Below are 42,526 nucleotides of genomic sequence, written 5' to 3' on the forward strand. Positions count from 1 at the left end.
TTTGACTAAATATTCACAAAGGGTCCCTTGACCATTTAGTTTTTCAACACTAAGAAAATCGTATTTTTCTATTAGGGAAAATACGATTTTTTAACATTCCTCAGTAGTATGGATGATTCATATTTTTTATACTGTCCGTGTTCTATAAATCGCTAAATTTCGCTAATTTTTTTACACTTAAAAGGATTTGGCAGGCGAAAACCAGAATATATTGCAAAGAAGGGGGTTGGCATGTGAGAAAGTTTACATGGAAAAAGTGGCTGCTGGCTACTATCGTTTTTTTAGCAGTAGTTGCGATTGCGCTATTTATCGGCTTTACGTGGTTCATGAATAAATCAAAGCCAGTAATTGATGGGGAGCTTGCTGTAAATGTGTTGGAGCAGGATGTAAGTGTCACAAGGGATGACAAGGGGGTCCCTCATATATTCGCTCAGACAGATGCAGATTTGTATCGTGCACAGGGCTATGTACAGGCACAAGATAGACTGTTTCAAATGGATTTAGCCCGTAGACAGGCAAGTGGTCGCTTGTCAGAGATAATTGGAGAGGCAACCATTAATTCAGATAAGCATTTTCGAACGTTTAGTTTACGAGATGCAGCTGAAAAATCATTATCTGCCTACGATCCAGAAAGCAAGCAGGTACTTGAATGGTTTGCAGAGGGTGTAAATGCTTTTATTGCAGAGGCAAAAGAAAAAAATACGTTAAGCTATGAATTTGCATTATTAGGCTATGAACCAGAGGATTGGTCTGTGGAAGACTCTCTAACAATTGGAAAATATATGGCTTATGATTTAGGCGGAAATTGGAACGCACTTGCATTCCGTCATTGGGCTTTACAAAACTTCGGTGAAGACAAAGCGAAAGAATTATTTATGAAATATCCTGAAAATGCGTCATCTATTATTGAAGCCAATAAGGAAAATCCAGTTGCAGTAGCAGGGCAATTTCAAGCTGATTTATTGCCAAACGAATTTAATGGTAGTAATAACTGGGTAGTATCAGGTGAAAAAACAGCATCAGGCACACCCATTTTAGCAGATGATCCACATCTAGGATTAAGCACACCGTCAATTTGGTATCAAATGCACTTAAATTCACCTGAACAAAACGTTAGTGGCGTAATTTTTGCAGGTATTCCTGGCATTATTTTAGGACACAACGATGACATTGCTTGGGGAGTTACCAATGTTGGACCTGATGTACAGGATTTATATATTGAAATACCAAATCCAGATAATCCAACTCAATATCGCTATGATGGCAAATGGGAGCAAGCAGAGGTACGTGATGAATCAATCAAGGTAAAGGATGGAGATACAGTAGATTTTGAAGTAGTTGTTACAAGACATGGTCCGATTATGACTAATTTAGCATTTAAGGATACGGAGCCGACAGCACAATTTGCTATGCAGTGGACGGCACTTCAGCCAACTGCAGAGTTAAGTGCGATTTTGGGTTTCAATAAGGCGAAATCGTGGAATGAATTTGAAAAAGCGTTAGAGGATTTCAAAGCGCCCGCTCAAAATTTTGTATTTGCTTCAAAGGATGGAACGATTGCATATAAAGCCAATGGTCAAATACCAATTCGAAAGCAGGGTGATGGACAGCTGCCAGTTCCAGGGGATTCTAGTGACTACGGCTGGAAGGGCTTTATCCCATGGGATGAGCTACCGACTATAATCAACCCAAAGGAAGGCTTTATCGCAACAGCAAATAATGAAGTTATTGGAGAGGAATATCCTTATCATATTACGAACTTTTGGGCGCAACCTTATCGTTTTGAGCGAATTAAGGAAGTGTTAGCTGCAAACGATTCCATAACAGTGGAAGATATGATGCGACTACAAATGGATCAGCAGAATCTATATGCACGCGAGTTTTTACCAAATTTATTAGCATCAATTAAATCAAAAGATCACGATGGAAAGTACGCAGATAGTATTAAATTATTAGAAGAATGGGATATGATAGATGCCAAAGAATCAGGTGCTCCACTAGTCTTCCATACATTGATGATAAAGCTTCAGGAAGTATTATTTAAAGATCAGATGCCGGAAGATATGTATAAATTAATGTCTGGGAAGTTTAATATTACTGATCAGCTTTTACGTTCAGCATATGCAGGAGATAAGAGCATTTGGATGGAAGAGCAAGGTGGTGTGGATACAACTGTTTATAAGGCATTCGAACTTACCGTAGCACAATTAGAAGACCAATTTGGTCAAAATGTATCGAAGTGGCAATGGGGCGACTTCCATCAGCTTACTTTTGATCATACATTAGGCAGTGCTTCACCAATTCTTGCGGCATATTTTAATGCTAAAAAGGTTCCTATTGGTGGCTCCAAGGTTACTGTTCAAGCTGCCGATAATGATGCAGCAGGAAATGTAGATCATGGTGCATCATGGCGTTTTGTTGTAGATGCGGGGGATTTAAGCTCAGCCTATCATATCGTTGGCCCAGGACAAAGTGGGCATGTAAAATCAAATTGGTATCAAGACCAAGTAATGGATTGGGCAAATGGAGTTTATCATCAAACCTTTGTGAGAAAAGATGATATTAAGGGAAAAACATTACTATTAAAAGCAAAATAAACAAAAATCAGCGTACAAGAATGTACGCTGATTTTTATTTATTTCGTAAGTGTGTGATTGAAATTTTTTTATGGAAATAATGATATAAATCCTATACATTCAAATAATCGTTTGAATAAGATGGAATATTATGTTATAGTGAGAACAATCAAACCAATATTTGAATGAGGTGAGGAAATGCCGAAAGAAGTATGTGAAGTAACACTGGTTCATGAGGAAGCGGTCATAAAGGTGCAAAATCAAATGCCTGATTTATCAGGAGTAGCAAAGTTTTTGAAAGCATTATCCGATGAAACAAGATTAAAAATTGCTTTTGCCTTAACGGTAGAGGATGAATTATGTGTGTGTGATGTTGCTTCAATTATTGGTTCATCTGTAGCGACTGCATCCCATCATTTACGATATTTAAAAGAAAATAATTTAGCGAGATCGTATCGTAAAGGGAAGCAAATGTACTACTCTTTAGCGGATGAGCATGTGTATCAAATTGTAACGATTGCCTATGAACATGCGAAAGAGGGGAAAGCTAATGACAGCAACGACACCATCTAAACAAGAATATAGACTACAAAACTTGTCATGTGCTAGCTGTGCAGCGAAATTTGAAAAAAACGTAAAAGCTATTCCAAAAGTACAAGATGCACAGGTTAACTTTGGTGCTTCTAAAATAACAGTTATTGGAGATATTAGCGTTGATCAAATTGAGGAGGCGGGTGCCTTTGATGGCATAAAAGTGTCACAATCTCCAACTAGGTCTCTGGAAAAATCAATACCCTTTTATCGAAAAACGGAAAATATTTTAGCTGGCATATCATTATTATTTGTAGTGCTTGGTTATATTTTTGGAGCATGGCGTGGTGAAACAGAACCACTACCGATTGGAATGTTTATTATTGCGATTCTAGTTGGAGGTATGGGGATTTTTAAAACAGGCTTCCGCAATTTAGTCCGATTTGAATTTGATATGAAAACACTTATGACTATTGCGGTTATAGGTGCAGCCATTATTGGTGAATGGGAAGAAGCGGCTGTTGTTGTCTTTTTATTTGCAGTAAGTGAAGCATTAGAAGCTTATTCAATGGATAAAGCACGTCAATCCATTCGACAGCTAATGGATATAGCTCCGCCAACAGCAACGATAAAGCGAGCACATGGTGAACATTTCCACGAAATGGAGTTACCAACTGAGCAAATTGAAATTGGAGATATTTTAATTGTTAAGCCAGGTCAAAAGATTGCGATGGATGGCATCGTTATAAACGGGTTATCTGCTGTAAATCAAGCAGCAATAACTGGCGAATCGATTCCAGTTAATAAAACAATTGATGATGAAGTATTTGCGGGGACATTGAATGAGGAGGGAGCACTAGAGATACGTGTAACGAAGCGAGTGGAGGATACAACCATTGCCAAAATCATTCATCTCGTTGAAGAGGCACAAGCAGAAAAGGCACCCTCACAGCAGTTCGTTGATCGATTTGCCAAATATTATACGCCAGCGATAATGATAGTTGCATTACTTGTAGCAGTTATCCCACCTCTTTTTGTGGGGGATTGGCAGCATTGGATTTATCAAGGATTAGCAGTTCTGGTTGTTGGTTGTCCATGTGCACTTGTTGTTTCAACACCAGTAGCAATCGTTACGGCCATTGGAAATGCTGCTCGACAAGGCGTTCTTATTAAGGGTGGTATACATCTAGAGCAGTTAGGTCATATTGAAGCGGTAGCTTTTGATAAAACAGGTACCCTTACAAAAGGTCAACCTGCTGTAACAGATATCTATACAGCAGAGGAACTTTCTCAGGATTACATTTTACAGCTAGTAGCAGCTGTTGAAAAACAATCACAGCATCCATTAGCAAAAGCAATTTTAAAGAAATTACATGATGAAAAATTAACTGAACTGAACCCTACTGATTTCCAATCTGTCACAGGTAAGGGTGCTTATGCAACGGTTGATAAGCAGATTATCTATGTTGGTAGCTTAAAATGGATTGCAACACTAGCAGCAGTTGATGAAAAAATAACGGAACAGGTTAAGAAACTACAAAAACAGGGTAAAACAGTAGTAGCGGCTGTTAGTAATGATCGATTTATTGGCATGATTGGAATCGCTGATCAATTACGACAAGAAAGTAAAGATGTGCTGAGTAAATTAAGTGCTCTAAAAGTGAAGCATACAGTAATGCTAACAGGTGATGCAGAGCCTACAGCTCAAGCGATTGCAACCTCTTTAAATATGACAGATGTGCGCGCAAGCTTATTACCTGCTGATAAGTTGATGGCTATTAAAGACCTACGAACGGAATTTGGTCCAGTAGCAATGGTAGGTGATGGGGTTAATGATGCCCCTGCCCTAGCCTCTGCTAATGTCGGTATTGCGATGGGTGGTGCTGGCACAGATGCAGCTCTAGAAACTGCAGATATAGCGTTAATGGGTGATGACCTAACGAAGCTTCCTTATACAATTGGTTTAAGCAGAAAAACATTACGCATTATTAAAGAGAACATTATATTTGCCCTAGCCTTAAAATTAATAGCATTGTTACTCGTCATTCCTGGATGGTTAACCTTGTGGATTGCCATTTTCGCAGATATGGGTGCAACATTATTAGTTGTTTTTAATTCATTACGATTAATTAAAACAAAAAAGTAGTAAATAGGATTTAAAATGTTGAGGTTGTATAGGAATTTTATCTTACCGAGGAACTAGTAATTTTGTTGATATAGATGCTACTAGGGATTCTTGAAAAAGCCCGCCGTTAACGCTATTATAATTTCAGGAACAATGTAACAATTAAACATAAATGAGGCGAAAGTTTGAATATGTCAGATCCTATTTTAGTAAATGTTACAGAGGAAATTGTGCGTGGTTTAGTTAGCTTTCTATTACGAGGACCAGAATATCAAACATTTTGTAAATGTGAAATGTGTGAACTTGACACAGTAGCACTAACATTAAATGCATTGCCTAGTAAGTATGTTACATCTATGGAAGCCCGAGATGAAGCATTTAGAGTCATGAATACACCTGAAAATATCGAGCGTATTAACAGAGAAATTATTCATGCATTACATGTGGTCAATAAGCATCCTCGACATAAAGAAGAGCCCACTTCTATCTGAAGTAGGCTCTTTTTATGCTAGATATAGGAGGATGAAATATCAGTGGACGAGTAAGTTACGCCTTCTCCGGAGATACAATTTGTATTATACATGTAACGATTTTCTGGCATATGTATTTTCAGTTAACTTTTAAGCCAAGCTTGTAGTAAACTAGAGAGTAAGAATAGGAAAGAGAGGGAATAAGATATGCCAACACCTAGTATGGAGGACCATATCGAACAAATATATCTATTAATCGCTCATAAAGGATATGCTCGAGTGTCTGACATTGCTGAAGCATTATCTGTTCTTCCTTCTTCTGTTACAAAAATGGTTCAAAAATTAGATAAAGATGGTTATTTAGTTTACGAAAAATACCGTGGTCTCACATTGACAGCCAAAGGAGAAAAGCTTGGAAAACGTCTTGTACAGCGCCATGAGCTTCTAGAGCAATTTTTGCGAATCATTGGTGTAGATGAAGAGCGTATTTATGATGATGTAGAGGGAATCGAGCATCATTTAAGTTGGAACTCAATTGACCGCATTGCAGATCTTGTGCAAGTAATGGAAGAAAACCCAGACATTGCGAAAAAATTAGAGGCATCTAGAACACACAATTTATAAAATTTTTTGCGAAAATGATGGTGTGGAGGAAAGGAAGACAATATGAACGAATTAAAATCAGGTGAAGTTGTTACGTTAACAATATTAGAACAACAAGCATCGAGATGGATTTTAACAAATGGAGTTAAAGAACTGCCTTTAAATGCTTCAGAGGTAACAGAGCCACTTGCTGTAGGTGATCGCCTTGAAGTATTTTTATTTGTAGATCGCCGTGGAGAATTGGCTGCTACAACAGCCATCCCGTCTTTTGTACAGGGCGAGTATGGTTGGGCTCGTGTCCTGAAAGTGGTAGAGCGTGAGGGTGCTTATGTAGATATCGGTACTTCACGTGAAGTGCTAGTAAAGGCTGAGGACTTACCTGCATTAAAAGAGCTTTGGCCAATACCAGGAGATCATTTATTTATGACATTACGTACCGATCGCAATGGTGAGTTATTTGGACGCTTAGCAACAGAGGAAAAGGTTTCTGAGCTATATGAAGGTGCATTTGAAGAGATGCATAATAAAAATGTAACAGCACGCCCTTATCGATTGCTGCCAGTTGGTTCGTTTTTACTAGGTGTAGACATTCCTTACCGTATTTTTGTCCACGAATCAGAACGTAATACAGAGCCACGACTTGGACAAGATATAGTTGTACGAATTATTGATGTAAAAGATGATGGTTCCCTGAACGGCTCTCTATTACCACGTAAACATGAACGTATTTCTGATGATGCACAACGAATTCTAAATTATCTACAAGAGGTTGGGGGTAGAATGCCATTTGGCGATAAATCCTCCCCAGAAGAAATTCAGGAAATGTTTAATATGAGTAAAGGTGCTTTTAAACGTGCAATAGGGACTTTAATGAAAGCTGGCAGGGTAAAACAGGAAGATGGCTGGACAGAAGAAATATAATGTTTTGTTCCTAATGTAAGGTGTGGTAGATAATTTCCATACGAAGTAAAGAAATGGACGAGAGATACGATTGAAACCTTCTCGTCTTTTTTTCGTACTAATTATTGTATAATGACATACATTATACAGGCCAAATGAGTTTTCGAGCGAAAGGGGTCGCACAATTTGAAAAAAGCATGGATGAAAATACTAGCCGCAACGATGTTAGTATTTGCTGTGATGGCACCAACAACAGGCTTTGCAGCCGACAATACGCCTCCAAAAGCAATTGATGAAAAACTAGGCGTTCCAATTGTTGTATACGGTGCAAACTTATCTGAAGATGAAAAAGAGTCCGTTAAAAAATCTTTAAAAGTGAAGGAAGAGCCTGAAATTGAAGAAATTACTGTATCAGGTGAAGATTTAGTTAAATACATTAAAGATAGTAATTCAAGTTCCCGTATGTATTCCTCTGCAAAAATTACACGTAAAAATGCAGGAGAAGGCTTGGTCATTGAGATTGTTACGCCATCCAATATTACACAGGTGACATCAGAAATGTATGCGAATGCAATGCTAACAGCGGGTATTGAAGATGCAACTGTACAGGTGGCTGCACCAAAAGCAGTAACTGGACATTCAGCGCTTGTAGGAATTTATAAAGCTTATGAAGTAACAACAGGTGAAACACTTGACATTGATCGTACAGATGTAGCGAATGAGGAACTCTCAGTGGCTACTACTCTTGCAAAGTCAGCAGGGGTTGATGATGCTAAGGTTGCGAAGCTCCTGACAGAAATTAAAAAGGACATTGCAGAGTTAAAGCCAGCGACTCGAGAAGATGTTGAAAAAATTGTAAAAGAGCAGTTAAACAAACTTGATATTAATTTAAGTGAAAAAGATCAACAATTACTTGTTGATCTAATGGACAAAATTAGTAAATTAGATATTGATTTTAGTAAATGGTCTGAACAACTAGATGATATTAGTAATACCATTAAGGAGAAATTCGGGTCACTTATGGAAGATGAAGGCTTCTGGACAAGTGTAAAAAATTTCTTTGCAAATTTAAAAGATACGATTTCATCATGGTTTAATTAAATGATTCTGCAAAATTTCTTCAACATTGAAATCACCGAAATTCCTTATCAGCTATCTTTGAAAAAATAGAAACAGCTATGCTACTATTGAAGAAAAGGAGTGGTGAGAAATGGAATTTCAATTGCAGCAATTGGCAGGAAATCAGTTTGCTTACATCTATGAGCAAGAAGGTGAGAAGTTAGCGGAAATTACATGGCAGCAAAATGGGCAAGTAATGGTCATGGATCACACTTATGTATCAGATAAATTACGCGGTCAGGGTGTAGCTAAAGAATTGTTAGATCAAGCCGCAGCGTATGCTCGGGAGCATGATTATAAAATGGACGCTGTGTGCTCTTATGTAGTAGCGGCCTTTGAAAAATCAAACGCTTATGATGATGTAAAACAATGAAAAATAAGGCAATCCGCTTGGAAGATAAGCGGATTGCCTTTTCACTTTTTTCAAGCTGCTTCTTACAATTGAATAACACTGTAGATTAATGCTGTTAAGAAGCCTGCTCCACCTATTAATGAAGCCATATCTATCCAATCGTATATTAAGTCTAAATTTTTCATATCATCACTCTCCTAATAAATAGTATTAATTCATTAATTCCCTTCGCTTGTTTTTTATAATCATAAATAGTTACAAAATTATTTTTCGTGTTAGAAAATATTTACGTTTTATCTTGATTCAGCAAATTTTACTGTGCGAAAGCGCAGCGACAAGAATACTTTCACCTCTATAGGAGTCGGATGAATGCGTTTTTTTCCTATTCAGTGGACGTACAAATGCCCATGAAATAGAGGAACTCAGGCTACGCTAGGGTGTTATTGATACAAAAACAACTGGTAGGAGAATAATATATATTTGAAGTTATGACATATAATAAAGTAAGCAATTGAAGTAGTGAAAAGACTAAGCAAAGAGTACAGTTATCTCTCACTAATATATATGCGAATGCGGTAAAAAAAATTTATGTTTAGTCGTCTTGAAATAGGGAAAAGATAAACTACAGAGCTAGTTTTTATAATTTTAGGAGGGATTTTTAATGGCAAAACGAAAAGGAAAAGGTGTTGTAATTGCAGGATTAGCGGGATTAGCAGCATCTTATTTAAGTAAAAAAGAAAACCGTGAAAAAGCATTAAATATGTTTAATAATGTAAGGTCGAAATTTGAATCGTATTTAAATACTTCAAATATTGATATGGATAACAGAGTTGCAGAGCGAGTAACTACTGAGGTAGCTACAGAGGCTGGGACTTCGCCAACGAAAATCGCTTCAAATGAAATGGTTGCTGAGGGCGGCGGTCATACAGGAGTGCATTTTTATAATGAACAAATTCAGGAGCAAGAGAAATAAATCTAAAACCTTCTCATTAAGCATGAGAAGGTCTTTTGTACGGTATAAGAATCATACTAGCAAATACTAATAAGACTATTCCTGTAAAGATAAAGCCACTGACAATGCCTAATGATAGCCAACCAAGCAATGATGAGCCAAGGACAACACCTAGTGAGAAAAAGGCATAGAAGTAACCATATGCTTTACCACGAATATCAGCAGTTGTAGAGTCAATTAAAAGAGAATTAATGGACGGGAATAAAAAGCCAAATCCAATGCCATAGCAGGCCATAGCTAAATAAAGCCATGTACTTGAATCAGCCTGGCTTATCAGTAATTGGCTTACGCCCATTAAGCCTATACCTAATGATAATGTCTTTATAGGGGCAACCTTATCAAAAATTCGGTTAGTGGGTAAAATAAACACAAGAACAGAAATAATTCCAAATGCACTCATCAATGTTCCACTTAAACGTGAATCAAAGCCTAAAGATTGCACTTTTAGGGGAAGTAGATAGGCAATAACACCCTGAGAGAACATTAAAAAAAATGCACCCGCAAATGCTTTCAATGTGCCTGAATTATTGAAAAATACACTTATTGGTATATGTGTACTAGGTGTAGATTTCTCCTTTTTAATTTGAGTGGACTTTAATATAAAGAACGTAAGAATACCTAATAAAAGCATACAGCTGGCTGTAATATTAAAGACGAACGGTACACTAGTACGACTTGCTAAAATACCACTGAATGCAGGACCGATGATGGCAGCAATGCCGACAAATGCACCAGAAATAGCACTGCCTCTTCCTCTTTTTTCCTGTTTTGTTGCGTTAGCTAAAAATGTGAAGGCAGCAGGGACAATAAAACCTGCTACTAATCCATGAACAAAACGAACAATTAGTAAAGTAGTAGGATCCTCGACTAAATTATAGAGAGAAAGAGATAGACCAATTGTCAAAAGACCCAGAACTAAAATTACAAAAGGTCCCTTACGATCTGTTAAAAAGCCAGAAATAATATTACCAAATGTATTGGATAGAGAATACATACCTACTGCTAGACCGGTTAAAAAGGCAGATGCCCCTAATGATTCTGCATATGTACTCATAACAGGAAGCTGGGTAAAAAGATCAAAAAATGAAAAGAAAATAATGACATAAATAAATTTTTTCATAGCTCCTCCGATGATCTATTATGTATTTACAAAATAACTAGATTTTATTATATCATTTTCGACAAAAAAGAACGTCTAATAAGTTTTTTACAACTTATTAGACGTTCGCGGAATCGCAGTTATTAAGCTTGAGCGACTTCTTTTTTCATTGTTTTGTTTTTAGCAAGATTTACATGCCAAGAAAGTGCTTCCTCTAAAATATGAGGCGTTTGATGGTTACCAGTTGCTTCTACAGCACGGTTATAGTAATCCCATAATTGCTCTTTGTAATCAGGGTGCGCACAGTTTTCAATAATTAAAGGTACACGTTCTTTTGGTGCAAGACCACGTAAGTCAGCAATACCTTGCTCAGTCACAATTACATCAACATCGTGCTCAGTATGGTCTACATGAGAAACCATTGGTACGATTGATGAGATTGCTCCGCCTTTCGCATAGGATTTTGTTACGAAAATACCTAAACGAGCGTTACGAGCAAAGTCACCTGAACCACCGATACCGTTCATCATACGAGTACCTGATACATGTGTTGAGTTTACGTTACCATAGATATCTAACTCAAGAGCAGTGTTGATTGAGATTAGACCCAAGCGACGGATAAGCTCTGGATGGTTAGAAATTTCTTGTGGACGTAAGCAAATTTTATCAGCATATTTCTCTAAATTACCATATACTTTTTTCTGTAATTCTTCAGTAAGAGTAATTGATGTTGCCGCTGCAAATTTAACTTTACCAGCATCGATTAAGTTAAATACAGCATCTTGAAGTACTTCAGATGCTACAACTAAATCTTCGAATTCTGAATCAGCAAAGCCATCTAATACAGCATTCGCTACGGAGCCTACTCCAGATTGTAATGGCATTAATTGGTTTGTTAGACGACCAGCTTTAATTTCATCACGGAAGAAGTCCAATAGAATGTTTGCCATTGTTTGTGTTTCTTCATCTGGCGGAACGATTAATGAAGGAGCATCAGGCTCTTCTGAAATAACGATTGCTTTAATTTTAGCTGGATCAACTTTAATACCAATATCACCAATACGTTGCATTGCATCAGTCATTGGGATTGCTTCACGTTTACCTTGCTCTGCTGGTACATAAATATCATGGATACCGATTAAAGCTTCAGGGTGTGAAATATTTAATTCAATAATAATGTTTTCTGCGTATTCCGCAAAGATCGGAGAGTTACCCACTGAGTTTGTTGGGATGATGAATCCATCTTCTGTAATAGCAACTGCTTCAAGAATTAAATATTTAATTGGTCCAATAATTCCTTGGCGAACTAATTCAGCGTTATGGGAAAGGTGAGCATCTACATATTGGATATCTCCAGAGTTAATTAAATTACGAATACCAGCGTCCCCTTGGAATGGTCCACGTTTACGGATAACACCAGCTTCAGCTAAGTATTTATCTACCTCTGGTCCTAATGATGCTCCTGTATAAACATCGATTTTGAAATTTTCGTTTTTAGCGCGCTCTACTAATGCCATAGGAACAACTTTTGCGTCCCCAGCACGAGTGAATCCACTCATACCAACTACATCACCGTCAGAGATAAGTGCTGCAGCTTCATCAGCAGTAACAATTTTACTTTCTAGTTCTTTTAAACCTAGGCGTTTTTGAACATTTGCATCCATTAAAAAAATCCTCCCCTAAAAAGTTTTGATGGAAACCGATTACAAAACTAGAAAAAACGTGCAAGAATTTTCTGTTTATTTAGTTGTAGTATAACTCCAACCATTTGAATAATACTATCACCAATTTGTCACAAAAACTTTAAGATAAGCATTAAATTGAGAAAAAATAGGAAAATCGAGCATAAATGTGAATTTTCGACAGAGAAAACGTTTTAATGTAGAGCTATACAATTTTTAGAGAAAACCTCATTCTAAAAATATAAAAATGAAATAAAAAGTACAGCGGGCGAATAAATTAAATGCTCGCTGTACTTTTTAATTAGAAACCTAAAGAACGACGGAAGTAACTTGCATAGCGCTGACTTACAGGAATACGAGTACCATCTTTCATGATTAATAAAAACGTTGAGTGTGAATCTGGTTGAATTTCATCGATGTAGTCAATATTAACAATATAAGAGCGGTGACAACGAATGAATGAGTCAGGTGCTAAAAATAACTCTAAATCACTTAGGTTTAAGCGGTGGTAGCCTTCACGACTCATTGTTTTAACAAATGTTTTTCGGAGCTGTGTTTCAAGATAAATAACTTGATCATGTTTAATCGGGTACCAACAATCATCTATCTTGATTGTGATGTAGTTCGTTAAAAATGCTGATGGTTTTTGTGGGAAGATCGCAGTAATAGCCCCCTTCGTTTCGCCTTCCTCCATAAGAGGAATACTCATGCCGTAGTAGGCTACGCCAAATACATCCGGCTCAATATAAGAGCTAATTTTTTGCCCATAGCTTAATGCTTTGTGGGCTGCTGAGCCTTCTTTAATTGGATCACCCGGCTTGATTTTTAAATCAACTTTCTTGCTTGGCTGGTAATACAAGTATTCGTTCGTGTCGGAAATTGCGATTGAAGTATTTTCGGGAAAGAACTCCTTAATAATCTCCATAATCTCTTCTATTTGTTTTGGATCCACTATTAACACCTCGTCTAAACTTTTAAAAATAGTATTATCATCTATTTTACTACATATTCGTATAAATTATATAGAGAAGATTTCGGAATAAAAAAGAGATATGTTGATTGTTGAAAAAAAAACGTGCAAAGTACCTAGCATAATTTGTCACAAAATTAAATTAATTACTAATTTTTTTTAATATGTATATGGTAAAATTTAATTGTGCGAAATAAGTTTACGAGGTTTCTACTGTGCATATATGATAAATTAGAACTAGAGTGCAGCGTAAAATGTGGTTGAAAGGAAATCGCAGAATATGGTAAAATTCACTGTATAGTCTATTTTTTTAAAAACTGGTGTTTTAGTTGGGTTATTTTTAAGTTGTATTCAATATATATTTGTGAAATAGGACTCAATTCATACAATAAATAAAGAGATACTATTTTCTTATTTAAAATATGTAATTTGATGTCTAATTTTGTAAAAGTAATTCGTGCAATCTGAGGAAAGATGGGGAAGATTATGCAACTACATCAACATTCTATGTCAGAAACGATATCAAAAAGATACTTCCAGGAAATCGATAATATTAATCAATACATCGGTGTAGAAGAATTTTTTAATATTGAGTCGAAATTAATATTTGAAATTTACCATTTAGAATCTGCAAAGGCTAAGAAATCTTTGCATGAGTTAATTGATATTCTTTCAATACGTTTTGGCAAGCAAGTGATTAAAATGGTTCGAAGTTATTTTTCTGTGCTGTCGTCAATTGTTGCACGTAAATTGCTAGACAATCAAGTTCCTTCGAAAAAAGCCTTTGCCTTTAACATTGCTTGTAATGATATGATTGAAAATCAGATGAAAGACGCTGAATTTTTACAATTCGCTGATGATTTAATTGATTTCTTTGTCTATTTTATCGCAGATCGCAAGCAACCGACTTTCCGTCATCAGACAGTTAACAAAGTGATTATGTATATAAATGATGAATTAGAAAATGACCTAACAGTTGAAAGCATCGCAAATAACTTCCATATTAGTACTAGTCACTTATCACGCATTTTTAGAGAACATGTCGGTATTACGCTGGTTGAATATTTAAATGTTCGTCGCGTAGAAGAATCGCAATATTATCTACGACATACAAATAAAAGTATCACTTCTATTTCAGATCAATTTCATTTCTGTAATCAAAGCTACTTTACCCGTATTTTCAAAAAATACACTGGGGTTACTCCCAAGCACTTCCGTGATGAGCTACATCATGAGTTTTATCGTTTTGAAATGGCAGAGACTGAGCTTCAGAATGTTTAATGACTTTAATAAATAAGGTATGAATGAATAGGATGCGGACGTGTTAGCGATGCTAAAGCTCGCATCTTTTTTATGCTCTGGCAATAATGAGGTAATTAGGAGCACCTTGCTATTTGATAAAGATAGACTCAATAATGTATACTTCACTTTAGTTGATAAATAATAGTAGGTGGAAAAATGAAAAATTTGAAGCTATTTTCAATGCTTGGACTTGTCGTTTTTGTTCTTAGTGGCTGTCAAGCTGTGCAAAACAAAGAAGGTTTTTTCTATAGTATTTTTGTGAAGCCTATGGAATTTTTATTGGAGTTTTTCGGAAATACTATTTTTTCAGGTAGCTATGGTCTGGCGATTATTGCTATTACAGTGCTGATTCGTTTAGTTTTAATGCCGATTATGTTAAAAAATTATCGTCAGCAGCAATTAATGAAAACGAAAATGGACGCGTTTAAACCTGAAATGGAAGCTGTTCAGAAGAAAATGAAGGAAGCAAAGACAAAAGAAGAGCAAATGCAGCACCAGCAAGAAATGATGGCATTATATCAAAAGCATGGCATCAATCCACTAAATATGGGATGTTTACCAATGTTAATTCAAATGCCAATTATCATGGGTCTTTATTTCTCAATTTTATACTCAGCTGATGTGAAATCACATGAATTTTTATGGTTTAGCTTAGGATCGCCTGATATTGTAATGACGATTATTGCGGGTATTGTGTATTTAGTTCAAGCTCGTGTGTCATTATGGACAGTACCAGAGCAACAAAAAGCACAAATGAAAATGTTTATTTATATTTCACCGATTATGATTGTCTTTATCTCGATGTCGTCAATGGCAGCATTACCACTGTATTGGTCTGTCAGCGGTGCTTTACTGATTATTCAAACCTACATCGGTCGAAAGTATTATTCGGAACATCCGGAAAAAGCAAGTTCATAAATTATTCAATGTCGAGGCGCCTTAGTAGCCTCGATTTTTTTAGGAGGACAACAGGATGAACATTAAATGGCTATCATCTATTTTAGTGGCACTTTTTAGTATTGCAGCTATAGTATTTATCATTATGGGGAATTTTAATTTTGCAGTATTGGCAATGACGATTATGTTTGCTTTATCTAATGGTTTCAGAGCTAAAAGCTTTAAAGAACAGGGCTATATGAAAGAAGCGAAATGGATGAAGTATATGGCTATTTTTTTCTCTATTGCTTCTATAATTGTCATAATTATCATTCTCACTGACAAATAAACTAAATTAATAATCTATAGTGCACGCTAAATTGTGAACAGTGCTAAAATGAGATTATACCAATAAAGTCGGATACAGTTAATTCAAATGTACCTGCAAGAATTAAAATATTCAGTACTAGCGTAAAGGAATTCCCGAATATCAATTTCTATAGAGCTTCTGTATCTGCTGCTACGCTTACGCGCAAAAAACACATGCTGCTATGCTTTCAATACAAACAACATTTGCTGAATGAAGATAAATGGGATATTTTAACCACATAGTACTTGAAAAATTATAAAAGGGGTAAAAATAGTGAAAAAAAGTCGTCTATTACTCATTATTGGTGCTATCATTTCAGTAGCACTAATTGTTTCTATTTTCGTAGTTTATAACTATAAAAATAAGCAAGTAAGTAATGAGCCAGAGAAGCAGTCATTAACAACCGAACCAAAAAAAAATGATTCAGTTGCAACGGAAGAGCCAAAAAAAACAACAGATAAGCCTTCGGAACCAGAGCAACAACCCGATGAAAATGGATATTTACCAAATCAAACATTACCCACTGAACCTACGTATATTAATGGTATTTTACTAGCAAATAAAATATATCCACTCCCGTCTACCTTTGCGCCAGGAGAAAATAAGGAAGCACGTCAAGCATTAGATAAAATGCTAGCTACTGCTAAAAAACAGGGTTTTGATTTTGTGGCATTTAGTGGCTATCGTTCCTTTGACTATCAAACAACATTATATAACAATTATGTGAATCGTGATGGACAGGCAGCAGCAGACCGGTATAGTGCTCGGCCAGGTTACTCAGAGCATCAAACAGGTTTAGCCTTTGATATTGGAGAACGTGGCAAAGAGAATCTATGGCTAACTGAGGAGTTTGGAGAAACACCAGCAGGGCAATGGTTATTGACAAATGCCCAAGATTACGGATTTATATTACGATTCCCAAAAAACAAGGAAGATATTACTGGGTATATGTATGAGTCATGGCATTATCGCTATGTGGGTGTTGATATTGCAAAAGAAATTAAGAAAAAAGATATAACTTTAGAAGAATATTTAGGTGTAAAATAAAGAAGGGTAGCTACCCCATAGTTATGGGGCTAGCTGCTCTTCTTTTTTGTTTTACAATATAGGTGTTAGTAGGCGAGAAATGGATTCTTTAAATTTTATTAAATTGGAACGGTTCTGATACATTTCCCATGTTAATTCGGTACAATCAAAAATATCCTTTTCAAATAGCTCAGCTAGCTGGTGTGAAATGGTTGGGTCATAAATGAATGCATTCACTTCAAAATTCAAACTGAAACTTCGGACATCAATATTGGCAGTTCCAACAGTAGAGGCTTCATCGTCAATAATAATGGCTTTCGCATGAATAAAGCCTTTTTCATAAATATATACTTTTGCTCCTGCACGCAATAATTGTCCAACATATGAATAAGTAGCCCAATAAACAAACATATGATCAGGCTTATTCGGAATCATAATACGTACGTCAATACCTGATAATGTAGCAATTTTAATAGCATCTAAAAAGCTAACATCAGGAATAAAATATGGTGTTTGAATATAAATGTATTTTTGGGCCATGTTAATAAGCTTTAAATAACCAATTTTAATCTGTTCCCAGTCAGAATCTGGTCCACTTGAAACGATTTGTAGACCTACATTGCCCTTTTTTGGGATAGCCGGAAAGTATCTATCTGAATACCCCATTTTTTGCTGTGCACATGCCTGATTCCAGTCTAATAAAAACCGTGTTTGTAGTGGATGTACAGCACTACCCTCAATACGTAAATGTGTATCTCTCCAATAGCCAAACTTCTTTTGTAGGCCTAGGTACTCATCACCTACATTAAAGCCACCAATAAAACCAATACGTCCATCAATAACAACGATTTTTCGGTGATTTCTAAAGTTTAAACGAGGGTTTAGAAGGGGGAAGATGGATGGGAAAAATACTTCTACCTCGCCACCTGCATTAAGTAATTCCTTGAAATGGCGCCTTTTAACATTTCGTGAGCCCATTTCATCATATAAAAGACGAACCTTTACACCTTGTTTTGCTTTTTTAATCAGCTTATCGACAATACGTGTACCTAAGTCATCTAAACGAAAAATATAATATTGGATATGGATATGATCCTTTGCTGCTTCAATATCTTTTAGTAGCTGTTCAAATTTATCTGCACCATCGTCAAAAATTTTAATGGAGTTGTCCTGCGTTAGCACTGCATTATTTGTTTTCAGATGCATATAAATCATTTCTTTATAATTTTCCGCATTCTCGATACGAAACTCGAATGTATCATCTCGAATCGCATCCATTTGATAGCTGATAAGATTATCGATCCCTATATCCTTCCGTCCTTCCCAACGGAATAAATGCTTTTTTCTTAGCTGTCGGCCAAGAAGTAAGTATAGAATAAAACCAGCTAATGGAAGGAAGAATAGTACGAGAATCCATGCCCATGTAGAAGTAGCATCTTTACGTTCTAAAAAAATAATTGTCAATGCTGCTAAAATATTTACAAACATAATTAAAGGTACTAGATATTCCACATCTGTAAAAATGCTCATTCCTGCACCTGCCTTTACTATATTTCACAATATATCCTAGTATAGCTTACTTCATTGGTGGAAAGAAGAGAAGAAATTTATCTGTAGGCACAAAAAAGGATTACTCCGGAATATGGAACGAAGTAATCCTAAAAATGATTAGTAATGCTCCCATTGAAATAAAATATCAGAAAAATCCTTTTGAAGTAGCTTTTCACGATTGATAAAAAATTTCCCTACACCACTATCTGCCCACATAATACCGAGTTCATCGTTTGAGTCAATTTGAAGTAACAAGACATCATAGCGTTGAAGGAGCTTTGATTCATGACGGATATCATCCTCTAAAAAATAACCATAGCCACCAATTTTAGCACCGGCTCCTAAAAAATGTTGCAGATAAATTTCCTGTAAATCAATATCTACCTGTGAAGGTATTAAATTAGGCAAATAACGTATAGCGCGATAATCTAAAGCAGATACAGGTTCCTGTGATGGTCTGAATTGTAATGCTAATTCTTGACGAATAGGGAACCAATCTTTTGAATATGTTATAAATTCTTGTTCAGGCATTCCCACTTCAGAATTTACAGTAGGGTAAAATCTAATTTTATAAAACTGCTGAAAAATGTCTTCGTGGTAATGAGCTGCATTCACAAAAATATTCGACGAAATATAAAACTGAAGAATACCTTGAGTTGGAAAATCCCTTAGTGGTGGCATTTCAGCAAAGTTGATTTGCGCTAATAGCCGCATTGGCTCACCTGTAATGTCTTTAGGATATGTCTGATAATACGGTAAATACGGTACACCAGCAAATTTACTTTCTGTTAAGGTCGTTGAATGCTTATAAGGTGTAATAATCATGGATGAAAGCAGTGTATTTTCAATTTCGAAACGAAGCAATTCTAGCTCTTTTGGAAGTAAAAGATTTGTGGTTTTATTCATCATGCAGAGCCCTCCGTTATTCCTCTTAAGCAGTAAATTATTTCTTATCAGTTCTTTATATTAGAGATTCTATGAACTTATAGCTTTAGTAAAGTATCATCTGAACAGTGTTATGGTTTATTTGAATTTTCTATGCCTTTAGGTATTATTTATGTTTCGTATTATGTTACGGCTTTTTTTGAACATTTTATTCAAGCCGTAAAGATTTATTTGAAGCTTTATAGATAAATATGATACTTATTGAAATTACAGCTATTGCTGCTGAAGTATAATAACCAAGGCTGGATTGCACTGTGAATAGCCAAGTGAAGAATAATGGACCTAGAATGCGTCCTAGATTATCCATGGAATAGGAAAGACCTGCAGCAGTTCCGTATTGGCCTCCTGATTCTTTCGATGACAGTGATACAACACACGTTCTTGCAAGTGCGTTGCCTGCAGTAAAGACACAAAGGGCAAGACCAGCCATAAATAAGTTAGCTGTTAAAGTGAATAACAGCATACCGATAGCAGTTATGATTTGGGCACCTATTATCCAGGCTGTCTCACTCCCATTTTTAATTCTTCTTACAACCCCACCTTGAATAGCTGCATCTACAAAACCGCTAAACATAAATAAATAACCAATTTGTAATGGGGTAATTTGAATGCGATCGATTTGAAACAGCTGGAATGTAGCCTCTACTCCAGCCAGCATAAAAGTAACTAAAAAAGAGAACATAAACAAATAACGCACTCGATATTGCAGCATTTTACCAGCGCCTTTTGGCACAATGGCGCGTTTATTTGTATCTTTTCGTTTTTCAGGTTCTTTTAAGACGAAGCTTGCATAAATAAATAATAGTGCAATTAATAGTGCTGAACTAGTAAAGGGTAATTGTAAACTATAGTGGCCTAGCATACCACCGATTGCTGGACCAAAAATAAAACCAAGCCCGATGGACATGCCCATTAGACCCATATATTTATTGCGGTCTTCCTCACTTGACATATCACCAACGAAGCCTGTTACTGCTGTATATAATGCGCCTGAGAATAAACCACCCACAACACGCGAAACGTATAAAATTACTAGATTATCTATAAATAAAGAGAAAATTACAAAGCTTAAACTAAAACCAACTAGACCCATTAAAATAAGCTGTTTACGTCCTACCTTATCAGAGAGCACGCCCCAAAGTGGTGCAGTGAAGAAACTTGCAAGGGAGTAAACTGTTAGTAAGCCGCCTACATGTAATTCGTCCCAATTATGCTGAACAATAACCTCTGGTAAGACAGGTATTATAATCCCAAATCCTAAATACACGAAGAATTGAACAGACATTAATAATAAAATTGCTTTTTTCATACAGTCCCTGCTTTCATACGATATTTCAGTATATATATTCTACCTCTCTTGAACTTGTTATTACAAGAAAACGGAAGGTAGAACATTGGAAGAAATCAGTAAAAGTTGTTTTCTCTCTGAACATGTCTAAGTTTTTATATCCATTGTCATATAGAATAGGAATTTAAATTTAGGGTATACTACTATAGGGTATATAAATCAAGTTTTATTTTTTTGATTTGGTGGTAATAGTGTAGGGAAGAAAAAATTTACATTGTAACATAAATGAAAAATTTTAAAGATAAGTTAAGTGGTATGATAAGAAGTGATATACTCGTCGGACATCATACACGTAGAAAGAAAAATGAAACTTTTTTGGAAATAAAACGTTATATTAATTCGAGGAAAGATTGAGGTGGAATGTATGAAAAAAGAAGTAGATTTGAAAAAGATTGTTTCGAATTTATCTAAGTTGGGTGTAACAGCCACTGTAACAAAGTCTCGACTTGAACTTTTAAAAGTGCTCACACCACCAACGCAAACACCGCAAGTTCAAGCTTAACTCGTACAAATGAAAATGGGTAGTCTCTCTGTAACGGAGACTACCCATTTTCATTATCTAAATAAGTTTGATCTCAATCATCTTCATCATGAGTAGTAAACATGTAGGTACGATAGTGGAAGCGCATGCTAAAGACCAGACCGATAGCGAGGGCGTTCCCCATTAATGAACTACCGCCATAACTAATAAAAGGTAGAGGAATACCTGTTATCGGTAATAACTGAATCGTCATACCAATGTTTTCAAATACGTGGAACGTAATCATGGCAATAATTCCAGCACATACATAGGTTGAAAACGGATCTTTTAATAATAACGTCGTTTTTGTTAAATGATAAATTAATAAGAAGAAAATACAGATAACAATACTAGCACCAACAAAACCCCATTCTTCGCCAATAACAGTGAATATGAAATCGGTATGGTTTTCGGCAACGTAAACTTCTCGTCCTCTGAAACCTTTACCAAAAATTTCACCAGAGCCAATGGCGTTGAGGGAAGTAATTAAATGATAACCTTCACTTGAAGAATACGAATAGGGATCTAACCACGAATAAATTCGGGCAAACTGATACGTCTTAAAGCCGAATGTTTTCTCTAAAAAATCCTGCATATAGAGCGCCATCCATAAAAGGGTACCACCAGCGATAGCTCCACCAAAAAGGGTTGGTAAAATTATTTTCCAGGATATACCTGCTACAATAATGATCGCAGCTGTAATGGCAAAAAATACAAGGGCTGAACCAAGGTCAGGCTGTTGCATAATCAGTGCTAACGGAACTATCAATGTAGCAGCAATTTTTGCTAATAATATAAAATCTGTTTTTAATGACCGTAATGAATAAAATTCATGATGCTTACTAATAAGACGGGCAAGTGCTAAAATGTAAAAAGTTTTCATAAATTCAGAGGGCTGCATATTTCCCATTGGAGTATGATACCAGCTTTTTGCACCGTTTACAGGTTCACCTATTTGTCCTTTGCCTTCAGGCATGAAAATAAGAAGTACTAACAGAGCGATACCTGCACCATACATATACCATGACATTTTTTTATATTGATCAGGCTCAAAAAACATAACTATACCAATTATTATTGCACCAATTACGTACCATTGTAGCTGTTTAGGAATATAGTTGATGCCGTACTGCCCGGATGTTTGTGCCGATGCAATGGCTAGCAAACTAATGACCAGGAAGGTAAAAAGTATAAAAGCAAGCGTCCAATCAAAACGATTCGCGAAATTTCGTTTATTTTCCATACAAGCCACCTATTAAAATAGTATCTCTTTATGAGTAAATCTGGTTTTATCCTATTTACTAAATAAGAGTAGTTGAACATCCATGCAATAGCATGTTTAACATTCACATTATAACGCAAAAAACACTTTTACGCCTGTGAATATTGTTAAGACGATATATAACATAAAATGTTTCAAAAAATTCAAGATTAGTCTTATAATGTAGTGAAGAATGGGGTGATGATTGTGGCTAAAAAATTGAAGTCAGCCGAGGATTTTATGTTCCATATTTATGTTCATATGAATGATGTCGATAAATTTGTCATTTTTAGCGGTCTGAAATTCTCGCAATTTGTGGCTGCTCTTGAACCACTGCATCACTTACTGTTATTAAAACATTCCTATGAAGACGGTTCTTTTAATATGCATACACAGTTTGATTATATACTCGACGGAGAAGTATCCCAGTTTGTAAAAAAAGCTGCGGAGTCTAAGGAATTATGCTGGGTAGATTTCATGGATGAAAAGAGGCTAGATCAATTAACGCCGATGGAGCAAGGGGAATTGTTGTATATAAGTCATAAAAAGGAACCCATTACTTCGCCTTTTTTTAATAAATTACAAAATAGATTTGTTTACTACTCTTCTGACCTAGAAAAAATGACTAAAATTTATTTTCGTCATTTAAGTGATTGGGACTTACTGATGGCTAATGTATTTAACAGTTTAATTCGAGAAAAAGAACGAAGCTCAGGCTTTTGGCGAAGGAAAGTGAAATCAAGTATTCCTTCTATTTCTCCTGAATTTTTACGTGCCTATCGGTCTTTTGCTAAAGATGGAGCACTATTGTCACTGTATAGAATTGAAAAACCAAAATTAGCCTATGGTATTGAAATTCGAAACCTATCGGAATATTCATTCCCAGATGAAGTGTGGGATGATTTAACCACAATTTTGAAAAATGAGCACGATGAATTGATTTATATTATTTAGCGATTCTTTCTACACGTAGAATGAATATAAACTTAAATCTCACCGTCAAAAATACGGTGAGATTTTTATGTCATTTGTCAAGACGTTTCATGATAAACTAATAGTACTCAAGAAGTATGTGGAGGGCACAAAAATGAAAAAAAGAATCGGTTTATTATACGGCGGAAAGTCAGCAGAGCATGAGGTGTCATTGTCGACGGCTCGTGCAGTCACTGGAGCTTTGAATTTCGAGGAGTATGAAGTATATCCGATTTTCATTACACCTGAGGGAGAATGGCGTCGAGGTGAACGTCTAGAAAAACCCGCAAGTACAATTAAAGAGCTACAATTTGGTGACGAAGCCACGATTCTAGAAAATAATATTACAGATTTCCTAATTGATAAAAACGGGGAAGCTACACAGTTTGATGTTATTTTCCCGCTGTTACATGGTACAAATGGGGAGGATGGAACTGTCCAGGGGTTACTTGAAGTTTTGAATTTACCGTATGTTGGTAATGGCGTGCTAGCATCATCAGCAGGCATGGATAAAGTAATCATGAAGCAATTATTTGAAATTGCTGGCTTACCCCAAGTGCCGTATACGTACTTCATTCGTAGCGAATGGGTGAACGAAAAGCATACGATTTTAGCTCGCTGTGAAGAACAATTGAATTGGCCAATGTTTGTAAAACCTGCAAACCTAGGATCAAGTGTTGGGATTAACAAAGCAACTAATCGTGAAGAACTGGTAACTGCAATTGACATAGCCCTGCAATATGATCGTAAAATTGTCGTTGAACAAGGCGTTGCAGCCCGGGAAATTGAACTAGCAGTGCTTGGAAATGACTTCCCAGAAGTTTCTGTACCTGGAGAAATTAAACCTATGACTGATTTTTATGATTACGATTCAAAATATAAAGATGGCTCAACAGCTCTTATTATTCCAGCGGAGCTACCTGCTGAAACAGTAACAAGCTTACAGGAGCTAGCAAAGCGTGCATTTAAAGCAATAGATGGAAGCGGGTTAGTTCGTGCGGATTTCTTTGTGACAGCTGAGAACAATATTTATATGAATGAAGTAAATACAATGCCTGGTTTTACGCCTGTGAGTATGTATCCGCTACTTTGGCAACATACAAATGTAAGCTATCCAGTGCTTATTGATCGTCTCATTACACTAGCAATCGAACGTTATGAAGAAAAACAACAGCTTCACTATAAAAAAGACTGAGTGGGATTATTGTGAAAAAAACATTAAAACAATTAGCTGCATGGTTAAATGATGAGGTGCCAGCTTTTGGTGATACAGAAGTAACAGGTATTTCAATTGATACAAGAACGATTCAGCAGGGAGATTTATTCGTGCCATTTCGAGGTGAACAGACAAATGGTCATAAATTTGTTATGCAGGCCTTTGAAAAGGGAGCTGGTGCCTCCCTTTGGCAGAAAGATGAACCAAATCCACCTCAAGATGTACCATTACTTTTTGTAGATGACTCAGAACTAGCCTTACAGCAAATGGCACATGCTTATAGAAGTGAGCATAAGGCGAAATTTATTGGGATTACTGGTTCGAATGGTAAAACGTCAACGAAAGATATTTTAGCAGGAGTGCTTACACCGTTTTTTAAAGTACAAAAAACAATTGGAAATTTTAATAATCAGCTTGGTCTCCCGATTACAATTTTACAGCTTGATGAAGATACAGATGTTGCTGTGCTAGAAATGGGAATGAGTGGCTTTGGAGAAATCGAATTTTTAACGAAACTTGCTCGTCCACATATGACAGTAATTACAAACATTGGAGAAGCTCATATGCAAGACTTGGGTTCACGCGCAGGAATTGCAAAAGCAAAATTTGAAATCGTTCAAGGGATGTCAGCAAATGGCGTGCTATTTTATGATGGAGATGAACCTTTGCTTAAAGAATTAGTTGAAAAAGAGCAAAATCTTCATGCGGTGGCATTTGGTTTAACGCCAGGGAACCTATTATATGCAGAAAATGTCGAAGCAACTACTAATGGCAGTAGCTTTACAGCACATGGTGTGATTGAAGGAAACTTCTTTATTTCAGTTCTTGGAAAGCATCAGGTGAAAAATACATTAGTAGCCATGTTAATTTCTCAAAAATTAGGTTTAAACGATGACCAAATTCGTGCATCCTTAAAACAAGTGACCCTCACAGATATGCGCATGCAGCAAGTGCAGGGAACAAATGGAGCATTATTTATAAATGATGCCTATAATGCTGCTCCAACATCTGTAAAGGCAGCTATCCAATTTATCGCATCTTCAACAATTCGTTCAGAAAAGTGGCTTGTGTTAGGTGATATGCTGGAACTTGGGCCAAATGAAAAGGTATTCCATGAGAATTTATCAGAGGATATTCAAGGTCAGGAAATTTCCTATGTTTGCTTGTTCGGTCCACGCATGGCTTATTTATATGATATTTTAAAAGAGCGTTTTGATGCGGAGCATTTATTATATGTTAAGGATGATTATGCCCCAATCATTGAAAAGCTACAGCAAGCTAACAAAGAGTCTATTGTTTTACTAAAGGGTTCTCGAGGGATGAAATTAGAAACAATATTAAAGGCTTTTACGTGATAAATGCTACAAGGAATCGGTGAGACAACATTCTCACCGATTTCTTTATAGAGGTGAAAGAAATGTCAGTAGGTATATTATGTATACACGGATTTTCAGGAGGTCCCTATGAGGTAGAGCCTTTTACTTCCTATTTACGAGCTCATACGGATTGGCTCATTGAGGAGCCTACTTTATCAGGTCACGGTGAGGAATTACAGATGCAAGGCTTTACTGCTAAGCATTGGCTAATGGATGCCGAACTCGCCTTTCGAGCACTGGCTAAGAAGGTAGATGAGGTTCTAGTAGTTGGGTTTTCAATGGGGGGAATTATTGCGCTATATCTTGCTAAACGCTATAAGGTGAAAAAGCTTGTGTTACTAAGCGCAGCTGCCAAATATGTAAGTCCCAAGCAATTGGTTAAGGATTTTAAAATGCTTGCGTCGGAGGCGTACCATCGCAATCTATCTAATAACGAGCTGTTTATACGATATCGACATAAGTTTAACAATGTACCTTTATCATCAACTATAGAATTTATGAAGCTTGTTCGAATGGTCGAGCCATACTATAAAGATATTGATATCCCTGTCTATATTGTTCAAGGAAAATTAGACGGAATAGTGCCTTATCAAACAGCTCAATTCTTATTTGATGAATTAATCTCAAACGATAAAACATTGTATTTTTCTGATAATGGTAAGCACCATATATGTTTCGACAAGGATTGTACTAAGTGGTTTTCTCAAGTTTTGACGTTTTTAAAGGGATAATGAAATAGTCAGATTATTACGACTCATGCGTTATCGTTGCATACGATTTAAAGCCATGTTAGACTAGTGTAAGCAATGGATACATTTTGTGCGAAGACTCTTCATATTTGGTTGAAGAGTACTTTTTTTTGAACACAACGGTTTTATTCTAAAGTGATTATTACGACAGAATCGAACCGCTCGGTAAAGACCGGGCTTTCCTTTTCATATAAGAGAGCTCTATATGAACATTATATAGAGGAAATTTTTAAGTAACGGAAACGTTCCACATAACAGGCTCGAGTTTGCCGACAACTTCATCTGAAAATGTAACCATTTGTCAACTTAAAAGCAAAAAAAGGAGAATGAGAAGTTTGACAAATTTTTCAGAATTAAATATTAGTGAATCTACATTACGCTCTGTAAAGCGTATGGGATTTGAAGAAGCAACACCAATCCAAGAAGGTACTATTCGTTTTGCTATCGAAGGCCGCGACGTATTAGGTCAAGCACAAACTGGTACTGGTAAAACTGCCGCTTTCGGGATTCCACTTATCGAAAAAATTGACCCAAAAAATCCAAATATCCAAGCATTAGTAATTGCTCCAACTCGTGAATTAGCAATTCAAGTATCAGAAGAGCTTTATAAAATTGGTTATGATAAACGTGTAAAATTATTATCAGTTTACGGTGGGCAAGAAATTGGCCGTCAAATTCGTGCACTGAAAAATAGACCTCAAATCATTGTTGGTACACCAGGACGTATTATTGATCATATTAATCGTCGTACGTTAAAATTAGAAGATGTGCAAACATTAGTACTAGATGAAGCAGATGAAATGTTAAACATGGGCTTTATCGATGATATTAATTCAATCTTAGAAAACGTGCCGACTGAGCGTCAAACATTACTGTTCTCAGCAACAATGCCACCAGCTATTCGCAAAATTGCTGAAACATTCATGCGTGATCCAGAAATCGTAAAAATTAAAGCAAAAGAACTAACAGTTGATAATATTGATCAATATTTTGTGAAGTCTGCTGAACGCGAAAAGTTCGATATTTTATCTCGTTTATTAAACGTTCACCAACCAGAGCTTGCTATCATCTTTGGACGTACAAAACGTCGCGTGGATGAGCTTGCACAGGCCCTATCAATTCGCGGATACTTAGCAGAAGGTATTCATGGTGATTTAAGCCAAGCAAAACGTATTTCAGTATTACGTCAATTTAAAGAAAATAAAATTGATATTCTTGTTGCTACAGATGTAGCTGCACGTGGACTTGATATTTCTGGTGTAACACATGTTTATAATTTTGACATTCCACAAGATCCTGAATCATATGTTCACCGTATTGGTCGTACAGGGCGCGCAGGTAAATCAGGTCTTGCAGTAACATTTGTAACACCTCGTGAAATGGGTTATTTACGTATTGTTGAGGAAACAACGAAAAAACGTATGACACCACTTCGTCCACCAACTTCTGATGAAGCTCTTGAAGGTCAACAACGGTTAGCTGTAGAGACGCTAGAAGGTCTTATCGCGAATAATAATCTAGGTGATTATCGTACATTTGCAGCAGAATTACTTGAAAATCATGATGCGCTTGATGTTGTTGCTGCTGCTCTTCGTACATTAACAAAAGAGCCAGATGATACACCAGTGACTATTACGGAAGAAAGACCATTACCGATGCGTCGTGAGCGTTCTTCTAACAATCGTGGCGGAGATCGTGGACGTAATAACCGTAGCTTTAACGGACGTCGAGATAGTGGACGTAGCGGAGACCGACGTGGCGGAAGTCGTCGAGATGGCGGACGCCGTGAAGGTGGTGCTCGTCGTGAAGGTGGACAAGGGCGCTCTCGTGCACCACGACGTCACGAAGATTAATTTCAGACTCCCACCTCAACAGATTGGGTACAATTCAAAATCTGGACGCATTTACGCCAGGGCAAAATTGATTATTACGAACCTTACAGTCAAAGTGGCTGTAAGGTTTTTTTCGTATATTTTGAAACAAAAGGAGCATTCAACTCGTATACGTAATTAAAGAAAGTGAGGGAACAACTTTGAGAGCAGAACCAATTCATAAAATTTCCCGAAAAGGGTTAACTGTGTGGCGTTTATATGGTGTATTACAAACAATATTGCTATTGATTGTGGCAGTAATTGCTTCCTACTGCACGTATTATTTTGAGTGGCCATCATTTATTTATTTCATTGCTGTAGCAGTAGTCTTACTGAGTGCTATTCTATCAGTTTACCTATTTCCAAAAATAAGGTGGGAACGCTGGCGTTATGAGGTCCGTGAGAATGAAATTGAAGTACAACACGGTTTATTTGTTGTTAAACGTACCCTTATTCCAATGGTGCGTGTACAGCATGTAGATACAACACAAGGGCCAATTTTAAAAAAATATGATTTAGGTAATATTTCAATATCAACAGCAGCAACTGTACATACGATTCCTGCGCTTGTGATGGATGAAGCTGATGGACTTCGTGCACGAATTTCGGAATTAGCAAGGGTGGCGGAAGATGATGTCTAAAGAAATTAATCGTTTACATCCAATATCAGCTATTATAACAAGTGCAAAAGTATTAAAAAGCATGATTTTACCTGTTGCTATTATTTTTGTTACGAATGGTTTTAAATTTTCGTTTAATTATAATAGTGATCATTTTTTAAAAACACTGTTATTACTCGGTGTTTGGGTAGTAGTAGCTGTACTTGCGGTTGTTAGTGGGATTATTAGATGGCGTACTTTTGTCTATTGGTTTGAAGACGGCGAATTACGTGTAAAGTATGGCCTGTTTGTTAAAAAGAAGCGTTATATTCCATTTGAACGTATTCAAAGTTTAAATTACAATGAAGGAATTTTTCACAGGTTATTTGGTTTAGTAAAGGTACAGATTGAAACCGCAGGAAGTAAGGATGGAAAGCCCGAGGCAGAGTTAACGGCAATACGTAAAGCGGCGGCTGATGCAATAGAGTTGGAAATGCGTCGAGCAAAAAAACAAATAGCGGAAGAAACTGAAGATGAACAGCCTGCTCAAATGACAGAGGAAGTGGTAGTTCCACAGATTTATCATATGTCCATCCGTGATTTACTAGTTTTGGCAACGACCTCGGGTGGAATTGGCGTCGTACTATCTGGTCTTGCAGCAATTGTCTCTCAGTTTTCAGATATAATTCCTTATGAAACTGTATTTCATGAGTTAGCTGACTTTGTTAAAATTGGAGCCTTTTTAGTTGCACTAACAGTAATGTTCATCTTAATCGTTGCATGGTTTGTTTCTGTAGTAATCACATTAATTAACTACTATGAGTACACAGTTAGAATTGAAGATGAAAAGTTAATCATTACAAAAGGGTTACTTGAGAAAAAACGAATTACTTTACCCTTAAATCGAATTCAGGCAATTCGTGTGGTAGAGAATCCATTACGTCAATTATTTGGATTTGCAACAGTGGTTGTTGAGAGTGCTGGAGGAAATGGTGAGAGTGGAAAAGATAAGAAGATTACTTTATTTCCACTTATAAAAAAACAGGCTTGTCTAGAAACGTTAGAGCAACTTTTCCCAGAAATGAACTGGCATCCAGAATTTATTCATTCTCCAAAACGTGCTCGTCCATTTTTCTATCGTATCGATTTTATTTGGCTCATCCCTATAATTGGTGCATGTAGTTACTTCTTGTATCCGTATGGTTTACTTTCACTGCTGCTGGTTCCACTTACAATACTTCTTGGGATTTGGCAGCATAAAACGGCTGGTTATATGATTGATGGAAAGCAGCTTACAATGCAATACCGAGTATTTAATCGTATTACATTTTTTATGGAGAAAAAACGTATACAATCTATTGAAAGCACTCAAACGTATTTCCAAAAAAGAAAAAATGTTATGTCTATTAAAGCTACAGTAATGTCTGGAATGACTGGAATGACTGGAAACGTTCCGAGCTTAGAACAGAAGGATGCTGAAACCATCTTATCCTGGTATGAGCATTAATCATATGGAAGGCTAACCATTTACAATTTTTTGTAATGGTTAGCCTTTTTTAGCTATAAATAAACAATAATAATTTATATAATAGAATATATCTAACAAAGGGGTGGATTTTTTGTTTAAATATGATATTAACGAAAATACGTATTTGAAATTGTTGGATTTAAACGATGTAGATGAGTTATTTACATTGACAGATCGGTCAAGGGAAACTTTGCGAGAGTGGTTACCTTTCGTAGATGATGTAAGAACGGTAGAGGATACAGAAAAATTCGTAAGAAATGCGATGCACCAATATGCTAATAATAATGGTATACAAGCAGGGATTTATTATGAGGGGAAACTTGCAGGAGTAATTGGCTACCATCAAGTGAATTGGCAGCATAGATGGACGAGTATCGGTTATTGGTTAGGAAACGATTTTGTTGGTAAGGGGTTAGTTACTAATTCAATGAAAGCTTTTATTGATTATGCTTTTAGCTATTTAAAGTTAAATCGTATAGAAGTACGTGTCGCTGTAGGGAATATTCGAAGCCGTACAATACCAAAAGTGCTTGGTTTTAACGAGGAAGGTCGTTTGAGAGACGCTGAATGGTTATATGATCATCATGTCGATCAGGTTGTCTACGGATTAACGGCAGCTGAATGGAAAAAACTAAAATCAACGAACGAGAATACTATCGTTTTATAATTGATAAAAGATAAAGTAAGAGGAGCATCCGTTTTCATAAGGATCCTCCTCTTTGTGCCTGCTATTTACCTGCCATTTTTTGTTTACGCCAGCTTAAAATTCTTTTGGGGTGTAAATAAATCAACCCAAGAATGAATCCAGTGACTAAGCCCCCTATATGTGCATAGACATTCACATTTGGCTGTATAAAAGTCATAATGACACTGATTACAATGATTGGTAAGATTAGCTTGCGGAGCATAGGCATTGTGCGGCGTGTATAATAAACAAGCGCCCCAAAAGCACCAAAAATGCCAAAAATAGCCCCACTTGCACCGAGACTACCATAGCCACTATCATTATTAAGTAGATAGGTAGCCATGTTTCCTACAATGCCGGATAATAAATAAATTGTTATAAAACGTGCCTTACCTGCAATTTTTTCAAGCTCTGGCCCGAAAATATACAATGAAAACATATTAAAGAGCACGTGTAAGAAGCCGGCATGTAAAAACATTGCAGAAAAAATACGCCACCATTCACCGTTCTGGATTAGGAAATTTATTTGGATTCCGTAATTCAATACAAGTACCCCAACACCAGGTAAAATAGTTAATACATAAAAAATTAAATTAATCGCTATAAACATAGAAACAACAGGGTAATACTTTGTGTATTGCTTAAAATTTTCTGTTCTACTAAACATGGCTCCACCTCAATTTACAATTATTATACATGGCTTTTTAGCAATAGGAAAAGGAGAAGTTCAAATGATTAAAGGAATTGGTCTCGATATTGTAGAAATTGAACGTATTGCTAAAGCATTGACGCGAACAAATAAATTTAAAGATCGGATTTTATCTGAAAAGGAAAGAGTTTTATTTGATGCACATTCAGAAACTCGTAGAATAGAATTTTTAGCTGGGCGATTTGCTGCTAAAGAGGCATTTTCCAAGGCTTTAGGAACGGGTATTGGCGAGCAATGCAAGCTTCATGATATTGAAATTTTAAGAGGAGAAGCTGGGAATCCTGTTTTATATTTTAAAGGAAAACTTGTAAATGGGTTTGTTAGTATCACACATACTAAGCAATACGCAGCAGCGCAGGTAATATTGCTGCTGTAAGTAATAGTGAATATCGTGCTGCCATAAAAAAGACGCTCTACCTTCTGTAAATTCTTTGAACATTAAAGATCAATTTTGCCCTGGCGTAAATGTAGCTATGCTTTCGATACAAAAAAACATTTGCTGAATGAAGATAAATATATTGCCTGCTCTTCTGATGACATAACTGACAAATAAGGTTCATATATTGTCGTAGTGGATTTGAAAGAAGAAAGGGTGAAAGCGTGGGCAACCGTATAGTTAAATGGCTCGTCTTAATTTGTACAATATTACTTCTGTCGGCGTGTGGTACAGCCTCACAGGAAAAAGTGTTGAAGAAGGTTAATGGTAAATGGGCAGAGACAAATGGTTATGAGTTAAATGCCTCGATGGAGATTAAATCGGGTGGAGAGCCTAGAAAATATGATGTAACAGTTTGGCATACTAAACCTGACTTTTATCGAGTAGAAGTAGTAGAAAGCGGGAAAGATGTTTCGCAGATGATAGTACGAAATGCAGATGGAGTGTTTGTAGTTACACCGACATTGAACAAAATGTATAAGTTCCAAAGTGACTGGCCAAAGAAAAACAGTCAGGCATATTTAATAGGTGCTCTAGCAGAAGATTTAGCTGAAGATAAAAATGTTGTCATGAAAGAGCAAGAAAAAGCATATATATTTGAAGCGGCTACTAGAAATAGCTATAAAAATAGTATGCCTCATCAGGTGATTACAGTAAATAAGAAAACATTGCTTCCAACTTCCGTGGTCATTATGAATGATGTAAAGGAAGAACAAATTCGTATCACATTTAAAAATATCAAATTAGGTGTTCAGCATGCAGCCAAGGAATATGCAGTTGAGCAATTTACGGAAACAGATCAAACAAAAGGTGAACAAGCTGCTCCTACAGAAAAGGATGACAAAGGCGAAAAAGACGGTAAAGAAGCAGTAGGTGCTGAAATTGAAAATAAAGAGTTCCAAACAAATTACCCTGTTGTTAATTGGGAAAATACGAAGATGACGGAAGAAAAGGTTATTCGTGAGAACGGTATGGATCGTGTCATCTTAACATTCGAGGGTGACAAACCATTTACAGTTATGCAACAACCAGCTACCAAAGAGAGTGCGATGTTACCAGTATCTTCACCAGGTGATCCAGTAGATTTAGGCTTTACAATCGGTGCGATAACAGATACATCTATTAGTTGGGAAAAGGATGGGGTTGCATTCTTTGTTGCATCAAGTAAATTAACTCGTGATGAAATGATAGAAGTTGCTACTTCTATGACGATAAGTAGTATGAAGTAACTTTTTGTAGCTACAGCTTTCAAATCACTGAAAGCTGTAGCTTATTAAGCTAAATAGTGATTAAACACTGTTTAGAAAGTGTTAAGTTGTATAATATATTCTAGAAGTTATAAAAAGCAGTTAAGTACAATAACTTGTCAATTAGAAAGAATTAAACGAATTTATGGCAATACATAATGTTTTAATAAAAAATAAAGAGGGTATCCTAATGATGACACAGCAGCATTTTAGACCAACAAAAGCAATTATAGACTTACAAGCAATCCAACAAAACATACAAAATTTGAAAAAACTACTTCGACCAAATGTTCAAATTATTGCTGTAGTAAAAGCCAATGCATATGGTCATGGAGATGTAGCTGTTGCTAAAGCAGCCTTAGAAGCAGGCGCTACTATCCTTGCCGTAGCAACACCAGACGAAGCATTACATATTCGAGCACATTTTGAAGAACCTGACATACTAGTTTTAGGTGCATCTCCAGTTTCGTTTGTGCCTTTTGCAGCTCAAAAGCGCATTATTCTTACGGTATTTGCAAGTGAATGGGTCAAGCAGGCTGCTCCGTTAATAGCGCACGAAGCAGACCCGTTACGACTACATATAAAAGTAGATAGTGGAATGGGGAGAATCGGCGTTCGCTCTGAACAAGAGCTTTTGGAGCTTTCTAACACAATTCTAACAGCAAATAATATGAAACTTGATGGGATATTCACGCATTTTGCAACAGCAGATGAGGAGGATACATCCTACTTCGATAGACAAGCTCATTTCTTTGAGCAATGCCTATCTGCTTTACCTGAAAAACCTAGACTTGTCCATGCCTCAAATACAGCTACATCTTTAGTTAAAGGCGCTCATTTCCAATATGACGCTGTCAGATATGGTATTTCAATGTATGGATTATCGCCGTCGCCATATGTGGAAGGTATTCTACCTTTCCAATTACAGCCTGCGTTTACACTTGAAAGTGAGCTTGTCCATGTGAAGCAAGTACAAGCAGGAGATTCTGTTGGCTATGGAGCTACGTATGCTGCCCCTTCAGATTTGTGGATAGGAACGATACCAGTAGGCTATGCAGATGGGGTAATTCGTAAACTAGGCGGTCAAGAAGTATTAATTGATGGTCAAAGAATGCCGATAGTTGGACGAATTTGTATGGACCAATGTATGGTTGCCTTACCAAAAGCATATGCTATAGGGGAGAAGGTAACACTTATTGGTCATCAAGGGAAAGATGTCATCTCAATAGATGAATGGGCTGTTAAACTTGAAACCATTAATTACGAAGTACCATGCATAATTACAGCAAGAGTACCACGAGTATACGTTTAGTTGATTATAAGCAGGCACAATAAACAAAAAACTTTCTTTCATAATTGGTGAATGATAAACACTGGAGAAAATATCACCAAAAATTTAATTTGCTGATTGGACTAATAAGGTAAATCGGCATATACCTTCGACAACCTACATATTTTTACAACTTGTCCTTTAAATTGTCAGATATTTTGTCATTTCATGTCTTTTCAACAATATCTTTCAATGATAGAATGAGTAGTAATGAAAAGTGGATGGTTCCGTTGGAGGTGCTTGCTGTGTACGAGAAAAAGTTAAGAGAAGCTACAATTGCTGTTCAGGATAGACTATTTCTACAAACAAAGGAAGTAATTGAAGGTGAATCGTTTGCGCGTATTTTGTCGCGCAATATTTTAATGCAGGAGCAACCAAATCAAATACGGGAAGCTATGATGAAAGGATATGTTGAAATGTCTCATATAAATCTGATGATTGCAAGTGAATGCTTGCATGCGGAGTATGAAGCACAACATATGGTGGAGCGTCTCGTTAGCGGGGGATGACACTTTGAATGTAAAACGTGGTGACGTTTTTTTTGCAGATTTATCGCCGGTAATTGGGTCCGAGCAAGGAGGGACTAGACCGGTGCTGATTATTCAAAATGATATTGGCAATCGATTTAGTCCGACTGTCATCATCGCAGCTATAACTGCACAGATTCAGAAAGCAAAGTTACCGACTCATGTTGAAATCAATGCTGAAAAGTATGGTTTTGAACGTGACTCGGTTATTCTGCTCGAGCAAGTGCGAACAATCGATAAGTCAAGATTGACAGATCGTATTACGCAGCTTGATCATGCAGTAATGGAGAAGGTTGATGGTGCACTGATGATTAGTTTAGGGCTTGTCAAATTTTGATATACATATATGTATAGAGGCATCGAGATGATTTTTCATCTCGATGCTTTTTTGAATGAAACTCTCAAATACTACATTTCCATAAATTGAATTTGTTATTTGAAAATGGTATTAATAGATTTAAGGGGAAAATAAAATATTATTCAAAATAGATTTTTGAAAAAATTAAAGAAAGGTTTATGAAAATATACATAGAATATACCATTTATAAGATTTATGAAATGAGATTAAAACAAATAAAAATTCAGGTCGAATATAAGTGTACAGAATAACTCCGAAAGGAATTGGGGGGACAACGGTGGCAAAGAGGTCTTCGGTTGAAATTATTACTGAATGGGATATAGTTACAGCAAGACAACTGGGGCGCAATGAAGCAAGGGCACTTGGATTTGGCACTGTTGATCAGGCTAGAATAACTACAGCTATTAGTGAATTGGCTCGAAATATATACTTATATGCAAATGTTGGCTTCATTGAAATCGAAAAAATTGAAACGGACGCAGAAAAGAAAATAATTATTATTGCAACTGACCAAGGTCCTGGAATAAAAGATGTTCGCAAGGTGATGGAGGATGGTTACTCTACTTCTGGAGGACTTGGAGCAGGTTTACCAGGCGTAAATCGTTTAATGGATACAATGACCATCCACTCTGTTATTGGAGAGGGTACTACCATCAGAGCTGAAAAATGGCTGCGATAGGATGTGGTAATGTTGGACCGATTAGAGTCACAGTATAAGAAAATTTTGTCGGATTACTTGACTGACCAAACAGAGAGAAATTTATATATAGCTCAAAACTTCACACGGCAGCTAATCCAAAAAAATGTTTCTCCAGAGGATGTTGTAAGTATTCACAAAAACGCAGTCAGCAAAATATTACCTGATAGAATGAGAGAGGAACAATCAGCATATGATTTTCTAATTGAGGTAATGGTCCATTATGGCATGGCACATAGGGAGCACCAAAGCTTATTGCAAAAACAGGCTGAATATGAATTGGAAATGAAAATCGCTACAAACATTCAAAAAACATTACTCAAAACGGTTGTACCGCATTTAACGGATGTTGACATAGGAATGGTATCAATTCCAATTCGCAAAATGAATGGGGATTATGTACATTTTTTACATGGCCGGGAGGATTATTTGAGTGTAGCGGTGACAGACGTAGTAGGAAAAGGGGTTCCAGCTGCTTTATGTATGTCTATGGTGAAATATGGTCTTGAAACATTAGAATATACGTATAAAGATCCTACATATGTGCTAGAAGTTATTAATCGAGTAATTGAAAAAGGCGTGGATGATAGTATGTTTGTTTCCATGTTTTATGGCTGTTTGGATCTACAAAAAAATACTTTTTCCTACGCTTCAGCAGGTCATGAGCCAGCGCTACATTATTGTGCAAGACGAGATGAATTCTTTACTTTGGAGGCAAAAGGTCTATTACTGGGTGTACTGCCTGAAACAAAGTATATATATAAAGAAATTACTTTAGAGAAAAATGATATCATCCTGATGATGACAGATGGTGTTACTGAATTTAGATCACATGAAGAATGGAACTCGCGAGATATTATTACAGCATTGATTGCAAAGAATAAGCATTTGACAGCCCAAGAGCTATGTAATCTTCTTTATAAACAAATTGAGGAGCTACAGGATTTTAAACTATCGGATGATTTTACAGTTGTTATTTTAAAAAAATAGAATGTAGAAGGTTTAATTTTTTTCATAAGTGGGAAATGAAATACAGTCTAACAAATATGGTGGAGGTGTGCTATATGGACGTGGCAATACATTTTAAAGAAATTGATTATAAATTATATGGATTTGTAGAGGGTGAAATAGATACCTTTACTGCTTCAGTTCTACGTGAGGAGCTAGAGGCTATAAAAATTACTGAAGGGTTAGAAATAGAACTTAATTTATCAAAAGTAAATTATATGGATAGTACAGGTTTGGGTATTTTTGTAGCCTTTTATAAAAAAGCATTACGTGAGAATGGAAAAGTAAAACTTGTTGGTTTATCGAATAGATTACAACGGCTATTTGAAATTACTGGATTAAGCGATTTAATGGATATTGAAACTGATAAAAAGGTGGAATTAAAATAATGAAGGAATTTGATTATATTGAAATAAGGGTTCCTGCAAAACCGCAATTTGTCAGTGTAATTCGGTTAACGGTTTCTGGCTTAGCTAGTCGAGTTGGTTTTAATTATGATGATATCGAGGATTTAAAAATCGCAGCAAGTGAAGCAGTTACAAACGTAGTACATCATGCATATAAGGATGATGAAGAAGGTGAAATCGTTATTGGATGTGCTCTGTATGAAAATAAACTCGAAATGATGGTTGCGGACTATGGAAATAGTTTTAATTTTGAAGAGATTAAGTCAAAAATTGGGCCATATCATCCTGGAGATTGTATAGCTGGTTTACGTGAAGGTGGTTTGGGACTTTATTTAATGGAAACTTTGATGGATGAGGTGATGATTAATAACGATGGTGGCGTAACTGTCTTTATGACAAAGTATGTCACTAGGGAGCAGGTGGAAAAAAATGTCGAAAGAATCACTACATAAGTCTTCGTCTAATGAAGATGTATTAGAGTGGATTGCATTGTACCAATCAACTGAGGATGATGAAGCGCAAACAAATTTAGTGATTCATTATCGATATTTAGTTGAATCCATAGCACGCAAGTATTCGAATGGAAAATCTTATTATGATGATATTGTTCAAGTAGGTATGCTAGGATTACTTGGTGCAATTAGACGTTTTGATCCCAATGTTGGTAGAAGTTTTGAGGCATTTGCTGTACCAACGATTGTTGGAGAGATTAAACGTTTTTTACGCGATAAAACATGGGACGTTCATGTACCAAGACGTATAAAAGAGCTGGGACCGCGAATTAAAACAACAGTGGAAGCGCTGACCATTGAGTTGCAGCGTTCTCCATCTATTAAAGAAATTGCAGATCAATTAGAAGTGGAAGAGGAAGAAGTTCTTGAGGCTATGGAGATGAGTCGTAGTTATCAAGCTCTTTCTATGGATCATTCAATAGAGTCAGATTCAGACGGAAGTACAGTAACCTTGTTTGATATAATGGGTAAAGTAGATGATGGCTATGAAATAACCAATAAAAGATTAATTGTTTCTGATGCCATGAACGTTTTAAATGATAGGGAAAAACAAATCATTCAGCTTACATATTTAGAGCAACTTAGTCAAAAAGAAGCTGGAGATCTATTAGGAATTTCTCAAATGCATGTATCTCGAATACAAAGAAAAGCAATAAAGAAATTACAGGAGGTTATCTTAGCAAGTGGTGGCGTTTCGCTCTAAACGTTTAAATAAAGGCATTTTTGCTAAAATTACAAAGGTTATCATGTCAGTGTCATTGAAATAGTTTACTCTATGTTTAGAGTAGACTATTTTTTTGCATTTTTAGTAAAGTGTAATGGTAAAATGAAAAGAAAAAAGGTAGTGATGATGTGGATCAAAAGCAATTGTTACAGCTTATTGCAAAGGATGTTGCAATCAAGCCAGGCCAGGCAGAGGCTGTTATTAAATTATTAGAAGAGGGAAATACCGTACCGTTCATAGCACGCTATCGAAAAGAAGCTACTGGGTCCCTTGATGAGGTGCAAATTAAAGCTGTAGAGGAGCGTTATCACTACATACAGCAGCTTGAGCATCGCAAAGAAGAGGTTATTCGATTAATTCAAGAACAAAATAAGTTAACACCGGAATTAGAACAAGCTATCCAAGCAGCAATTGTTTTACAGCGGGTAGAAGATCTATATCGACCGTATAAACAAAAGCGTCGTACCAAGGCAACAATTGCGAAAGAAAAAGGATTAGAACCTCTTGCGGATCTTTTATTAGAATATCGCTCTGATACATTAGCGCAATTAACTGTCCAATTCATAGATGGGGAAACCGTTGTAAACACAGAGGATGCATTAGCTGGTGCAAGAGATATTTTAGCCGAGCGTTTTGCTGATGACGCAGCAATTCGTGAGAAAATTCGTGCGTATTCATGGAAAGATGGTCTACTCGTAACTAGTGTGAAAAATGCGGAGGCAGATGATAAAAACGTTTTTGAAATGTACTACCAATATGAAGAACCTGTAAATCGTATTGTTCCTCATCGTATTTTAGCGGTAAACCGGGGAGAGAAAGAAGAAGTTTTAAAGGTAGCCATAAATGTTCCGGTAGATCGTGTATTAATGATTATGTGGAAAGAGTGGATTCCGGCAACTGGTTCTTCTCCAGCAATTGCTGAGGTAAAGCTTGCGATTGAGGATTCTTATAAACGCTTAATCCAGCCTTCAATTGAAAGAGAATTACGAAATGAGCTTACTGAAAAGGCTGAAGCGCAGGCTATTCATATCTTTTCAGAAAATCTGCGCAATCTGCTTTTACAACCACCTATGAAAGGGAAATATGTATTAGGTGTAGACCCTGCTTATCGTACCGGTTGTAAGCTAGCAGTTGTTGATGAAACAGGGAAAATGTTAGAGGTTACAGCCATTTATCCTCACCCTCCTAAGCCTGACGTAGCAAAATCAAAGGCTGTTGTAAAGGAATTATTAGCAAAATACCCAATTCAAATAATTGCTATTGGTAATGGGACTGCCTCACGTGAAACAGAACAATTTATTGCTGATGTTATAAACGAGCTTGCTACCGAAATAGCCTATGTAATTGTCAATGAAGCGGGTGCATCTGTTTATTCTGCCTCAGAGATTGCACGGGCAGAGTTCCCAGATTTACAGGTAGAGCAGCGTAGTGCTGTTTCTATTGCACGTCGTCTACAAGATCCTTTGTCAGAGTTAGTGAAAATTGAGCCTAAGGCGGTTGGGGTAGGTCAGTACCAGCACGATGTATCACAAAAGAAATTGACTGAATCCTTAACATTTATCGTAGAGACAGCCGTTAACCAAGTTGGTGTAGACGTTAATACTGCCTCAGCCTCTTTATTACAACATGTTTCTGGGTTATCAAAAACTGTTGCAGAGAATATTGTGAAGATGCGAGAGGATAATGGGCAGTTCACCACACGTGCTCAATTAAAGAAAATTCCACGACTTGGGGCAAAAACGTACGAACAAGCAATTGGTTTCTTACGAATACCTGAAGCAAAAAATCCGTTTGATGCAACGGGTATTCACCCAGAAAGCTATAGTTTGGCTGAGCAAATATTAGATGTTGCACAAATAAATAAAAGTGAACTTGGTACACAGAAGGCAGAAGAGGCGATTGCTAACCTAGATGTGCAAAATTTAAGTGAGGTACTTGATATTGGGGTGGTTACAATTCGTGATATTGTCGATACATTAATGAAGCCAAGCCGTGACCCACGTGATGCATTCCCACAGCCACTATTAAAAACAGATGTATTAAAGATGGAAGATTTACAAGTTGGCATGGAACTACAAGGGACAGTCAGAAATGTTGTTGATTTTGGAGCTTTTATTGATATTGGTGTGAAGCAGGATGGGCTTGTGCACATTTCTAAATTGCAAAAAAAGCGTATTAAGCATCCTCTAGAAGTAGTTGCGCTAGGAGATATTGTAACAGTTTGGGTAGAACAAATTGAAGTGAAAAAAGGGCGCATTTCATTAACTATGTTGCCTCCTAAAAATCAAATAATGGAAATGTAATAAATTCAAACCACACTGTCTATACTACGCAGTGTGGTATTCTTGTTGTTAGAGGTGATCTTGATATGAACAATGAGGAACTTCAAAAGCTTGTCAGTAGAATATCATTAGAAAGTTTCCAAAAGCCCTTCATGCATCTAGCATATTTTAATGCAAGGTTACGCTCTACTGGTGGGCGTTATCTCTTACAATCACATAATATAGAAATTAATCCAAAAGCATATGAATTGTATGGTCTTGAGGAAGTAAAGGGGATCGTTCGTCATGAGCTTTGCCACTATCATTTACATTTAGAGGGTAAGGGTTACCAGCATCGAGATAAAGATTTTCGAGAATTATTAAAAAAAGTAAAAGCTCCCCGGTTTTGTTCAACTCTTCAGACACCTAATACTTTGCGAAAAAAGCAACGTCGACTCTATACATATTCGTGTGTTAAATGCCAACAGATATATGTAAGAAAGATTAGAATGAATGTCGAGAAATACTGCTGTAGCAAATGTTTAGGACGTTTAAAATTACAAGAATAAAAAAACTTTAGAAAAAGGGTTGACGTTTACTTGATGTGTCACTATAATAGTAAAAGTCGACAAGATAACGACAACAAATTACATGAATTATTCCGAAGTAGCTCAGT

Annotated in this window: 42 protein-coding genes; 34 read left to right on the forward strand and 8 right to left on the reverse strand. The window is 36.5% G+C overall.

All coding sequences use genetic code 11. From position 1 onward, the window contains the following. Positions 1 to 233: 233 nt before the first annotated feature. The 9 genes from B2R82_RS18180 (at position 234) to B2R82_RS18220 (ending at position 9,649) form a co-directional block, all read left to right on the forward strand. On the forward strand, positions 234 to 2,597 hold the full coding sequence (locus B2R82_RS18180) for a penicillin acylase family protein (RefSeq protein ID WP_286926289.1): 2,364 nt from the start codon (positions 234 to 236) through the stop codon (positions 2,595 to 2,597). Between the two features lie 177 nt (positions 2,598 to 2,774). Next, a complete protein-coding gene (locus B2R82_RS18185; protein ID WP_286926290.1) occupies positions 2,775 to 3,149 on the forward strand; it encodes an ArsR/SmtB family transcription factor in 375 nt (124 codons plus the stop codon). Next, on the forward strand, positions 3,127 to 5,253 hold the full coding sequence (locus B2R82_RS18190; RefSeq protein WP_286926291.1) for a heavy metal translocating P-type ATPase: 2,127 nt from the start codon (positions 3,127 to 3,129) through the stop codon (positions 5,251 to 5,253). Before B2R82_RS18185 ends, B2R82_RS18190 begins: the two co-directional genes overlap by 23 nt. Before the next feature lie 170 nt (positions 5,254 to 5,423). Then, a complete protein-coding gene (locus B2R82_RS18195) occupies positions 5,424 to 5,723 on the forward strand; it encodes a late competence development ComFB family protein (RefSeq protein ID WP_376781256.1) in 300 nt (99 codons plus the stop codon). Positions 5,724 to 5,909: 186 nt separating this feature from the next. Next, positions 5,910 to 6,326 (forward strand): transcriptional regulator MntR, encoded by a 417-nt coding sequence (gene mntR, locus B2R82_RS18200; RefSeq protein WP_283869818.1) that lies wholly within the window; start codon positions 5,910 to 5,912, stop codon positions 6,324 to 6,326. Positions 6,327 to 6,368: 42 nt separating this feature from the next. After that, positions 6,369 to 7,226 (forward strand): CvfB family protein, encoded by an 858-nt coding sequence (locus tag B2R82_RS18205; protein WP_283869817.1) that lies wholly within the window; start codon positions 6,369 to 6,371, stop codon positions 7,224 to 7,226. A 165-nt stretch (positions 7,227 to 7,391) separates the two neighbouring features. Beyond that, a complete protein-coding gene (locus tag B2R82_RS18210) occupies positions 7,392 to 8,306 on the forward strand; it encodes a DUF1002 domain-containing protein (RefSeq protein WP_286926292.1) in 915 nt (304 codons plus the stop codon). 109 nt (positions 8,307 to 8,415) lie between these two features. Then, positions 8,416 to 8,697 (forward strand): GNAT family N-acetyltransferase, encoded by a 282-nt coding sequence (locus tag B2R82_RS18215; protein WP_054771020.1) that lies wholly within the window; start codon positions 8,416 to 8,418, stop codon positions 8,695 to 8,697. Between the two features lie 640 nt (positions 8,698 to 9,337). After that, the gene (locus B2R82_RS18220) at positions 9,338 to 9,649 is read left to right on the forward strand and encodes a hypothetical protein (protein ID WP_283869815.1); all 312 of its coding nucleotides are present in this window, start codon (positions 9,338 to 9,340) and stop codon (positions 9,647 to 9,649) included. 16 nt (positions 9,650 to 9,665) lie between these two features. Here the strand turns inward: B2R82_RS18220 and B2R82_RS18225 are convergent, their stop codons facing one another. From B2R82_RS18225 to B2R82_RS18235, 3 genes are all read right to left on the reverse strand, one after another. Continuing rightward, positions 9,666 to 10,808 carry an MFS transporter gene (locus B2R82_RS18225; RefSeq protein WP_286926293.1) on the reverse strand — a complete coding sequence of 381 codons (1,143 nt, stop codon included), beginning with the start codon at positions 10,806 to 10,808 and terminating at the stop codon, positions 9,666 to 9,668. Between the two features lie 122 nt (positions 10,809 to 10,930). Continuing rightward, the gene (locus B2R82_RS18230; protein ID WP_286926294.1) at positions 10,931 to 12,451 is read right to left on the reverse strand and encodes a succinate CoA transferase; all 1,521 of its coding nucleotides are present in this window, start codon (positions 12,449 to 12,451) and stop codon (positions 10,931 to 10,933) included. A 319-nt stretch (positions 12,452 to 12,770) separates the two neighbouring features. After that, on the reverse strand, positions 12,771 to 13,421 hold the full coding sequence (locus tag B2R82_RS18235; RefSeq protein ID WP_054609424.1) for a LytTR family DNA-binding domain-containing protein: 651 nt from the start codon (positions 13,419 to 13,421) through the stop codon (positions 12,771 to 12,773). 504 nt (positions 13,422 to 13,925) lie between these two features. Between B2R82_RS18235 and B2R82_RS18240 the strand changes: the two genes are divergently transcribed. The 4 genes from B2R82_RS18240 to B2R82_RS18255 all read left to right on the forward strand — a co-directional run bounded on the left by B2R82_RS18240 (position 13,926) and on the right by B2R82_RS18255 (position 17,034). Continuing rightward, positions 13,926 to 14,720, forward strand: coding sequence for a helix-turn-helix transcriptional regulator (locus B2R82_RS18240; protein WP_283869812.1), 795 nt, complete (start codon positions 13,926 to 13,928; stop codon positions 14,718 to 14,720). A 177-nt stretch (positions 14,721 to 14,897) separates the two neighbouring features. Beyond that, on the forward strand, positions 14,898 to 15,659 hold the full coding sequence (gene yidC / locus B2R82_RS18245; protein WP_283869811.1) for a membrane protein insertase YidC: 762 nt from the start codon (positions 14,898 to 14,900) through the stop codon (positions 15,657 to 15,659). Positions 15,660 to 15,714: 55 nt separating this feature from the next. Further along, the gene (locus tag B2R82_RS18250) at positions 15,715 to 15,966 is read left to right on the forward strand and encodes a hypothetical protein (RefSeq protein WP_286926295.1); all 252 of its coding nucleotides are present in this window, start codon (positions 15,715 to 15,717) and stop codon (positions 15,964 to 15,966) included. A gap of 294 nt (positions 15,967 to 16,260) precedes the next feature. Continuing rightward, the gene (locus B2R82_RS18255; RefSeq protein WP_286926296.1) at positions 16,261 to 17,034 is read left to right on the forward strand and encodes a M15 family metallopeptidase; all 774 of its coding nucleotides are present in this window, start codon (positions 16,261 to 16,263) and stop codon (positions 17,032 to 17,034) included. A 51-nt stretch (positions 17,035 to 17,085) separates the two neighbouring features. On the opposite strand, the gene cls is transcribed toward B2R82_RS18255, so the two are convergent. From cls to B2R82_RS18270, 3 genes are all read right to left on the reverse strand, one after another. After that, positions 17,086 to 18,543: a cardiolipin synthase gene (gene cls, locus B2R82_RS18260; RefSeq protein WP_286926297.1), complete on the reverse strand. Its 1,458-nt coding sequence runs from the start codon at positions 18,541 to 18,543 to the stop codon at positions 17,086 to 17,088. Positions 18,544 to 18,681: 138 nt separating this feature from the next. Then, positions 18,682 to 19,473, reverse strand: coding sequence for a YwqG family protein (locus B2R82_RS18265; RefSeq protein ID WP_286926298.1), 792 nt, complete (start codon positions 19,471 to 19,473; stop codon positions 18,682 to 18,684). A gap of 184 nt (positions 19,474 to 19,657) precedes the next feature. Beyond that, entirely contained in the window at positions 19,658 to 20,818 is a 1,161-nt protein-coding gene (locus B2R82_RS18270) for an MFS transporter (protein ID WP_286926299.1), read from the reverse strand. A gap of 403 nt (positions 20,819 to 21,221) precedes the next feature. On the opposite strand from B2R82_RS18270, the gene B2R82_RS18275 reads away from it, so the two are divergent. Further along, complete coding sequence (locus B2R82_RS18275; protein ID WP_166672133.1) at positions 21,222 to 21,359, forward strand: Lmo0850 family protein; 138 nt, start codon at positions 21,222 to 21,224, stop codon at positions 21,357 to 21,359. Between the two features lie 73 nt (positions 21,360 to 21,432). Here the strand turns inward: B2R82_RS18275 and B2R82_RS18280 are convergent, their stop codons facing one another. After that, positions 21,433 to 22,620 (reverse strand): FtsW/RodA/SpoVE family cell cycle protein, encoded by a 1,188-nt coding sequence (locus B2R82_RS18280; protein ID WP_286926301.1) that lies wholly within the window; start codon positions 22,618 to 22,620, stop codon positions 21,433 to 21,435. A 219-nt stretch (positions 22,621 to 22,839) separates the two neighbouring features. On the opposite strand from B2R82_RS18280, the gene B2R82_RS18285 reads away from it, so the two are divergent. The 8 genes from B2R82_RS18285 (at position 22,840) to B2R82_RS18320 (ending at position 31,616) form a co-directional block, all read left to right on the forward strand. Beyond that, positions 22,840 to 23,592 carry a hypothetical protein gene (locus B2R82_RS18285; protein ID WP_286926302.1) on the forward strand — a complete coding sequence of 251 codons (753 nt, stop codon included), beginning with the start codon at positions 22,840 to 22,842 and terminating at the stop codon, positions 23,590 to 23,592. A 133-nt stretch (positions 23,593 to 23,725) separates the two neighbouring features. Further along, complete coding sequence (locus B2R82_RS18290) at positions 23,726 to 24,805, forward strand: D-alanine--D-alanine ligase (RefSeq protein ID WP_286926303.1); 1,080 nt, start codon at positions 23,726 to 23,728, stop codon at positions 24,803 to 24,805. A gap of 11 nt (positions 24,806 to 24,816) precedes the next feature. Then, positions 24,817 to 26,181: a UDP-N-acetylmuramoyl-tripeptide--D-alanyl-D-alanine ligase gene (locus tag B2R82_RS18295; protein ID WP_286926304.1), complete on the forward strand. Its 1,365-nt coding sequence runs from the start codon at positions 24,817 to 24,819 to the stop codon at positions 26,179 to 26,181. 62 nt (positions 26,182 to 26,243) lie between these two features. Next, positions 26,244 to 26,933, forward strand: a complete 690-nt coding sequence (locus B2R82_RS18300; protein WP_286926305.1) for an alpha/beta hydrolase — start codon at positions 26,244 to 26,246, stop codon at positions 26,931 to 26,933. 353 nt (positions 26,934 to 27,286) lie between these two features. After that, entirely contained in the window at positions 27,287 to 28,804 is a 1,518-nt protein-coding gene (locus B2R82_RS18305) for a DEAD/DEAH box helicase (protein WP_283869800.1), read from the forward strand. Positions 28,805 to 28,983: 179 nt separating this feature from the next. Further along, positions 28,984 to 29,463 (forward strand): PH domain-containing protein, encoded by a 480-nt coding sequence (locus B2R82_RS18310; RefSeq protein WP_286926306.1) that lies wholly within the window; start codon positions 28,984 to 28,986, stop codon positions 29,461 to 29,463. Then, complete coding sequence (locus B2R82_RS18315; protein WP_286926307.1) at positions 29,456 to 30,928, forward strand: PH domain-containing protein; 1,473 nt, start codon at positions 29,456 to 29,458, stop codon at positions 30,926 to 30,928. Before B2R82_RS18310 ends, B2R82_RS18315 begins: the two co-directional genes overlap by 8 nt. 112 nt (positions 30,929 to 31,040) lie before the next feature. Continuing rightward, on the forward strand, positions 31,041 to 31,616 hold the full coding sequence (locus B2R82_RS18320; protein ID WP_283869799.1) for a GNAT family N-acetyltransferase: 576 nt from the start codon (positions 31,041 to 31,043) through the stop codon (positions 31,614 to 31,616). Positions 31,617 to 31,677: 61 nt separating this feature from the next. Here B2R82_RS18320 and B2R82_RS18325 read toward each other — a convergent pair whose 3' ends face one another. Further along, on the reverse strand, positions 31,678 to 32,301 hold the full coding sequence (locus B2R82_RS18325) for a rhomboid family intramembrane serine protease (protein WP_286926308.1): 624 nt from the start codon (positions 32,299 to 32,301) through the stop codon (positions 31,678 to 31,680). Between the two features lie 64 nt (positions 32,302 to 32,365). Between B2R82_RS18325 and acpS the strand changes: the two genes are divergently transcribed. The 12 genes from acpS to B2R82_RS18385 all read left to right on the forward strand — a co-directional run bounded on the left by acpS (position 32,366) and on the right by B2R82_RS18385 (position 42,419). Beyond that, on the forward strand, positions 32,366 to 32,719 hold the full coding sequence (gene acpS, locus B2R82_RS18330) for a holo-ACP synthase (protein WP_286926309.1): 354 nt from the start codon (positions 32,366 to 32,368) through the stop codon (positions 32,717 to 32,719). A 224-nt stretch (positions 32,720 to 32,943) separates the two neighbouring features. Continuing rightward, positions 32,944 to 34,008, forward strand: coding sequence for a LolA family protein (locus tag B2R82_RS18335; protein ID WP_286926310.1), 1,065 nt, complete (start codon positions 32,944 to 32,946; stop codon positions 34,006 to 34,008). A gap of 208 nt (positions 34,009 to 34,216) precedes the next feature. Beyond that, a complete protein-coding gene (gene alr / locus B2R82_RS18340; protein ID WP_286926311.1) occupies positions 34,217 to 35,338 on the forward strand; it encodes an alanine racemase in 1,122 nt (373 codons plus the stop codon). Positions 35,339 to 35,577: 239 nt separating this feature from the next. Further along, positions 35,578 to 35,865 carry a hypothetical protein gene (locus B2R82_RS18345; RefSeq protein ID WP_283872928.1) on the forward strand — a complete coding sequence of 96 codons (288 nt, stop codon included), beginning with the start codon at positions 35,578 to 35,580 and terminating at the stop codon, positions 35,863 to 35,865. A 4-nt stretch (positions 35,866 to 35,869) separates the two neighbouring features. Beyond that, complete coding sequence (locus tag B2R82_RS18350; protein WP_004232054.1) at positions 35,870 to 36,220, forward strand: type II toxin-antitoxin system PemK/MazF family toxin; 351 nt, start codon at positions 35,870 to 35,872, stop codon at positions 36,218 to 36,220. A gap of 298 nt (positions 36,221 to 36,518) precedes the next feature. Further along, the gene (locus B2R82_RS18355; RefSeq protein ID WP_286926312.1) at positions 36,519 to 36,920 is read left to right on the forward strand and encodes an anti-sigma regulatory factor; all 402 of its coding nucleotides are present in this window, start codon (positions 36,519 to 36,521) and stop codon (positions 36,918 to 36,920) included. A gap of 9 nt (positions 36,921 to 36,929) precedes the next feature. Then, positions 36,930 to 37,928, forward strand: a complete 999-nt coding sequence (locus tag B2R82_RS18360) for a PP2C family protein-serine/threonine phosphatase (RefSeq protein WP_286926313.1) — start codon at positions 36,930 to 36,932, stop codon at positions 37,926 to 37,928. A gap of 74 nt (positions 37,929 to 38,002) precedes the next feature. Then, complete coding sequence (locus tag B2R82_RS18365; RefSeq protein ID WP_286926314.1) at positions 38,003 to 38,335, forward strand: STAS domain-containing protein; 333 nt, start codon at positions 38,003 to 38,005, stop codon at positions 38,333 to 38,335. Then, the gene (rsbW, locus tag B2R82_RS18370; protein ID WP_283869792.1) at positions 38,335 to 38,805 is read left to right on the forward strand and encodes an anti-sigma B factor RsbW; all 471 of its coding nucleotides are present in this window, start codon (positions 38,335 to 38,337) and stop codon (positions 38,803 to 38,805) included. The genes B2R82_RS18365 and rsbW overlap by 1 nt, the downstream gene beginning before the upstream one ends. Next, positions 38,783 to 39,568 carry an RNA polymerase sigma factor SigB gene (sigB, locus tag B2R82_RS18375; protein ID WP_286926315.1) on the forward strand — a complete coding sequence of 262 codons (786 nt, stop codon included), beginning with the start codon at positions 38,783 to 38,785 and terminating at the stop codon, positions 39,566 to 39,568. Before rsbW ends, sigB begins: the two co-directional genes overlap by 23 nt. A 149-nt stretch (positions 39,569 to 39,717) precedes the next feature. Next, positions 39,718 to 41,892 (forward strand): Tex family protein, encoded by a 2,175-nt coding sequence (locus tag B2R82_RS18380; RefSeq protein ID WP_286926316.1) that lies wholly within the window; start codon positions 39,718 to 39,720, stop codon positions 41,890 to 41,892. Between the two features lie 65 nt (positions 41,893 to 41,957). Beyond that, positions 41,958 to 42,419: a SprT family protein gene (locus B2R82_RS18385; RefSeq protein ID WP_286926317.1), complete on the forward strand. Its 462-nt coding sequence runs from the start codon at positions 41,958 to 41,960 to the stop codon at positions 42,417 to 42,419. Positions 42,420 to 42,526 lie beyond the last annotated feature (107 nt).

Origin of the sequence: Lysinibacillus sp. UBA6686 (genome assembly GCF_002455205.1) — a bacterium.
GTDB lineage: Bacteria > Bacillota > Bacilli > Bacillales_A > Planococcaceae > Lysinibacillus > Lysinibacillus pakistanensis.

Excerpts from the sequence above, each read along its gene's own strand:
- B2R82_RS18270 (WP_286926299.1), bottom strand. The coding sequence starts at position 20,818 with ATGAAAAAAGCAATTTTATTATTAATGTCTGTTCAATTCTTCGTGTAT.
- B2R82_RS18265 (WP_286926298.1), bottom strand. The coding sequence starts at position 19,473 with ATGATGAATAAAACCACAAATCTTTTACTTCCAAAAGAGCTAGAATTG.
- B2R82_RS18190 (WP_286926291.1), top strand. The coding sequence starts at position 3,127 with ATGACAGCAACGACACCATCTAAACAAGAATATAGACTACAAAACTTG.
- B2R82_RS18285 (WP_286926302.1), top strand. The coding sequence starts at position 22,840 with ATGATTGTGGCTAAAAAATTGAAGTCAGCCGAGGATTTTATGTTCCAT.
- alr (WP_286926311.1), top strand. The coding sequence starts at position 34,217 with ATGATGACACAGCAGCATTTTAGACCAACAAAAGCAATTATAGACTTA.
- B2R82_RS18240 (WP_283869812.1), top strand. The coding sequence starts at position 13,926 with ATGCAACTACATCAACATTCTATGTCAGAAACGATATCAAAAAGATAC.
- B2R82_RS18275 (WP_166672133.1), top strand. The coding sequence starts at position 21,222 with ATGAAAAAAGAAGTAGATTTGAAAAAGATTGTTTCGAATTTATCTAAG.
- cls (WP_286926297.1), bottom strand. The coding sequence starts at position 18,543 with ATGAGCATTTTTACAGATGTGGAATATCTAGTACCTTTAATTATGTTT.
- B2R82_RS18250 (WP_286926295.1), top strand. The coding sequence starts at position 15,715 with ATGAACATTAAATGGCTATCATCTATTTTAGTGGCACTTTTTAGTATT.
- B2R82_RS18385 (WP_286926317.1), top strand. The coding sequence starts at position 41,958 with ATGAACAATGAGGAACTTCAAAAGCTTGTCAGTAGAATATCATTAGAA.
- B2R82_RS18325 (WP_286926308.1), bottom strand. The coding sequence starts at position 32,301 with ATGTTTAGTAGAACAGAAAATTTTAAGCAATACACAAAGTATTACCCT.
- sigB (WP_286926315.1), top strand. The coding sequence starts at position 38,783 with ATGTCGAAAGAATCACTACATAAGTCTTCGTCTAATGAAGATGTATTA.
- B2R82_RS18205 (WP_283869817.1), top strand. The coding sequence starts at position 6,369 with ATGAACGAATTAAAATCAGGTGAAGTTGTTACGTTAACAATATTAGAA.
- B2R82_RS18365 (WP_286926314.1), top strand. The coding sequence starts at position 38,003 with ATGGACGTGGCAATACATTTTAAAGAAATTGATTATAAATTATATGGA.
- acpS (WP_286926309.1), top strand. The coding sequence starts at position 32,366 with ATGATTAAAGGAATTGGTCTCGATATTGTAGAAATTGAACGTATTGCT.
- rsbW (WP_283869792.1), top strand. The coding sequence starts at position 38,335 with ATGAAGGAATTTGATTATATTGAAATAAGGGTTCCTGCAAAACCGCAA.
- B2R82_RS18215 (WP_054771020.1), top strand. The coding sequence starts at position 8,416 with ATGGAATTTCAATTGCAGCAATTGGCAGGAAATCAGTTTGCTTACATC.
- B2R82_RS18185 (WP_286926290.1), top strand. The coding sequence starts at position 2,775 with ATGCCGAAAGAAGTATGTGAAGTAACACTGGTTCATGAGGAAGCGGTC.
- mntR (WP_283869818.1), top strand. The coding sequence starts at position 5,910 with ATGCCAACACCTAGTATGGAGGACCATATCGAACAAATATATCTATTA.
- B2R82_RS18220 (WP_283869815.1), top strand. The coding sequence starts at position 9,338 with ATGGCAAAACGAAAAGGAAAAGGTGTTGTAATTGCAGGATTAGCGGGA.
- B2R82_RS18345 (WP_283872928.1), top strand. The coding sequence starts at position 35,578 with ATGGTTCCGTTGGAGGTGCTTGCTGTGTACGAGAAAAAGTTAAGAGAA.
- yidC (WP_283869811.1), top strand. The coding sequence starts at position 14,898 with ATGAAAAATTTGAAGCTATTTTCAATGCTTGGACTTGTCGTTTTTGTT.
- B2R82_RS18225 (WP_286926293.1), bottom strand. The coding sequence starts at position 10,808 with ATGAAAAAATTTATTTATGTCATTATTTTCTTTTCATTTTTTGATCTT.
- B2R82_RS18290 (WP_286926303.1), top strand. The coding sequence starts at position 23,726 with ATGAAAAAAAGAATCGGTTTATTATACGGCGGAAAGTCAGCAGAGCAT.
- B2R82_RS18360 (WP_286926313.1), top strand. The coding sequence starts at position 36,930 with ATGTTGGACCGATTAGAGTCACAGTATAAGAAAATTTTGTCGGATTAC.
- B2R82_RS18315 (WP_286926307.1), top strand. The coding sequence starts at position 29,456 with ATGTCTAAAGAAATTAATCGTTTACATCCAATATCAGCTATTATAACA.
- B2R82_RS18195 (WP_376781256.1), top strand. The coding sequence starts at position 5,424 with ATGTCAGATCCTATTTTAGTAAATGTTACAGAGGAAATTGTGCGTGGT.
- B2R82_RS18280 (WP_286926301.1), bottom strand. The coding sequence starts at position 22,620 with ATGGAAAATAAACGAAATTTCGCGAATCGTTTTGATTGGACGCTTGCT.
- B2R82_RS18230 (WP_286926294.1), bottom strand. The coding sequence starts at position 12,451 with ATGGATGCAAATGTTCAAAAACGCCTAGGTTTAAAAGAACTAGAAAGT.
- B2R82_RS18300 (WP_286926305.1), top strand. The coding sequence starts at position 26,244 with ATGTCAGTAGGTATATTATGTATACACGGATTTTCAGGAGGTCCCTAT.